This is a genomic window from Shewanella sp. NKUCC06_TVS (genome assembly GCF_019345515.1).
Taxonomy (GTDB): domain Bacteria; phylum Pseudomonadota; class Gammaproteobacteria; order Enterobacterales; family Shewanellaceae; genus Shewanella; species Shewanella oncorhynchi.
On the sequence record NZ_JAHKQX010000005.1, the window covers coordinates 172,196 to 229,866 of the forward strand.

The window sequence follows — 57,671 nt, forward strand, 5'->3', positions numbered from 1 at the left end:
TAATTGAACTATTTGCCGCGGTTGAAAGTTTAGCGCATTCCAATCCGCTGCAAGGTGAGCGCTTAGGGATTATCAGTAATGGTGGCGGCCCCGCGGTGTTAGCTGTGGATGAACTCATTATGCGCGGCGGTAAACTGGCGGAGTTATCAGAAGACACCATAGCCAAATTAGAAGCCGTGTTACCTAATACTTGGTCAAGGCAAAACCCCATCGATATCATTGGTGATGCGAACGCATCACGATATGCTAAAGCTTTGACTATCTTGATGGACTCCAATGAACTTGACGCTATTTTGGTCTTGCACTCCCCTTCAGCACTCGGTGAAAGTGTTGAGATAGCTGATGCTTTGGTGAGTGTGATCCACGCGCATCCCAAAAAGAATCGCCTCAATATTTTGACGAACTGGAGCGGTGAAGACTCGGCTTATCAGGCACGAAAACGCTTCACTAAGGGCGGTATATCAACCTACCGTACACCCGAAGGTGCTGTGGGTGCCTTTATGCACATGGTTGAATACCGTCGTAACCAAAAACTGCTGCAAGAAGTGCCGCAATCGATCCCCGACAATATTCCGACAGATAGCCTCACGGCGCGCAAATTACTGCAAGCGGCTCAAGCTAAAGGAAAATCGGTACTGGAAACCCATGAGGCCAGCCCTATTTTGCGTGCTTATGGGCTTAACACTATAGACACTTGGTTTGTGAAAGATGCCGATGAAGCGGTGGCCATTGCGAATGAAGCGGGCTATCCCTTAGCGTTAAAAGTGCAATCCCCTAACATCTTGCATAAGTCCGATGTGCACGGAGTGATGCTCAATTTAACCTCGGCTGAAGATATCCGCCACGCCGCGAATGCGATTACCCAGAGGGTGCATCAAGCCAATCCCGAAGCCATTATTGAAGGCATGATAGTGCAGAAAATGGCGTTGACCGCTGGCGCACAGGAAATCCGCGTGGCCATGATAAGCGACCCCGTCTTTGGTCCGGCGATTTGCCTTGGCGAAGGAGGCTCAGAATGGGACCCCACCAATGATGCTGCCGTTGCCCTGCCACCCCTGAATATGGCACTGGCGCGTTATATGGTGATCCAAGCGTTAAAGACCCATAAGTTAAAGGACAGACATTTACCACTGGGTCTAGACATGAATGCCCTGTGCGTGATGTTAACGCAAATATCCCATATTATTATCGATTGCCCTGAAATCGCCTCGTTAGATTTAAACCCAGTACTGGCCGCGGGTGAAAATATCACTCTGCTCGATGTGAATATCCGTTTGCATAATGCCAATGCCGACAGTTCATCGCGGATGGCCATCATGCCCTATCCGAAGGAATTAGAAGAATTCGCTGAGCTTAAAAATGGCCTTAAGGTAATGCTAAGGCCGATTTTGCCCGAAGATGAGCCTAAACATTTGGCCTTCGATAATTCGCTATCCGATGAAGACAGATACAAACGTTATTTTGGGGTGCGGTCGAAAATGACCCATGAAGAAATGGCGGTATTAACTCAAATCGATTACGCCCGTGAGATGGCCTTTATCGCCACGGCTAAGGGGCCAGATGGTGATGACATCACCTTAGGTGCCGTGCGTGCATCTATTGACCCTGATAATACCGAGGCCGAGTTTGCCATGGCGGTGCGTGGCGATCATCAAGGTATAGGGTTAGGCAAGTTGTTACTCGAAAAATTAATCAAATATTATCAGGCCAACGACACGCCCGTGCTCACCGGCTTTACCATGTTTGAGAATCGCAATATGGCCAGTCTTGCCAAGAGTCTCGGTTTTAAAGTGACCTTCGATATGGAGGAGCATTTGATCAAAATGCACATGGATTTAAAACCGCCCAGTGATCAATAGCACCTACCCAGACGAACAAAAACGCCGCAAATCATTGCGGCGTTTTGTTATCCTAAGTAAATGATTATTTAACGAAATAGCGACCGAGCTAATACTTAACGCCTTGAAACATCGACACTCGTACCCACATTCTCAGCCTCTAACACAGTTACGGCCTTCGGACTTAGCTTGGTACAGTGCTTTATCGGCGCGACTAAACAGCGTTTCAGCATCATCCCCCTGTTGCAATGAGGCCATCCCAATCGAGACAGTAATCGCGCCAAGGGAAAGCTTTTTGTCTTTCCCTACCGTTAAGCGCCGCTCAGAAATACGTTCACGCAGATTTTCAGCCACTTGCAATGCGTCGTGAAAATGGGTGTTAGGTAGCACCACCACAAATTCTTCGCCGCCATAACGCGCAACAAAGTCATCCCCACGCACACATTGCTTTAAGGCTAATGCGACATAGGCCAATACTTTATCACCCGTTAAATGACCATAGGTGTCGTTAAAAGCTTTAAAATTATCGATATCAATCAGTAAGAGACTACAGCGGGTCTGGTGATCTTGTGAACGGTAGATTTGATCCTGAATACTTAACTCATAGGCGCGGCGATTATGCAGAGACGTTAATTGGTCTGTCATAGCCGCGAGGCTAAGATTTTCCATTTCAGATTTAAGATTTTGCACTTCTTGACCCATGGTACACAGACTTTGCTCCATCTCACGGTTGTTGATAAGTAGCATCTGCATCTCATCGACCACACCATCAACCAGCTCGTTTAAGGTATTGATATCGGGATTAGTTTGTAATCGCAAACCAAACTCGGCTAATGAGCCAGAAAATGCCGCGGTTCCTTGACTCAACTGACTGATTTTATTCAACAGGCTATTGATCAAGATTTGTGTTTCAATCTGAACATTTTCAATCACTTCTGGTGACTGTTCTTGGATAAAGGTTTTATAAAGACTGGTATTAACTTCCTTGGTAAAAGAGACATAATTCGCCAAAAAACCATCAATCGCGCGATTTAAATCGAGATTTGTGCCTGCAAAATATTCATACCAAACAGTGTAATTTTCAGGAGTAACAGGAATATCGAGGGCAGACATTTGCGGTACGGCCAAACGCAAAATTTGCGCGGCAGAATCAAGTTCTTTATTTTCTGCAGTAGAAGACATAAATCGCGAACCATAGATTTGTTATGTTTTTGTATATATTAAGTTAACCCAACTGATTCAATTTGGATATGGGAGAAATCAATTATTATGACAGGGAGCAAAAGAAAAGAGGATGTTGCCATCCTCTTCCTCATCACGGTATCGAACCAACTAGAACGAGCTAAACCTCGCGACAATTAAGTCCACAACTAACCGCGGCAGCGAGCAAAGATATCTAATTCAGGCTGATATACCTCAGTTTTGATATTCATTAGTCCCAATAGACTATCGAATAAATTGTCATGGGAGAAACCACCTTTCGCCGCATGCTCAGCCAAACAGTCCATATCCAATTGATTATCTTGGCTAAAATCTTTTGATACCCAAGCAAGCATAGGAATGCTCGTCTGCTCAATCGGTGCGATACTGTAAGGCGCACCATGTAAATACATGCCTTTTTCGCCTAAAGACTCGCCGTGATCGCTCAAATACAACATGGCTGGATCAAATTTATCTTGTTGGTTTTCTAACTTTTTAACCACTTCGCTAATAATATAGTCAGTGTACAAAATACTATTGTCATAGGTATTCATCAGCTCATCTTCACTGCAGTTTTGTATATCACTGCGCTGACAATCCGGTGTGAACTTACGGTGTTCTGCTGGATAACGTAAAAAATAAGTTGGGCCATGACTACCAATGACATGCAATACAATCACGGTATCTTTGCGTTCTGCGTTGGCTAAGGCTTCATCTAATTTGTTCAGTAACACTTGGTCGAAACAATATTGGCCAGTGCACAACTTAGGATCACTGTTCAAATCAATGGTTATGTTTTCAACTTGGTCACACACCCCTTTACAGCCAGAATCATTGTCAAACCACTGTACTTTAATACCACCATGATCCAACACATCAACGGCGGTGTCTTGAGCATAAGCACGGCGTGAATCGTAATCTTCCCGTCCCATGCGAGAAAACATGCAAGGCAAAGATACTGCCGTTGCAGTGCCACATGAATGGGTATCTTTAAAGACTATTAATCCTTGGTCTTGAGTGTGGGCGTTGGTTGGCTTGTCGTAGCCATAATACTGATAACTCATTGAACGCGCGGTTTCCCCCACGACTAGGACTAATAAATTCGGTTTACCATTTGAGTTGGCACTGACATTTTTTGCATCGAGGCCAAGTTGCTGATATTCCATTGGCGTTTGCAAGTACTGCACATTGATGTACTTAGACACAGCACCGATAAAATACGTCGGCACGATATAACGTTTTAGCTCGTCGTTGTTACGGCCAAAGGCCGCGTAATCTTGAAAATAGAAGAAAGCAATAATGCCCAGTCCTGCCAACATCGCTAGCATAAAAAGCACTTTATGCAGTAGTTCTTTTAGGAAAGGTTTGTACTGAATATCCGCTTTATAGATAAGGTACGCGGGTAAAATCCCCGTCAGTAACATATTCATTATCGAAGCAAAATTCACATACATGAACGCTTCGGCATGATTGGTTTGAAAAGTGTTTTCTATCATGCCGTAATCGAAGACGACATTGTATTGGTAGGCAGCGAAGAACACACTCGATGATAACAAGGTGAGTAAGATGAAAAACGGTTTAACGAGATACTTTACCGTAAATAAGGAAAATACAAAACTGAGTGCAAATGTTAAAAACAACGGCACAGTAGCGATGAAGATAGGATCGACATCAGGTTGTTTTTCAATGCCTTTCTTAATGATGCCAAACAATGGGAGATTGAAAATACAGACGTAAAATAACGCTGTGATAAAAGTGAATCGATTCACCGATAGAGTCTTAAATCTTGCTAACACTGATAGCTCTCACTCAAATTAGTTGTTTGTCGAGAATAACTTAGTATTCTTAAGGTAGTCTTAGCCCTTTGACAGTGAAATTTTTTCGCAATAGTAGCAAGCTCTTGGCAATGGCTCAAATTATCTGTGGGTATTGTTAACATTAAATAATAAACTTAAAAAAACGGCCGAACCTCAATAAGTTCGACCGTTTTCTGCTCCCCAACCTATTAGGGTCTTGCTCGGTTTTACCAGTGAAGAGTTAACAATTCATGCTAACCCAGCGGTAATTATCTTAATTGCTGTAATAAGTAGGCAAACGCCATTGAATTAAGTTCCGCGGCTTGATTATTATCTGCAGCGCCGGCGTGGCCACCTTCAATATTTTCGTAGTACAAGACATCAATTCCCATGTCTTTCATCTTAGCAACCATCTTACGGGCGTGACCTGGGTGAACCCTATCATCACGGGTCGATGTGGTGAAAAAGACCTTTGGATAATGCACGTCTTTATGCAGATTATGGTACGGAGAGTAAGTTTTAATGTAAGCCCATTCCTCAGGAATATCCGGATTACCGTATTCACCCATCCAGCTGGCGCCAGCGAGTAACTTATTGAATCTAAACATATCAAGCAGAGGCACTTGGCATACGACAGCGTTGTACAGATCCGGTCTGCGGGTAAATGCCGCTCCCATTAACAGGCCACCGTTACTGCCACCTTGGATGCCTAAATGTTTACTTGATGTAATTTTACGGGCAATCAAATCTTCCGCTATTGCCTCGAAATCCTCATAGGCTTTATGTCGATTTTGCTTTAACGCCGCTTGATGCCAAGCTGGGCCATATTCGCCACCGCCACGAATGTTAGATAACACATAGACGCCGCCCTGCTCTAACCAGTTCTTACCAATGGTGGCCGAATAGGATGGACGCAGTGAGACTTCAAACCCACCATAGCCATAAAGTAGCGTAGGATTAGTGCCATCTAACTTAAGATCCTTAGCCATCACCACAAAGTACGGTACTTTAGTTCCATCTTTTGACGTCGCAAAGTATTGCTCAGTTTTAAACTTATCCGCAGCAAACTGTTGCGGCATACCTTTAATTTTCTTCGGATTTAAGGTTTCTGCATTAACCGTATAGAGGCTTGAAGGCTCAAGAAAACTGGTGTAATTCACGAAAAAATCATCACTGTCTTGCTCAACGTCCATTACCGTCAGGGCGCCATTCGCTTCGAATGGGACTTGGGTGCTTTGCCAAGCGCCATTTTCGTCTTGCTCATACCGCACTAATTTGCTTTTCACGTTATCGAGCCAATTCACGAAAATCGCACTCTTACTAAAACTAAGCTGCGCTATCGATGCGGTCTGAGTCGGGCTCACAAATAAACTGAATTTGGCTTTTTGGGCGATAAGATCCGCCACATCGGCATACACGACCGCGCCTTGCTTAAAGTTACCGTCTTTATTGGTTAAATCGCTCTTTAACTCAATAAATAACTTACCTTTAAAATAACCTTTAATCTCAGCATCTTGAGGTAATGGCAACCCTATGAGTTTGCCATCTTGATAGACATATTGGCTGGCGGTATAAAAAGTATGTGCCTCGGTGACTAAACTCAGCGGCGTTTTATCATCGAATAAAACCCAGCCTGATACTGCGACTGAGGTTTTGTCACCAGTGAAAATCGGTTTCGCTTGCTCGAGTGCTGTACCACGTTGCCAGAGTTTCACCTCCCGTGGATAACCTGAGTCAGTCATGCTTTGACCATCACCAAAATCAGTACCGACAAAGGCGTGGTCTTTATCTATCCAGCTCAGACTTGATTTGGCTTCTTTCAAAAAGAATGGCTTATCTTTGGTGGCAACAAAGGATTTAGTATTTAAATTAAATTCTCGCACTTCCACCGCATCGGCACCACCGCGGGAAAGTGAGACAAAACAGCGCTCATTTTCGGGATATTGACAGCTAATATCCTTAAATACCCAATTGACGGCTTCGGCTTTACCTAAGGCATCGATATCAAGCACGGTTTCCCATTTGGGATCGGGTTTAGCATATTCTTCCATGGTAGTGCGGCGGTAAATACCGCGCACATGGGTGTCATCCTTCCAAAAGTTGTATAACTTGTCGCCAATGTGGGTCGCGTAGGGAATGCGTTCTTTATCGTTCAGGATGGCGAGACTGTTCGCCACTAAGGTATCAAAACCTTTAAACGCTTTAATTTCGGCGGCAGATGCAGCATTTTGGGTTTTCACCCATTCCATCGGCTTTGCGCCTTCAACATCTTCTAACCAAATGTATTTATCTTCTTCTGCGTGAAGTTGACCGCTCATACCGAGCACTCCTGCAATGCACCAAGGCAGTAATTTATTATTCATTCTATTCCTTTTAAACAAAGTCCATCTTGAGATCTGCCCTTACATTACCTTAATTAATATCCAGTTCAACTATTAATCCAACAAGAATGTAACAAAAGGTAAGGTACTGTAATAGCTGATGATTAATCTAGAATGAATCGCGTTTTTAAAGATGTCATACTATAAAAAAGCGTCCACGAGGGACGCTTTTTAGTGAATGAAATAGGGTAAATTAAAACTCGTTATTCATACGAGACAACAAATTGAGCAGTACGATTCGTTCCTCACTGCTCATTTTAGCGGTGAGATCTGTGGTGAGTTGTAGATGTAATGCATCATGTTCGAGGAACAAAGTTTGGCCCTTTTCGGTTAACTCCACCAGAATTGAACGACGATCGGTTTCATGGGGACGACGTACAACCCACTCAGCTTCAACCATTTTGTCGATTTGAACCGTTAGTGTACCTGTTGTGACACCAATTTTATCCGCCAGTTCTTTCATCCTCATAGCGCCGTGCACGCCGAGTAACTCAATGGTGTGCACCTGCGATAGGCTAAAACCTTTGTCACGCACAATGGCGTGTTCCCAAGACGACAGCTTTTCATAAAATTCAATAATCACATGATTTAATGCATGATCTGTTGAATGAGCAGTCGTTAAATTCAGGTTTGATGAATGATGATGTTCAACAGTCATTTAGGCTTCCTTAACCATACACTCGCGCTGACGACAAGTATGGAGTTCAATAGTGATATGAGCCAATTCAGGAAATTGTGACAGTAACTGATTAAAATAACTGACATCTTTCGGTGAATGGGACACGATAGACACCATAATAGCATGGTGATCGGCACTCACTCGCCAAAGATGTAAATCGGCCACTTGATGATCCGGTACGGCCTCAAGAGTTTCCACGACCTTACGCTGCAATGACGCTTTAACACCACCGTCAAGTAAGATAGGACTCGTTTGCTGAATGAGTCCCCATGACCAACGGCTAATAATCACAGCACCCACTATACCCATAACCGGATCGAGCCAAGTCAGTCCCATGTATTTACCAAACAACAAGGCCGCAATGGCGAGCACTGACGTTAACGCATCGGCTAATACGTGAAAATAGGCGGCGCGTAGGTTGTGATCATGACCACCGTGTGCCTTCTGACTCTCATGCTCATGCTCATGCTCATGCTCATGCTCAGCAGCATGGTGCTCATGTTTATGATGGCTATGATCTTGATGGCTGTCATCGTGTGCATGTGAGTCATCATGTGTATGTGGACCCGCACCATGTGAATGAGCCGTATGGACGTGATCGTCATGGGAGGAGTGTGCTTCGCAGCTGTGATGAGCATGCTCGTCTTCATGATCATCTTGATGTCCATGATCGTGACTATGACCATGAGTGTGCCCATGGTCGTGGGTATGGTGATCTTTGAGTAAAAATACACTCAGCACATTCACACTCAAACCTATAACAGCCACAAATATGGCTTCGTTAAAATGGATTTGCTCAGGGTTAATCAGTCGCATTCCCGATTCAATCAACATCACCAGTGCCACAAGTCCTAGCGCTATTGCGCTGGTATAACCGCCAAGCACACTCACTTTGCCAGTACCAAAAGCAAATGCAGGATCGTTAGCGTGTTTACGGGCATACGAATAGGCGAATAGCGTGATCATAAAGGCCGCGGCATGGGTTCCCATGTGCCAACCGTCGGCGAGCAGTGCCATAGAACCGTAGATGGTTCCGGCAGCAATTTCAGCCACCATAGTGATCACGGTTAAATACAGTACATAGCGAGTGTTCTTCTCGCCATCGCGGTTCTGACTCGAAAACTCATGGGCGTGCTGCCACTGGGCGAGTGAGTGCCCTTGGCTGCTTCCCGTAGTAGCTTGATGCCCTGTCGCTTGCTCGGCTGTCATTGATTTCATTGTATGGCCCCTGTTCCATTTCTATCGCTATTAATGGTGAAAAACTCGTCGCTTGAATTATAGTTTGAAAATCAAAATATATGAAGATCAAATTAACTATTTATCAAGATATACTGTTTTCAAACTTTTAAACGTGTATTTGAATCCCCATAATGCATCTGCGCACCTGCCATCAGTCGAGACACTGATATGTGAATTAAGATAGGCAGCTAGACTAGGCAAAGGATATCAGGCAAGGTTTAATGGATTAGCGCTTGATTTATGAGTAAAAACAGCTCACATAGCTGAGTTAGATTGGCTTTATTACAGCCTTACGCAGTTATAGACAGACACAGCGGTGGCTTTTCAGTGCAAGTTGAAATCCAAGTTTTAAGGTTTTTATCTAGGATATTTCGTATATTTTTCGCATGATATGAGTCATAAAACAGCCACAGCAAAGAATTGAAATAGCTGAGAACTTAACAAAATAAGTCATTGAAAAGTGTAATTAACCCTTATTATTCAGATTGATAAAAATTATTTGGGTAAAAAATCGATTTTTTATTGAATAATTTAACCCTTTTTTACCTCTGCTGCGTTTATAGGGAGCAGAACACAGACAAATTTATCGACATCAATTCAGTTCGATTAGGAGAAACAAAATGAAATTGAAGACCTTATTTAGCGTTAGCGCTGTTCCCCTTGCATTTGCACTATTGTCATTCAATGCCGCGGCGGTGAGCCCACCACATCCAACAGGGTTAAATGCGCCTATGATCAGTATTCAACGTTTCGATCCAAAAGATTACAGCGCGCAGGAAGCTACTAAGATGTTCCCTGCTCCGGCAGCAGGTATGGTGCAGCACATTTTAAGTTTACCTAAATTAGAAAACGAAGATGACTACATGGTCGAAATCCAAATTGGTCAGACTCAAATGGTTGATTGCAATAAGCATGGATTAAACGGGGAATTGAAGGAACTGACAGTGCAAGGTTGGGGTTATAACTACTATCAAGTAGATGAAATCGCTGAAGGCCCGAGCACTATGATGGCCTGTTTCGAATTGGCGAAGAAAGAAGCTTTTGTACGTATTCCAGCTGAGCTAAAAATGCGCTACGACAGTCGCTTGCCTAAGGTGTTTTATCTACCAGAAGGCGCTGAACTGCGTTTCAGAACTTGGAAAGTAGACTCAACCTATCAATATTCCAAGTAAATAGCCAAATTTAACTCTTGCGTCATCAATCAAATGCGCTTCGAGTCTTTGCTGATTGATAAAAGCAAAGACTCGAAGCGCATTAACTAGAATCGTTTAATTCTAACGACTTGCATAATTTCTATTTCAAAACCTGCCACAGTTTCTGTCTCTGGGTAATAGATGACATTGATCTTTTGCCCTTGCAGATTACGATACTTTTTGACTCGTCTAAATTTAAACGGCACGTCACAATCTTCAATCATAACAGTATGTTGTATCCACTCCGCCTTTTCCCTTTGCATATGCGAAACCACAGTCACACCTTCAGAGTGAACCAAATGTTCATGGGTGGCTAACATCTTTTTTACGGCCTTATTCATGTTCAACTCTTTTATCATCTAGTTGCGACAACAGTGACTCAACTTTCTGTTTAATTTCAGCATATCTCAATTTTTCACAGCGGCCGAAACCACTCAACTTACGCACTTGAAAACGACTCACCAAAGGAACTGACATACCAGCGAGGCAACGACAATAGGTATCAAGTGATAAAGCATCTATGCCTTTGGCCGTTAAATGGTGCTTCAATTCATGTAAATCAGCCAATATCTGCTGATCTGTCGGCCAAGTAGGTTCCGTCGAATAACTCAACTTAGCGAAATGACCACGGCAGACACTGCAATGACCGCAGATAGCCGGCGTCTCATTATCATCAAAATAACGGGATAAATTGTGGCTTAAGCACGTCTCAAGTTCAAAAAAGCGGACTAATTGCGCTATTCGCGCAATTTCTTTCTGCTCTTTATCGATAAAATAATGGTACAGCTCATCGATGAGTTCCGGACGCGCTAATGCGGCAACATCCACCCGATACACATCGGTAATTCGTTTGGTTTCTAATTCAATCAACTGATGTTCAGCTAAATATTCCAGCGCGGCCAACACGCGACTGCGTTCATGGCCCGTCGCACTGTACAAGGCATCAAAATCTAACGCGCCCCATATTTTCTTCATCTGCGTATGATTAAAAATTTGCGTCAAAAAGGCCTGCCGCTCTGGATTAAAGCGGCTCAGAATGACATGTTTATCCACTAAAAATTTGTAATTAACATCGGCGTAGTAAGCAAATAACGGCTTAACCACACCTAGAATTTCTAGCTGCACAAGTAACGTTTTTAACGGCAACTGGCGAATATTACTCGCCGTCGACACGCCATTAAGCTGACATTCCCACTGAGCAGAATCTTGTTCAAGTCGAATTGCTTCAATGACTTGCGCTATACCTTCTCGCTCCGGCGTATCGCCATACACAAAATTCTCAACGGTATTGAGCCCGTCAAGATTGGCCAAAGTGACACAATGGGATAACGCACCATCACGCCCTGCTCTGCCGATTTCTTGGCTGTAGTTTTCAATGGATTTAGGCAAATCGTAGTGGATCACAAAACGAATATTGCTCTTATCGATTCCCATGCCAAAAGCGATGGTTGCCACCACCACTTGCAGCTTATCCTGCATAAAATCATTTTGAATTTGTTGACGTTTTTCATCTTCAAATCCAGCATGATAGGCACTGGCGACTATACCTTGTTGGCTCAAGAGTCGTGCGACCGTTTCGGCGGTTTGCTGCAAAGTCACATACACAATGCCGGCACCTGAGAATGATGCAATCTGGTTAACCAGTAAGGCATTCTTCTCTTGCGTTGATACAGGCAGAACAGTCAAATCTAAATTGGGTCGATAAAATCCCGTTTGCACTATGTGTTCAGGCGCAATATCAAAGCGCTTGGCCATATCCAGTTTCACTTTACGTGTTGCTGTGGCCGTCAATAACAGTACCAGCGGGATCTCAAGCTCGCGCCGATAGTCGGGCAATTTAAGATAATCGGGCCGAAAATTATGGCCCCACTCTGAAATACAATGCGCCTCATCGACGACCAGCATGGACAGCGGAACCGATTGAATAAATTGCCGAAAACGTTCATTTTTGAAACGTTCCACCGACACCATCAAGATTTTCAGCTTGCCAGAGCGCGCATCAGCCATCACTTGCTGACTCTGCTCGGCGCTTAAGGTTGAATCTATGCTGGCCGCATGAATTCCCTTAGATTGTAAAAATTCCAGCTGATCTTTCATCAAGGCGAGTAAAGGCGAAATCACTAAACTCAAATGGGGTAACTGCAATGCTGTAAATTGATAACAAAGGGATTTACCAGAACCCGTCGGAAAAATCGCTAAACTCGACTCCCCCGCCAACAGTTGTGTTATCGTTTGCGCTTGACCAGGACGAAATTCAGAAAACCCGAAATCCTGCTGCAATAAACTAACGTATGGATTGGTTTCCGGAATGGGATTGAACATCAACCGTCCTTTACACTTATCCTTACCACCCACAAAATTCGGGCATACCGCAAGAAAAAGATTCAGCATTAAGTGAGTCGACTAGTCTAGCAAATTTTGACGTACTTTACGGAGTTAATTAGCAACAACTGAGTTTTCAAGCCAACTTAACTGCTCATCAGCAGCGTAATTATAGGTGCGAATTTTGTTGCAAAACTATGATTAGTATATAATTAATTTACTTTTTTAGTCAGCAATTAAATATGAAAATAAAACCGATTTGTAAAAATATAAATCCTATATCTCCTATGAAAAAAACAAGACGTCAGATGAATCTCAGTAAAAAATACATCTCCGATAAATTGAGCATTTAAGGTTTTCTAGCAAGATATAGATTGATCAGCGACGTCAGTTTGTCCTGAAATCTTTCTTCAAAACCATCAATGTCACGGCCTATAGAGACTAAATATTTAGTTGCCTGCTCACGCGAAAGCAGCTTATTTGCAAGACTATATTGCATCTCTTCTAAGGTTTTATCATATCTTGGGATCAATACCCAAGTGCCGACATCGACGTCAAAATGTTGCATCGCTTTCTGGGCTAAAGCACAAAAAGCCTCAATATGATCTACGCCATCAGGTCCGAGACAGCCAGGTTCAATTCGGCATAAAACCGCAATTTTCCTATCGTTTACAATACTTAAACTCATCTCTAATGCCCCGCGTTATCTAGTCGTAAATATAAGATCTTAACAGTAATTTTACGTGTCTGCACAGATAAGTCACGGCTAACTTACCCTTATTAGATGATCCATTTTAGGCAATAAAACAACTTTAAAATCATATTCTTCAAAATATAGATCCGCGTTTTTTTGTTCTATTCATCAACAATGTCGTCTACAACATCCTCATCAGTATGTTGTAAAACATTAAGCGAAATATTTTCATTATGCTCTGACAATAGGGTATCAATGGCTTGGTCAAAACTGTCTAACTTTTGAGTTTCCATATAACGTTTTAACCTCAAAATAATATCCCTGCTCAGCTCAATATGAGACTTTTTTTGCCGTTTTTTTATTTGAGATAATTCTTTGCGAACCATACGCCAGCCAAAATCAGTAAAATACTGATTGAGCATTTTGTTTACATTAGTAAGCTCGTTGTCGATCCGCAGTGCCTTTTTGCGTAATCGGACCAATTCATTTAGTTGTGTCACCAACTTAGTATAGAAAACCGTTTGTAACTCAGCGTCACAAAACCAATCCGGTTTAGATGCCACAGCTTCAGGATTGATAAGGCGATAAATTAAGGGTAAGGCAAAAATTAATTCTGCTTCCTCAAGCAATAATAATTTTCTCCCTGCTGTTGGTTTGTCTTGTTGATATATCCAGGCTTGCGGTTCCATAAATACGTTTCTTTAGCTAAGCATGCGTCTAATGCAGATGAAATAAATCGGTCCTTATGCTAGTACAAATCGATAAGTATTAATATATGGTTCAACCATTTTTTGTGTGTGATATCGATTCCTTGTGCTTCTAACTCAACTCATATCAGGTCAAATACACAATAAGCTGTTGTACTTATTAGCTTAAATTTCATCCAACATACAAGCCTAGTTTAGCGGCATTCCATTCAACAAAGCCAATAAAATGGTTAAACCATTCTTTAAAATTATGCATCTGTGACTAACTAAGTTCGAAACCACTGCATAGAGAAAGTACGAATTTCATACTATCATTGCCTTTAATTTTATATCCGCTTAATTAATCGCCATTGTTAGAATAGGTTTATCTTGGCTGTTTTTTAAACTAAATAATCCAGCTAAATGTTATTTAATGCCCCCTCCTCTGATAAAAGAGGATTATTTAAACAAATAAGCACTCTACCAGTGATAATGACGATTATCACTGGTAGATGTAGGCGTGATTTGCGTATAATTAAGCCTTCTTAATTCGATATCAGGTGACTTCAACGGCATGTCTAAAATGATCCGGACAAATAGTAATGCTCAAAATAACACCAATGTATCGAATGAAAGAGTGACTAGATCAGATCATCACAATAATAACCGTGCTGAACAGCCACGTTTTTTTGAAGAGACTTTCCTGCCACAATCTGTTCGAAGTGATTATTTAAGTGCTGCCGAAGAAACTGAATATGAAATTTCAGCCAACACCCGCCGTGTTTATAATACGAGCTTTAGTCTATTTAGCCGTTATTGTGCCGAACACCAACTGCAGGCTCTGCCCGCAGATCCCCGTAGCGTGATTTCATTTATTGGTTATCAGAAAGAATTGATCCAAGAGAGTACTGGAGTACAACTTTCTAAACAGACATTAACGACTCGACTCGCGGCGATTCGCTACCACCATATTCAAGCGGGATTCCACTCACCTACCGAGCACCCTCTGGTGATCAGAGTGATGCGCGGTTTAAGTAGAAATCAATCTCGCCATGTGAGTGATTATGATCAACAACCGATTATGTATGATGAAGTGGAAATGCTCATTCAAGCTATCGATGAACAAGTGCAGCCATTAACCCGAGCAAGAGACAAAGCCATTATTCAGTTAGGATTACAAGGTGGGTTTCGCCGTTCTGAACTTGCAGATATAAAAGTTCAATATGTCAGTTTTTTACGCAATAAGCTAAAAGTTCGCCTACCTTATTCGAAGAGTAATCAGCAAGGCCAACGGGAATGGAAAGACCTGCCGGATCATGAACCTTTTGCAGCACTCAACGCGGTAAAAAATTGGTTATCACTAGCCAATATAGAGGATGGACATTTATTTAGATCGCTTTCCCGTGATGGGAAATATTTACGCCCTTATCAAATAGTAGAACATCACTCTGAAGCTAATTCAAGTTTACATAAAAATAGTGGTTTTCTCACGGGAGATGATATTTATCGCATCATTAAAAAATATTGCACAAAAGCGGGCCTACCTGCAAAATTTTATGGTGCCCACAGTCTGCGTAGTGGTTGTGTCACTCAACTCCATGAAAATGATAAAGATCATTTATACATTATGGCCAGAACTGGCCATACCGATCCGCGCTCACTTCGCCATTATTTAAAACCAAGAGACTAAAACACAAAAGACTAAACTAGATCATGACTCGATAAGAATCAGTTAGTCTTTTACCTAAAATAAAATAGCAATTTTAACGTTAAATATAAATCTATCATGTTTATGAAAAAAAATGATATTCAGTAATTATATTAAAATTATTTCCAATTTTTAATTTGAAAAATAATTAAAGCAATAACTTCACATTATATATTTTTATCTGTGACACAAGATTTGACATCATAGCAGAATAAAAATCCTAATCGAGGTACTTTGACCTCAGCAGCTTAGACCATAGCAAACTGCTGGTTAACATTTTTATAGCATATCGGGTTTATTGCTCACTGCAGTATTATTGTAATATAAAATCATCTTTATTGTCATATTGATACTTTAGCCTTAGTCACGAAATTTAATCCATCGTACTAGCCGGAGTAATATATGAGTAAGGCCACCTTTGATCCTACACTTTATAATAAAAGTAATAACGAGCCATTTAACCAAGTGTTGGATAAACATTTATCTCGCCGTAACTTCGTAAAAAGTGGTTTAGGCCTCAGTGCTATGACAGCTTTTGCCAGTGTAGGCTTAACTGCTTGCGGATCAGATGACACACCCGTTACAAAACCTGTTGATCCAGTGACACCTTTGCCACCGACAAAAAGTACCGCCAAGCTAAACTTTACGTCAGTTGCGGGTTCTCGTTTAGATGCCGTCGTTGTGCCAGAAGGCTATACAGCGCAGGTACTTGCACCATGGGGCACGCCATTAAATGCAAAAGCAGCACCATGGAAAAGCGATGGTAGTAACACTGCCGATGACCAAGCGAACTCAGTCGGTATGCACCACGATGGCATGCATTTCTTTCCATTAAATGATACGGGTAATGACGGTTTACTTTGCATTAACCATGAATATATTGATGAAGTTGCATTACATCCTGCAGGACAAACTTTTGATCCTACTTCAGGTTTGCGCACGATTATCGATGAGGTACGTAAAGAAATCAACGCCCATGGCGTATCGGTTGTACGTATAAAACTGGTTAATAATCAATGGGAAGTGGTTAGCAATGATAACCATAACCGCCGATTCACCGGTGCGACTGTAATGGATATTAGTGGTCCTCTCGCCTACTCTTCTCTACTCGAAACCCGCTACTCTCCCGACGGTAGTCAGGCTCGCGGTACATTAAATAACTGCGGCAATGGTTACACGCCTTGGGGCACTTATTTAACCTGTGAAGAAAACTGGCCAGGCTACTTCGCAAACCGTGGTACGTTAACTGCCGAGCAAAATCGCATTGGGATCAGCAAAACCAGCACACGTTATGGCTGGGATGATCTTGCAGGTCATGATGAAGAACGTCTCGATGAGTTCGCGCGTTTTGATGTCACGCCAAAAGGCGCAAGTGCTCAAGATGACTATCGTAATGAAGCGAATGGTCACGGTTATATTGTTGAAATTGACCCTTTCAATCCAACATCGCGCGCAGTAAAACGTACCGCGCTTGGTCGTTTCCGCCATGAGGGATGTACCTTTGGCAAGCTAACCGAAGGTAAGCCAGTAGTATTCTATTCTGGTCACGATTCACAATTCGAATACTTATATAAATTTGTCTCGGCCGCGGCGTGGGATGCAAAAGATGCTGACAGCAGCAATCGCATACAAACTGGCGATAAGTATATGAATGAAGGTACTTTATATGCAGCTAAGTTTAATGCAAATGGTGGTGGTGTTTGGTTGCCTTTAACCTTAGATAGCCAGACTACGGACGGAAAAACCCTAGGCAATACTTTCGCTAGCTTAGCCGAGATTATTTTGAACACCGCTGGCGCAGCGGATCTTGTTGGTGCAACACCTATGGATCGCCCTGAATGGTGTGCTGTCGATCCTTTCACTGGTTCAATTTATTTGACCCTGACCAACAACTCAAAACGAACTGAAACCAATCCAGCGAACCCAAGATTGAAAAACCACTTTGGCCATATTATTCGTTGGGATGAAAGTGACAAAGATACTGAATTTACATGGGATATCTTCGTATTCGGATCACCAAGTGATGGTAACGCAGAGACAAACTTATCAGGCTTAACGGATCTTAACCAATTTGCCAGCCCAGACGGTTTGGCCTTCGATCAACGCGGTATTTTGTGGGTTCAAACCGACAATGGAGCCAAGGATGTCGCAGAAGAAACCAACGATCAGATGCTAGCAATAGTGCCTTCAACGCTTGTTGATGGCCAAGAGAAACAGCTCGGCGTAACGGCTGATAACCAAATGGAATTAAAGCGTTTCTTCGTTGGACCAAACGACTGTGAGGTTACGGGTTTTGCTATTAGCCCTGATTACACATCTGTTTTTGCTAACATTCAGCATCCCGGTAATTGGCCTTATTCGTCCAATGCCGCTGAAAAAACGCCTGCGGGCACGACATTACGCCCTCGCGCCGCTACGGTCGTTATCCGTAAGTTAGATGGTAAAGAAGTCGCGGTATAAACAATTATGCTTGTGCGAGGTATCTTCTTAATATGAAGTTCCTATAAGTTAATTGCTACACATAAAAAATCCCCTCACTGTAGGGGATTTATTATTTAAGAAGATAGTTAACTAGCCTTTTTCAAAATAGATTAAATCCAACATCGATTAACTCTTACTACGACTTGCTTGTTCAAAGGCAAGTTCAAAAGCATCGGTAAAATCTGTAATTGGCAGAAGGTCCTCACGGCAACGGCGATTGCGGCCAAGTAAGGAAGATTCAACAAACAAATCAAACCAAGTACTTAAGGCTTTGCCATTAGCCGCTTCGCCAATCGCTCCTAAAGCCAATGATGCCACCTCGGCGGTGCCAAGTTGAAAATCATGACTACCTTTACGCAATGCATAGGTCGCGAGCGTGTCGGGATCGAAGGAAAGCAACGGCAGTGATTGTAAGTAAGGACTCTTACGGAACATTTTAATCGCTTCACGCCAACTGCCATCGAGCATGATTAGCAGCGGCCGTTTACCTTCGGCCAATGTCGACATCGGCACTTGGTTTAGTACGGTTTGCCCTTGCTCTGCATACTGGGCAGGAAACACTAAATAGGGTTGATATTGCGGCGAATTAAGCAAAGCAAGCAGCTCAGCTTCAGGTTCTGTACGTGACCAAATGTAGGCGTGGGTATCAGGGATAAGATCCGCTATGAGTCGTCCACTATTAGTCGGCTTTAACACCTCATCGTTATACATAATCAGCAGAAAACTGGCGTGAGTATCTAACTGACGGCGTAGCGCACAGGTACAGAACTGCTCACCTAAGAGACATAATGGACAGCGGATCAGTTTTTTACCGCGGGCACCAAAGGGTTTAGTCGAAATAGACTTACGGTACTGATATAAATGGTGCACTGCATGGGGGGCTAAAGCCATAAAAACCAATTCTCTATCAAACTTATTAAGGATCGCGACCACATCAGTTAGCACTTTTAATCGCGGTGGCGCAGTTTATCCCTTGGCCATCAATGGTGCAATCGCACAATACATTATCGTGATAAAAGGCCGGTGTCAGTGGTTGATGGTTTCATCTGCAGCCTAACGCCAGTGAGATAATTTAAGAGCACAGAGCAACCATCTCTTAAAACATCTGTAATGTATTAATCTGTGTTGCCACTTAGTATGCAACACTAAACCGACCAAATTAACGTTTAACTTACTTATTGGGAGAGTATTGAAACTAAATATCAGTAATGACTTAACTTAGTGTGGAATTGCCCTAATATCATGCGAAAATCTACTCTACAAATACAATCTCAATGAAAGGTCAATTATGCACCCAAAAGCCCCGATCGCTTTAATACCACTACTAAACGGCATCCTCATCTCTGCGGCCCTATTCTCTCATGCCACTGCAGCCAAAACACTTAATACCAAAGAAATACAAACTCTTGTAGATTCGGCGGTGAAACCTTTGATGGCCGAGTACGCTATTCCCGGCGCAGTGATTGGCGTCACCATAGAAGGTAAGCAGTTTTTTTATCAGTATGGCGTCAGTTCTAAAACCTCCGGGCAAAGTGTGACTGAAGATACCCTGTTCGAGATTGGCTCTATCAGTAAAACCTTTACCGCAACACTGGCTAACTATGCACAGGGCGAAGGTAAATTAACACTCACGGATATGGCCAGTGATTATATTCAAGCATTAAAAGGCAGTCATTTTGATAAGATTAGTCTCATCAATTTAGCCACCCACACAGCGGGTGATTTGCCGATGCAAGTTCCTGATAAGGTCACTAATAACGCAGAGTTAATGGATTACCTTAAGCATTGGCAACCGTCATTTGCCGCGGGAACCCACAGAAATTACGCCAATCCGAGTATTGGGCTGCTCGGCATGATTGCCGCGCAGAGTTTAGGGCAAACTTTTCCACAAGCACTTGAGCAAACACTATTTCCACAATTGGGCATGACAAGCAGCTATATTAACGTTCCGAGCAGTAAAATGGCCGATTATGCCCAAGGCTACGATAAGCAAGACATGCCAGTGCGGGTCAATCCTGGGGTATTAGCCGATGAAGCTTATGGCGTTAAAACCTCAGCAAAGGATTTACTGCAATTTGTTGAGGCCAATATGCAAATGCACCCAATTGCCAAACCACTGCAAACGGCACTCGATGAGACCCACACGGGATACTTTGATGTCGGTGTGATGACCCAAGATATGATTTGGGAGCATTACTCATATCCTATTGATCTTGATAAAATACTTGAGGGTCACACTCAGGAAGTCGTATTTGGCAGTACGCCAGTTAAACCCATAGTACCGCCCCTCGCGCCGCAGCAAAATGTGTGGATTAATAAAACCGGCTCTACTGGCGGTTTTGCCGCTTATGCAGCCTTTATTCCCGCGCAAAAGCTTGGCATAGTATTGTTAAGCAATAAAAATTATCCCGTACCGCCTCGGGTGACTGTGGGGTATCAGATTTTAACGGGCATAGAGAAATTACAAAAATAGCATCTTGCTAGTCGCGACTATTAAAGGAGATAAGGAGATAGGCTGATTCGCTATCTCCTTTCTTATTTGTTCCTTTTAGCGTGATTTTTTTAGGGTGGCTTGTATTAAGCACCTTATCCACTTACTTACCTCCAATCTCTTAATAGCCAATATTTTTAAGCAAACTCCCATGTAAGAAAATAGGCAGTGAAGGGTTAATCTGAGTATTAATTCATTTGCAATTATTCGACCTAGTTAACAGACAAATAACCTATCGTAAGTTTAGCTTTACAGCTTAAAATCAGGATAAAAACTTATGCATCGCATTAAAAATTATTTCGTTAAATCAATATGATTGATACTTGAAGTGACACTTTTAGGGAGTAAGATAAGCTAAATACCTTAAGTGACCTTTTTCGGAAATATCATGTCAGGCACGCCACATTCTCCTATTCATCACGATGTCGCTCCAGCGGCGAGTCAGTCTAGCCTACTGTTAATGATTGTCTTTATGGTCGCCTGTGGCCAAATGGCGCAGACGATTTTTGTACCTGCCCTTCCACAAATCGCACTCGGGCTCCATGTGGACGCCAGCCAACTACAAGCCGTGATGGCCTGTTACTTACTCTCCTACGGGATGTTTCAATTTGTGTATGGCCCAGTGTCAGATCGCGTTGGCCGTAAAATGCCACTCATCGTGGGTATCGCAATTTTCGTTCTAGGCGCTGTGTTCGCGGCGAAGGCCACAAGTTTTAACCAACTGATAATGGCAAGCCTTATCCAAGGATTAGGCACAGCCAGCGCAGGCGCATTATGCCGGAGCATTCCCCGCGATCATTACTTTGGCGACCGACTGGTAACATTTAATAGCTATGTCTCTATGGCTGTGGTGTTTTTACCTTTGCTTGCACCATTTATCGGCAGCGCCAGTGCAGCCTATTTCGGCTGGCAAGCCGTATACTGGGTATTAGCGGTATTCGGTGTCGTGGTCTGGCTGTTGTTAATATTCCTCTTTAAAGAGTCTTTACCTAAGGCGCAACGGGAACATCAAGCCGTTTTCAAATCCTATAAGCATGTCCTGCGCCATAGAGCGTTTCGCGCTTATTTATTTTCATTGATCGCCACCTTTGCCGGTATTGCGGCGTTTGAAGCCATTGCTGGCGTACTCTATGGCCAATATCTCGGACTGACACCTTTTATGGTCAGTTGTTATTTTGTTGCGCCAATTCCTGGCTACTTACTGGGGGCACTCATCGCGGGCCGACAGAATAAGCCACAAAGGGTTGTTTACCAAGGTGTTGCGTTACTCGGTGCTGGCGCATTATTTATGTTGATCCCAGGTCTTTTTAATTTAGTGGTCGGCTGGAGTTTACTTGTTGGATCGATTTTATTCTTCAGTGGTGCAGGCATGCTGTTCCCTACCCTAACATCTGCTGCGTTAGAGCCATTTCCACGTCAGGCGGGGATTGCGGGCGCATTACTGGGGGGATTACAAAATTTTGGTGCCGGACTTGCCGCATTAACTATGTCTTTAGTGCCTATGGGCGGCCAGTTGAGCATAGGTTTATTAAGTGCTGTGATGGTGGTTTTAGTGATCCTGTCTCTGTATTACGCCAAAGATCAAAATGATACTCACCAGAATTTAATGCCACAGATTTAATGGATATGATTTGAAGCGACAATTCTTGGTTTAAGCTAAATCTATTACCATCAGTCAAAAAAAAGCCCACATTGTTGTGGGCTTTTTAAATCGATAAGACACTGTAATAAATCAAAAATCTCGATTAATTTATTGCTTCTATAGCTTTAATCGTTACAGAATGCGACGCAGTAAAAAGTCAGCTTTAAGGCGACGAATTCGGGTCATGATCTTCTTCACTGGCGCGGGATAGCTCTGTAAGGTATCCACTTGGCTGTAGTGATATAACCGCTGTGTGTGTTCCAGAATATGTGCCTGCTCGGCTTCAAACTGGGCTTTCCAGCAGCCAATTTCATCTTGGATCAACAAACCATTCTCAAGATCCAGCGCCCAAGCTCTTGGATTCAAGTTCGAGCCTGTGATCAAATGCTTATTACCGTCGGCACTGATGCCCTTGAGGTGATAACTGTTGATACCATGTTTCCACAAATGGATATTCAGCTGACCATTATCAATCGCCCACTGTTGGCGTTTAGCGAACTTACGCAATGATTGCTCATACATATAGGGCAATGCACCTATGGTTGAGAAATCCTGCTCTGGCGGAATATAAAAATCGTTAGCCGTCTTGTCGCCCACAACGATATCGATGCGTTTGCCATTGCGTAAATGCTTCGCTAAAGCGCGCACTAAAATGTACGGCGGATTAAAATAGGGCGTGCAAATAAACAGCGAGTCTTTTGACTCTTCCACCAAGGCGACAACCACTTTATTGAGCAAGTTTTTCTTACGTCCTAGCCCAAGTAACGGCGTGATGCGATTGCCATCACGTGTCTCCTTAAACTGATACTCAGCGTCAGACAGTCTCAGCTTAAAGCTACGCATGTCCGTCTTTGGTGGTAGCACTTCTTGCTCAGCATCTTGCGTTAATGAACACACAGCTGGATCAAAAATGATATTTTTCTGGATCATCGCGCGCATACTGCGCGCTAATTCGGCTGACTCAATCAAGTGATAACGATCGAAACGGTACTTATCGTGTTGTTGCAAATAGATATTATTGAGACTGGCACCGCTATAAATCACGGCATCATCGATAATAAATCCCTTAAGATGCAACACACCCATAAATTCACGGGATTTGACGGGTACACCTAAGATATCGATGGGATGTTCGGCTTCAGCCATAACTCTACGGTACATCAAATAGTTGCCGCTATCACCTTTATGGCCAATCAAGCCACGTCTCGCACGGTGAAAATCGACTAACACTTTGATATCAAGCGTTGGATTTATCGCTTTGGCATCCATGAGGGCTTGTAATATCTCACGACCCGCTTCGTCATCTTCTAAATACAGCGCCGCAATATAAATACTGTGCTTGGCGCTCGCAATACGAGCGAGTAATTCTGCCTTGAAACGGCATGGCGTGAGCAACCACGTTAAAGCCTCGGGTTGAACGGCTATTCCACCAAGCTTATCTAGCAAGGCATCCTCCTTTAAACATGCTGACCACCCCGATAGGAAGCACTGGGATTCAGTGATAAAAACATCACAGCAATATGTGTTAACTCTGGATAGGCCTCTGTCACTGCCAACCTGATCGTTTGTTCTACTTTAAGATGTATATCAGGGTCCTTAGGGAACCAGAGTAACTCAACTTGGACAAAGCGTTGATCAATTTTTCCATTTCGAAAACTGATGCTTGGGATCCAATCTAATGTGAAACTCTCTGCATTACCTTTACATATATCCGCCAATGACTGCAGTAATGTTTGGCTGAACGCTGCAACGACCGCTTGTGGTAAGCCGCGCATACTAATATGTGGCATGGTTTAGTTGTTACCTAAGAACCTAAAATCGTAAGGGGTAGAAATTACCGACTTCACCTCGTCTCGGCAAGACTTTTCTCCCAAAAGTCTTGTTAAACCTAACGGTTTTGCTGGTAATTTGACCTCACGCGATTTTATTCCACTTCAGTGCACCGATTTACCTAAAAATCTTCTTCATTTATCCTTGCTTGAAATCGCATTTTACGGCGAGTATTCTCGGCATTATTTGCCCGTCCACACAATATGTTGCCCCTAAATAGGGGGATTTTTAACGCTACAAATCAGTCCAAATTTCACTGAACTGCACCCAAAATGTCTGCCAAATCACAAAATAATCTTCAAACCCATTTCATTCACCCCGAATCCAGTGATTTAGCGTAAACTAAACCGCCTATTTGCGATTAGACCACACGATACAAGATTAAGACTATGAACAAAAAAATTCTGCTGACGTTAGCACTGACATTGCTGTTTGCTTGGGGTATTTTCCATTTTAAAACCCAGTTAGGGTTACTCATCCTGCCGTTGTTTATTGGGCTGGTATTGTTTGTTACCCTACGTTTATATCGCTTGATGGAAAAGGATGACGGCAGCAGTGAGGATTAACCGCACACAATACCAACCTAATCTTAATGATGTTTTGATAAAAATGGCCAATAGCTAACATGGAAACGTTACTGAAAACCACTCTATATGCCGGCCTGCTCCTAGCCGCAAGTCATAATATGGCCTATGCAGAGCAACATGATTCTAGGCCGATAAGTGCTCAAACCACTTCGCTTAGCCAAGCAATCAGTAAGATCAGCCCTCGACATTCACAAATCGCCTTACTGGCAATGAATATGTCGAACAATCAAGTGATCTATAGCCAACAAGCTGAGACCTTGTTTATTCCAGCCAGTACCCAAAAGCTGCTCACGGCAGTCAGTGCTATGGCTCAGCTTGGGCCTGATTTTCGTTATGTCACACAATTATGGACAGATGCACCGATACGCAAGGGCCATATCGCAGGCAGTGCTTATCTGCGTTTTAGTGGCGATCCCACGCTGACTCAAGCCGATCTCAAGGCCATTTTTGCCAATCTCGTAAAACAAGGCATTAATCGCATTGATGGACATCTGTATTTGCTCGGCGATAAACAGGAACAATTGCAAGCTCCCGGTTGGGTATGGGATGACTTAGGCATTTGTTTTGCCGCGCCAGTGTCGAGTTATATTATCAATCAGAACTGCGTCTATGGTCAGTTTAGCCCAAGCTCTACCAACAAACCTTCACAGGTAAGTCTGCGTGCAGGAAGTTATGGAGTTAAAATCAGCAGCGATGCGGTGTTTGACCAAAAGGCGAGCCGCGAATTTTGCCAACTTGATATGGTCAGATTAGGTCAAAATAACTACCATTTACGCGGCTGTTATCCTGGCGGTGAGGCAATACCACTGGCGATTGCGATCAGCGATCCGTTCAAATTTGCCCAAGATAACCTCACCTCCCTACTTAAAGGCGAGATGTCTCTTGCGGGTAAAGTACAACTCGGCACTAGCTTACCCCAAAAGGCAAAACTAATTGCCAGCCATAGCTCGGCGCCCTTACCTGAGCTGCTCGAGACTATGCTGCTCAAGTCAGATAATTTGATTGCCGATAGCCTTTTTAAGCAACTTGGTAAAAGTTATTTTAAGACCCAAGGCAGCTTTACCAATGGTGCCGCTGCCATGCAGCGAATTTTAACGAATTTAGGCATAGATTTGAGTAACGCCAATATTGTGGATGGTTCAGGATTGTCACGCTATAACTTACTCAATGCCAAGCAGTTAGCCGCGGTGTTGGCGCTAATCCACCAAGATAGCCGCTTTAGTCCGTTAATCACGAGTCTGCCACAGGCAGGGATCAGCGGCACCTTAAGATATCGTATGGGCTACAACAAGCCGCCGCTTAAACAGCAAATTTTTGCTAAAACAGGCTCGATGCAAGGCGTGTCTAACTTAGCGGGCTTTATCCGTTTGCCCCAGCATAACGACACCCTGTTTGTGGTCCTTGAGAATGGCATGAGCCCTGAATTAAAAAATCAGCATAACCCCTCATTCAATGCCGAGTTTCTTAAACAATTGATTTCAGTGCTGCAACCGTCATCAACCACTGCGACTGTGAATACTGCGGCTCACTAGAGTCATTAATTAATCGCTACAGAGTAAAAAACTTGCATAAAAAAGCACTGAGTCATCAGTGCTTTTTCAGTTTTTATCTTAACGAATATACCGAAGCCTTGTTAAAACAACTCCGCAGGCATCGCCATAGTCGTCGCATCACCAGCTCTGACTTGGGCGATATGGTAGTCCGCTTTTGGCAATAACTTATCAAAATAGAACTTAGCTAAATAGACTTTCTGCTCGGCGAAAGCTTTATCTTCATGATCCGCAACCTTATCAACCATAGCCAACCAGTAGAAACCATACAGGGTGTAACCAAAGGCATCTAAAAAGTCGACCGCACACGCATTAATAAGTGCAGGCTGAGCCACTTTGCGATCATTAACTGACTCGGCAACGATGACCAAGGCATCTAAACGTGCACACACGGCAGCCACTTTCACCGCATCAACATGGGTAAATGCACGCATTTGTGCTTTCAAGTCAGCGACAAATTCATTTAATGCAGCAAGATTATCGCCCGTGACTTTACGGCCGAGGAAATCGATGGCTTGAATGCCATTGGTGCCTTCATAAATCTGTGCGATACGGGTATCACGGACTAATTGCTCAATACCCGTTTCACGAATATAACCATGTCCACCAAAGACTTGCTGCGCCATGATCGTCGCATCAAGACCGCGATCGGTTAAAAAGGCTTTAGCGACTGGCGTTAATAAACCCACATAACGCGACGCTTTGGCTTTAACTTCATCTTGGGCATATTTTGCTAGATCCAGCTGTTGTCCAGTAAACACAGACAAAGCACGGCCCGCTTCTGTCATCGCACGAATGGTCAACAACATACGGCGCACATCGCCATGGACAATAATGGGATCAGAATCACTGCCCGTCGGTGAGCCGCCAGCGGCAACGCCTTGATTACGCTCTTTAGCATAATCGGCTGCCATCTGATACGCCGCCTGAGCACTGCCCAGCCCTTGTATACCAATCGCTAAACGCTCGTAGTTCATCATAGTGAACATGCATACGAGGCCACGATTAGGCTCACCAATCAAGAAGCCTTGGGCATTCTCAAAGTTCATCACACAGGTCGCAGAACCTTTAAGGCCCATCTTATGCTCGATAGACCCCACTGATACACCATTGGCATTGGCTAAGCTGCCATCGGTATTTACCGATATTTTAGGTACCAGGAAGAGTGAAATCCCTTTACTATCCGGTAGCTTAGCAAGCACTAAGTGGATGACGTTTTCAGTTAAATCATGATCGCCACCCGTGATAAAAATCTTGCTGCCCGTGATGGCATAACTACCATCATCCTGCGGTAAAGCTCGAGTGCGAATATTACGCAGATCAGAACCCGCTTGCGGCTCCGTCATATCCATAGCACCCGCCCATTCGCCGGAATATAACTTAGGCAAATAAGCTTGTTTCAATTCTTCGCTGCCGTGGGCATTGATACATAAAGCCGCCCCCGCGGTTAACGAGCCATAAAGTGTAAACGCATTACAAGCACTGTAAGCCATTTCGTCGACTAAGATCCCCAGCATCTTCGGCATCCCCATGCCACCAAATTCAGGATCGCCACACAAACCAATCCAACCGCCCTGGGAATACTGCTCATAAACGGCTTTGTAGCCATCAGGGGTAATCACTTGATTGTCTTGATGCAACACGCCCTGCTCATCGCCCGTCCGGTTCAGCGGATGGATCAACTCACTGCTGATCTTGGCTGCTTCTTCCAAAATGGCATTAGCAGTGTCGATATCGACCATTTCTGCAATCTCAGGCAATTGTGCCCAAGTGTTTGGAGCATCAAATACCTGTTCCAGTAGGAAACGCATATCCGTCAACGGGGCTTGGTAAGGATTCATTGGTAGACTCTTAAACGTAGGATTAAAACAGTTGTTTTAATTTATACCAGTTCACTGTAGAAAACAATCTCATTACAAATACAGCTGTGAATAATATGGAGGTACGTGAGCAAAGTATAAATTCAACCCATAAAAAAACCCTTAAGCCTGAACTTAAGGGTCTCTATTTTATAAGCTTTACCACAGGATTGTCGCAGCGTTAGCTCACAGGCTTGTGGCAATTACCACATTAAATCATCAGGAATTGCGTAATCTGCATAGGGATCATCTTCAACGACCACAGCTTTAGATTCATCCTGTTGCCACAGATAACCACACCACTGCGGCACCAGCAGTTTAACTCGCTCGGCTAACTTATGTGGTACTAAGTAACTCTTATCTTCGTAACGCACTATGCCTAACTGCCCTTTAAGCAATTCTGCCTGCAGTTTTTCATCTATGTATAAAGAATAAATTTTATTATCAAGAGTATAGTTAAATTTCACTTCAGCATAAGCTGGGATCTTAATCGCAGACTTAGTGAACTCTGTGATTAAACCGCGCACCTGTCCACGCTCAGATGCCTCTGCAAAACGTTGCTCATTTAGCACTTTATCTTTTTGCGCCTGCAACCGTTTTTGCTCGGCCACTTCTTGCTTAAAAGCACTTGAGCCATCATCAACTCGTGATTTTTTGTCACGGCGTTTTTGAGTCTTAACGTCGCGAACCTTTTGTTTACTGGCAAGCCCTGCTTTGAGTAGCTGCTCTTGTAATGCATTAGCCATGGATCATTACCTACTTAATTTCTATAAAATCAAAGTTCTCGATTTTGAATATCAATAATCTAAAACCAAACTACATTTTTGCGGCCAGTTCGCCAAGCTCTGTCATCGCTATACTGGCGCCGCCAAGTGACCAACCGCCATCAACCGGCAACACAACTCCCGTAATATAGGAAGCTAATTCAGAGCCTAAGAATAGCGCGGCATTGGCGATATCCTGACCTGCGCCGTTGCGTTTTAGCGGAACGGATTGGGCAACCTTTTGCTGTAATGCGGCGCTGGGTGCAAGGCGATTAAAACCTTCAGTATTGGCGATTGGGCCAGGCATAATCGAATTAATTCTCAGCCCTTCACAGCCCCACTCTAACGCTAAAGTTCGCGTCAGCATATCCACACCCGCTTTAGCCGCACACACATGCACTTGCATTGGCATAGCGATCGAAGCCTGCGGCGCCGAAATCTGGATAATATTGCCATTGGGGCGACGCAGCAAAGGATAAGCCTGTTTTAACACTTGAAAACTGCCGAGCAAATCAATGTTCATCACCGACTTAAAACCATTAGCCGAAAGTTTTGCGGCGCTGGCGGGGAAATTCCCCGCCGCGCCGCTGACTAGCACATCGATAAAACCAAACTCAGAAGCGATTTTATCAAAACCGACTTCAAGGGCGCTAAGATCGCGCACATCAAAACTCACCCCCAAATGAATACCGTCAGGATTGGCCTGTTGTAACTGCAATACCGCGGCATCGATTTTATCTTGACTGCGGCTCGCAACGGCCACATTTGCGCCAGCCTGTGCGAACGCAATGGCAATCGCGAGATTTATCCCACTGGTTCCTCCGACAACGACAACATTCTTACCTTGATAGTTAAACATCGTAGCATTAAACATGGGCGTTCTCCGTGAACAGTGAGATATGCACTCAGGGTGTGATTAAGTATTTTATGTTGTCATTCAACATACTATTTCAATTTTTATCCATCATCTCAAGGATACCAACGAGCGATTTCAAGCTTTTTTATTTAAACAACAGTCAAACGGCTTTCAAACCGCGCTTTAGACGGCGATTTATACGGCTATTGAAACATCTATGCCAATGATTGGTGAATCGCTTGCAATACCGCTAACGGATCGGCAGCTTTGGTAATTGGGCGACCAATAACTAAGTAATCAGAACCCGCTGCTATCGCTTGAGGTGGCGTCATCACCCGATGTTGATCGCCAGCATCACTGCCAACTGGGCGGATCCCCGGCGTCACGAGCTTGAAATCCTGACCTAACAGTGATTTCAAGGCTGTCGCTTCTTGGGCGGAACACACCACGCCATCGAGTCCCGCTTGCTGCGTGAGCTTCGCCAAACGTTGCACATGCTCAAACGCAGGCACATTGAGGCCGAGTAATTTAAGATCGTCATCACTCATCGAGGTTAATACCGTGACCGCGATCAGCATAGGCGCTTTATCGCCGTATGGCAGTAAGGCTTTTTTAGCCGCTTCCATCATGGCTAAGCCACCGCTGGCATGTACGTTCGTCATCCATACGCCCAGCTCTGCAGCAGCGGCCACGGCTTTGGCGACAGTATTGGGAATATCGTGAAATTTCAAATCAAGGAATAAATCAAAACCACGATCATGGATATCTTTCACCAGTTGCGGGCCAAACAAGGTAAACATTTCTTTGCCGACTTTAAGGCGGCACATGTTGGGATCGAGTTTTTCTATCAGTTGTAAAGCATGGTTTTTATTATCGTAATCAAGCGCTACGAGGATAGGTTTAGTCGTCATCATCTCTCCAACGGGGTTACACAAACTGTGTATTCTTCTAATAGATTACTCGCCGTCTAAGCCTCGGATCCGCTTGATACTGCCCCAGTTTTTACAGGAAGGACAATGCCAGTAAAGCGCATGGGAAGGAAAACCACACTCCTTACAACGGTAACTCGGACGGAATTTAATTTGTTGTTCAACGAGCTGCTCTAGCATAGTTAAACTTTGCTTGGCTTGCCCTTCTTCGGCTTGACGCAAATGCATTTGCATCAAGTGCTGAAAACCTTTCATGGTCGGATGGCGATATAACGCATCGAGCACCATGGTCTCTGCCGCTTTAATCTCATCAAGACTTATCATGTGCTGCGCTAAGGCGACAACCACTGATGCACCCGCACCATCGGCCATGGCCCCTGCGAGTAACTCTTGGAAGCCTTCTTTATCTTGCGTGTCGCGATAAACTTGTTTGGCCGTTGGAATCGCATCGGCAAAAAGCTCGATATCGGCTTTTTTCAGTTGCAGCAGCATTTGCTTACACTGGGCATAATCTTGAATATCGAGGAATTTTTTCGCTAGGGTCAATAATGCACGACCGCATTGGGGATCTTGCTTCAGCGCTTGCTGTAGCAGTTTAATTTTCTGCGCATCATCACTGGCTTCATCGGCTAATTGGCAATAGAAATGTGCCGTTAACGGCTTTAAAACTTGCTGACGCTTACGACTCAAACGCTTAGTGATATCAATGGCTTTCTGCCACTCTTTAATCACCTGATAAATAGCAATAAGCTGTGTTTCAGATTCTTCACTGTGATCGTCTTGGCTGACCAAGTTGATAAAGATTTCTTCAGCTCTGTCGTAAAAACCTGCTGCTAGATAATCTTTACCCAGCTCCATCATAGCTATGTCACGCTGCTCATTGGTTAATGTAGGCCGCGCGATTAAATTTTGATGGATACGAATAGAGCGGTCGACCTCTCCTCGCTTACGGAACAGCGAACCGAGTGACAGATGGGTATCGATGGTTTCATCGTCAACATCTAGCATACTGATAAACAAATCGACAGCTTTATCCGATTCGTTCGACAGTAAGAAATTGAGGCCAGTAAAATAATCCCGGCTCAATTGTTTACGTTGATTACTTTGATTCTGCCTTATGCTCCGTCGCCCCATATACCAGCCATAGGCGGCAGCAATGGGAAGCAACAGAAAGAGGATCTCAAGCATATTAGGCGTCTACATCCTGAGGGATTTTAGCGATCACTTGATTTAGTTTCTTTTTAGTTGCCGCTAAACTTAATTTCAAGCGAACAATATAGTAGCTAGCAAATAACCAACTCAAAATAAAACCAGCAAAAAAGACAATCGCTAAGACAACAGGTAAACGATATTCACCCTGTGCGACAAAATAGCTGATGGTCACCACTTGTTCGTTGCGCGCGCCAAAAATCAACGCCAGAATAAATAACAGTGCCACAAGCACAGTTGCTACAAATGATTTCACGCTGCACTCCCTAAACGCGTTTCAATTTAATGATTATCCAAGAAATTTACTAAGCTGACCAGCATTGCCTTGCAATAGATACAAAAAAGCCTCCTAACGGAGGCTTTTTACTATGCGGTCAATCACACATTAACGGCGTCAACACGCTCGCGCAGTTCTTTGCCTGGCTTAAAGTGCGGGACGTATTTACCTTCCAAATCGACTGATGAACCAGTCTTTGGATTACGGCCAGTCCGCGGTGCACGATAGTGAAGCGAGAAACTACCAAAGCCACGGATCTCAATACGATCACCGCTTTCTAATGTTGTTGCCATTTGCTCCAACATTTCTTTGATTGCGCCTTCAACCTCTTTCGCCGACAGCTGCGACTGCCTGGTGGCGAGTTTTTCGATAAGTTCAGATTTCGTCATCCTAGCTATCCCCTATTATCAAGCCAAACACAGTCGCCTAATGGGGAGAGATGTCTCCCCAAACAACAGGCGATTATTTACGAGCTGCTTTAAACGCTTCAGCCATTGCATTGCTAATAACAGCGTCATCTTGTTTGTTCAGAGTCGCCATTACTTCTTTCTCTTCAGCTTCGTCTTTCGCTTTGATTGACAGGCTGATAGAGCGGTTCTTACGGTCAACACCCATGAACTTAGCTTCGATTGCATCACCTACATTATAGACAGTAGATGCATCTTCGATACGCTCACGTGAAATGTCAGCTACACGGATGTAACCTTCAACAGTGTCAGCCAGTTCAACAGTCACACCTTTAGCATCAACAGCAGAAACAGTACCGTTTACGATAGTACCTTTCTTCTTGTCAGCCAAGTATGCGTTGAATGGATCATCTTCAGTTTGCTTAACACCTAAGCTGATGCGCTCACGCTCTGGATCTACAGATAGAACCACTGCATGGATTTCATCGCCTTTCTTGTATTCAGAAACTGCGTCTTCGCCAGTACCGTTCCAAGAAATGTCAGACAGGTGAACTAGACCATCGATACCGCCGTCAAGACCGATAAAGATACCGAAGTCAGTGATTGACTTGATCTTACCAGAAACCTTGTCGCCTTTGTTGTAACGAGTTGCGAAGTCATCCCATGGATTGGTCTTACATTGTTTCAGACCTAGAGAAATACGACGACGCTCTTCATCGATGTCCAGAACCAGAACTTCAACTTCATCACCTAAGTTAACCACTTTAGATGGGTGAATGTTCTTGTTAGTCCAATCCATTTCAGAAACGTGAACCAGACCTTCAACGCCTTCTTCGATTTCTACGAAGCAACCGTAGTCAGTTAGGTTAGTAACGCGACCAGTTAAACGTGTGTTTTCTGGGTAGCGTTTGCTGATTTCTAACCATGGATCTTCGCCAAGTTGTTTCAGACCTAGAGACACACGAGTGCGCTCACGATCGTACTTCAGTACTTTAACGTTGATTTCATCGCCAACATTGACGATTTCTGATGGATGTTTAACACGTTTCCACGCCATATCTGTGATATGTAGCAGACCGTCAACACCACCTAAATCTACGAATGCACCGTAGTCAGTCAGGTTCTTAACGATACCCTTAACTGCTTGACCTTCTTGCAGGTTTTCTAACAGTGCATCACGCTCAGCGCTGCTTTCTGATTCGATAACTGCACGACGAGAAACAACAACGTTGTTACGCTTCTGGTCTAGCTTGATAACTTTGAATTCTAATTCTTTGTACTCTAAGTGAGCGGTGTCGCGAACTGGGCGCACGTCAACTAGAGAACCTGGTAAGAAGGCACGGATACCGTTTAATTCAACAGTGAAACCGCCTTTAACTTTACCATTGATGATACCGATTACAGTTTCAGCATCTTCATAAGCTTTTTCCAGAACGATCCAAGCTTCATGACGTTTCGCTTTTTCGCGAGACAGTTGAGTCTCACCGAAGCCGTCTTCAACAGAGTCAAGAGCTACGTCAACTTCATCGCCAACTTGAATTTCTAAAACGCCTTGAGCATTTTTGAATTGTTCAGCTGGGATTGGGCTTTCAGACTTCAGACCCGCGTCAACCAGTACCATACCGTTTTTGATTGATACAACAGTACCACGAACGATAGAGCCTGGACGGAATTCCAGAGTTTGAAGGGATTGTTCAAATAGATCAGCAAAAGATTCAGTCATGTTTAGGTTACTTTCTTTATTAAACCACTGTCCGTCCTAGACGTGGAGTCAGTCAAATTATCCGTATCATCCTTAATACGAATACCTATCCGGTGGACTAACTTAGTTAGTGCCGGATAATTTTTGGTTGATAAAGTTAAGCGCAAGCGCTAGCACTTCATCAATACCCTTACCGCTAGTATCGATAATGAGCGCGTCATCGGCGGGGACTAAAGGAGCCACCGGACGATTCATATCGCGGTCATCACGTTCGATAATTTCACTTAAAAGGCGCTCGATATTAACATCGAAGCCCTTGTCCTGCAACTGATTATAGCGTCTTTGGGCACGCTCTTCAGCTGAGGCGGTTAAATATAATTTTGCCGGCGCACTTGGGAAAACCACTGTTCCCATGTCACGACCATCGGCAATTAATCCTGGCGCCGTTTTAAAGGCCCGTTGGCGACGTAATAAGGCTTCTCTCACCCGTGGAAAGGCAGCGACTTTTGAAGCGGCATTCGAGCACTCTTGGGTGCGAATGTCGTTGGTGACGTCTTCACCTTCCAATATCACTTGAACCGGATCTTTATCATTGCCTGTTAGAAACTTCACATCCAGATGTGCCGCTAACAACGTGATAGACTCTTCATTTTCCAGTTCAACGTTATGATGAATTGCTGCAAGCGCAAGAACTCGGTAAATGGCACCACTATCAAGTAGTTGCCAACCTAGATGCTGAGCCAATAATTGACTAATTGTACCTTTGCCAGCACCACTTGGGCCGTCGATTGTGACTACAGGAGCCCGTTCAGACATACATTCCTCCGCAAAAAATAACCATCATCCGTGAGTTCATCAAGTGAGCCCCCGAAAATGAGCGCGCCGCATTGTACAACAAAAGACAAACAAAATCCGTGGATTTTTTATGAAGAATAGAAGCCGCACAAATACGGCTTACAATTCTTGACATCGATGGTTGTAACAATGACGAAACAAACAGACTTAGCCTTGCAGGCTCGCAAACTGCTTAAAGTAGTCAGGGAATGTTTTAGAAGTACAGTCAGGATCATTGATGGTGATACCGCAATCGGCAAATGCCAGCATAGAAAAGCACATGGCCATGCGGTGATCATTGTAGGTATCAATTTCAGCGGTGTTAATCACGGCTGGCGGGGTGATTTTAATGTAGTCATTGCCCTCTTCAACCTCGGCGCCCACTTTTCGCAGTTCAGTTGCCATAGCCGCTAACCGGTCGGTTTCTTTAATACGCCAGTTATAGATATTGCGAATAACCGTCGTGCCTTTAGCAAATAATGCGGCCGTTGCAATGGTCATGGCCGCATCGGGAATATGGTTCATATCTAAGTCGACGGCCGTTAATTGGGAGCCGCGGGCAATAATATAGTCATCGCCCCACTCGATATCTGCGCCCATTTTTTCGAGCACATCGGCAAATTTTACATCGCCTTGGATACTCAAACGACCCACACCCGTGACTTTGACTTCGCCGCCCTTAATCGCCCCAGCCGCGAGGAAATATGATGCCGATGACGCATCGCCTTCTACCAGTACTTTACCTGGTGATATATAACGCTGGCCTGCAACAATCTCAAAACGCGCGTAGTCATGGTTAATGACGTTAACGCCGAACTGCGCCATCAAAGCGATAGTAATATCGATATAAGGCTTAGAGACTAACTCACCTTTGACATGGATATTGACGCTGCCCTTAGCAAGCGGCGCCACCATCAACAAAGCCGTTAAAAACTGGCTCGATAAATCGCCTGCAATTTCAACATCACCGCCATTAAGGCCAGTGGCATTAATCGTCAGTGGCGGGAAACCGTCATTTTTAAGATAAACAATATTGGCACCGAGTTGCCTTAAGGCATCAACTAAATCGCCAATCGGACGCTCTTCCATACGTGGTTCGCCCGTGAGGGTAAATTCACCTTGGCCCAAGGTTAAGGCGGCGCATAAGGGGCGCATTGCGGTACCCGCATTGCCTAAAAACAATTCCTGTGCGGATGCTGAGGAAATCACACCACCTAAACCATCGAGTTCACACACAGTATTGTTTTGCGATAAACGGTAGTTCACCCCTAACTGCTTGAGGGAGGCCAACATGTGGCGGATATCATCTGAGTCGAGCAGATTGGTGAGCGTGGTCGTACCTTGGGCTAAGGTGGCCAATAATAAGGCTCGATTTGAAATACTTTTTGAGCCCGGAATATTGATTTCACCGCGGACTTGCACAACAGGTTCAAGACGTAATTGCTTCATGAATAAATCTTCTTTCTCTATAGGGCGTCATCATCACGATCACGCGGACTGAATACGCAAAATGGCAACTTCACGCTACAGCGCGTCAAGTTAAGATTACAAATAAAAGGAGATTGGGGCCTTGTTGGTGCTTCGTCGTTATAAAATTACCGATTGTCGCTAAGGATTCAACCGTTTTTTCGAGAAAAATGGCATTTTGGTCAGATTATTTGCTGAGAACAGTGTAAAAATAACAAAAACGCAAAATTTAAGCGGTTAATTTATGATTTAACCGTATTTTTGGCAGGCTTTTTTGCCAAGATAACTGGCGTGTAATCACAGTTTTCACTTTAATTACTTTACCTTTCCGCGCTATTCTACCCTCCAAACGATAAATAACGCATATCTGATACGAACAATCACGTTTGCACTATAACCAGAAAGGTAGATGGAGCTATGTTTAACACACTCATCGCAATGCCAGCGGACCCCATCCTTGGCTTGTTAACTCAGTACCGCGAAGACTCTCACCCACAAAAAGTGGATTTAGGTGTTGGCGTTTATAAAGATCCTACCGGCGTTACCCCTATTCTAAGCTGCGTGAAAAAAGCGGAAAAATTCCGTCTCGATACCGAGACCACCAAAGTGTATATCGGCCCAACAGGCTCACCACAATTCAACACCTTGATGACGGAATTAGCCTTTGGTGCTGGCCACAGTGCCATTATCGCTAACCGTATCCGCACCGTTTCAACACCCGGTGGTACAGGCGCGCTGCGCGTGGCGGGTGACTTTATCAAACGCTGCAACCCGAATGCCGTGTTATGGGTAAGCGATCCAACTTGGGCAAACCATATCGGTTTATTCGAAGCAGCTGGTATTACTGTTAAAACCTATCCTTACTATGACTACGATAGCAAATCATTGAAATTTGATGAGATGCTTGCCGCATTATCGCAAGTAAATCCTGATGATGTGGTGTTATTCCACGCCTGTTGCCATAACCCAAGCGGAATGGATTTAACCACAGAGCAATGGGATAAAGTGATTGCCCTGACAAAAGATCAAGGCTTTACGCCACTGATTGACATGGCCTACCAAGGCTTTGGTGATGGCGTTGATATTGATGCCTACGGTGTGCGTCATATGGCGGCAGCGGTCGATAATATGATCCTGTGCAGCTCATGCTCGAAAAACTTCGGTTTGTACCGTGAGCGTATCGGTTCGTGTTCTGTGATTGCCAAAGATGCCAATACCGCCAATGTCGCGCAATCTGTACTACTTTATGTGGTTCGCTGCCTTTACTCTATGCCACCTGCCCATGGCGCGGCGATTGTTGAGACGATTTTAGGATCAAAAGAATTAACCCAAGAATGGCTTGATGAGCTGAAAGTGATGCGCGATCGCATCAACGGCAACCGCGCCATCTTAGTGGATAAACTTAAAGCCAATGGCGTAAACCGTGACTTTAGCTTTATCGCCCGCCAAAAAGGTATGTTCTCTTTCCTTGGGGTGGCTCCAGAGCAAGTGGCGCGCCTACAAAAAGAATTCAGCATCTATATGGTAGGTTCAAGCCGCATCAGTATTGCTGGGATCAGTGAAGATAACGTTGATTACTTAGCCCAATCGATTGCTAAAGTGCTTTAAGCCGCTGAGTTTATCTGAACCGCTCACTCTGCTGTATTCCCGCAATAAAGGAATACAGCAGAGTTCATTTACCGCCTCAAGTGTTAAATTTTTTAATCATCCCACCCGATAAGTTTTGGCAGTTTATTATCCTCTATTTCATATCCCCAATATGACAAGCAAGGCCACGTCTCACTGTTCAAGCATTTATTTTTAATCGTAAAACCACATTCTAGCGATTTTGACATCGCGGCTTTATCGCAATAAGCCACAAATTGTGACCTCAGTCGGCGGATTTCCATTTCATTAATCAGGACTGCGGCTATTTTCACTTTTTAAAGCCAACGCCACTGAGTAGATTAGTGGTCATCATAGAACTTGTGGATGTTCAGCCATGTTATTACAAGATAAATTAGTGCAAATCGTCACCAACCCGCAGCTTTCACCCAAACAAAAATCCAACTATTTAGCATTAGAAGCGGAAGCCAGTTTGCCCTATATGTCGATATCGCCCGAGGTAAAAGCGGCGATGAATGACGGTATTATTTGCGACATGTTTGAAGGCCATGCGCCGTTTAAACCACGCTATGTGTTGCCAGATTATGCCCGCTACCTTCAACAAGGCTCTGAATACTTAGAGTTATCTGCGGCAAAAAACTTGGACGAAGCCATCAATGCCTTAACGATTCTGTATCATCACGTGCCATCGGTGACCAATATCCCCGTGTATTTAGGTCAGCTGGATGACATTTTGATGCCTTTCGTTGAAGGAATAGATGCGGAAGTCCTTTATCGTAAATTAAAACTGTTCTGGATCATGCTCGATAGAACCCTGCCCGATGCCTTTATGCATGTGAATATTGGCCCTACAGATAACATCGTTTGCCGCACCCTACTGCGCATTGATGCCGAGTTAAAACAAGTTGCACCCAATTTGACTTTTATGTACGACCCCGCCGTCACACCGGATGAATTGTTGTTGCTTGCGACCACCAATATTTGTCAGTGCAGTAAGCCACATATCGCGAATTACCCTCTGCATGCCAGTGCATTTGATGAGCGCGGTTTTGGTATTGTCAGTTGCTACAACGCGTTGCCGTTAGCGGGCGGCGCCAATACCTTAGTTCGACTTAATCTTAAAGAAGTGGCGTTAAAGGCCAATTCTATAAACGATTTTTTTGATACTGTATTGCCAAATTACTGCTCACTCACCTTCGAGCTCATTGAAGCACGCTCGGCATTTTTGCATCAAGAATCACACTTCTTTGACAGCTTTTTAGTTAAAGAGCAATTGATTGATGAATCGCGCTTTGCACCCATGTTTGGTATTTACGGCATGGCAGAAGCCGTGAATATTCTGCGGACATTCACGGCTACTGATGTAACGAAGTTATCTCAACGAGATCAACACACTGGCTATGGTCATCAGACAGACGCAAATCAACTTGGCTACCGTATTTCTGCCACGCTCGATGCCATAGTGAAATCCACACCCGTCGCCCATGGTTACCATGAGCGGGCACTACTGCATTCACAGGGCGGTATCAGTATCGACAACGATGTGACTCCCGGTGTCCGCATCCCCTATGGCACTGAACCGAATCCCATCGCCCATATTCAAGCCTTAGCGCAGCATCATCAGTATTATACGGCGGGGATTAGCGATATTTTGACTATCGATGAAACCGTGAAATCCAATCCTCAAGCCATGTTCCAACTGTGTAAAGCCGCGCTTGAGTTAGGTTTTAGGGAGTTTACCGCCAATGTCGCCTCTAACGATTTAATGCGCGTGACTGGCTATATGGTAAAACGCTCAGATATTGAAGCGTTTAAACAGTGCGGCTCGCGTCTCAATACCACAGGCTTAGCCGCAGAAGCTACGGTTAATACGGGAATATTGCAACGACAAGCACGAGTTATCGCCCATGAACACTCCCCTTGTGTCTTTAAATAGACACGCTATTGTCAGTCAGCTATTGCCCTTTTCATGCGTCGACGGGCCTGGCAGCAGGCTCGTGTTATTCTTGCAGGGCTGCAACTATCAATGCAAAAACTGCCATAACCCACATACCATAGGTTTATGCGATGCCTGTGGCGATTGTGTCGCCACCTGCCCTGACAATGCGCTGACATTAATAAACCTCAATGATAAGCCTCGCATTCACTGGGATAATGAGCGTTGTAGCCAATGCGATACTTGTCTTGCCGTATGCCCGAAACAAGCGAGCCCTAAGGTCAGTCGTTACACCGTTGAGGAGATACTGACGATTCTCCATAGTCAGCGTCACTTTATTAATGGTATTACGGTTAGCGGCGGCGAAGCGAGTCTGCAACTGCCATTTATTCTTGCGTTGTTTAAAGGAATTAAGGCGACAGAGTCGTTATCACACTTAACTTGCATGCTCGACACCAATGGCAGTTTAAGTCTAACGGGATGGCATAAACTGCTGCCGTTTTTAGATGGCGCTATGGTGGATCTTAAAGCGTGGCAGCAAGATACCCATAGGTATATTACCGGTCGTGATAACCATGCCGTGTTCAAATCAATCCAGTTATTGGCTAAACAGCAAAAACTGTATGAGGTGAGATTGCTGCACATTCCGAGCATCACGGATTATGAGGAAGAAATAGACGCACTAGCGACCTATTTACTTCTGCTAGGCCCAGATACGCGAGTTAAGTTAAATGCCTTTCACCATCATGGTGTTGTCGATGAAGCTCTCAATTGGCCAAGCTGTAAACAAGCCGATATTGAACGCTTAGCCGCAACCCTTGCAAAGCGAGGCGTAACCAATCTCGTGTTACCTTCTATATACCTTTAACGACTGCAAAGCAAAATTTGCTCATAAAGCCAGCGCAGTGCGGGATCTTTCATGCTTTGACTATGCCAAACTAGGCTATAAGCCACTTTACCATATTCTATAGGCAAAGATTTAATCGTTAAGCCTTGAGCTTGGCTGGCGATGGATGCCCAGCGGCGCGAGCAGGTAAAGAGCAACTCACTGTGATGGCACATTAACGCCGCACTGCCAAAGTCTGGGACCGAAATGGGAACGGCACGTTTTTTAGATTGCTGGGCGAGCAAAATATCAAAAAAAGGCGTGCTCAAATCTGTGTCTGTAATGCCAATATGGCTAAAACTCAGGTAATCATCGAAGCTGATATGCGGCTGTTTAGCCAAGGGATGGGATGAATTCATCAGGCAGACCATTTCATCGCTAAACAAGGTTTCCCACACCAGATCGTCTTGAAGAGGATTAGGTTGACTCAGATCGTGGGGTAACAGCACAAAATCTAATGTACCTTTAAGCAATCCATCAAAACCAATATTGTCTTTGCTGTAAATATCGAGGCGGATATTAGGAGCCAAGCTCAGAATATGGGCGCTGAGCTTGGCGGCCAGCAGTTCAAAGGTGCTTTCGCGCATCGCAAGCGAGATACGCCCCTCAAAATGTGCAGGGTTAAACGCATCCTGACTCATGATCTGATTCATATCATTGATCATCTGCTGCACACTTGGCCCTAATCGTCTTGCCAATGGGGTTGCTACCAGTGAGTTGCCGTTACGATAGAACAGTTCATCGTTCAAGCTGTCCCTGAGCTGGCTTAAGGTTTTACTGACGGATGAGGGACTTAAACATAAACGTTCGGCGCTGGCGGTTACACTCAGGGTATCGAGCATCACATGCAAAGTGATCAAATGCTTCATACTAATCCGCGAAAGCTTGGCCAAATCCATCGGTGACATCCTATTGATTTATCGTGTATACGCATCCAGAAATACGTTCTTTTAATTATGATAAACAATAACATACAACTAACCCAGCATCTTATTCAGTAATGCGCGTCAGCTCACAGGCTTTCTCACCGCGAGTGTTCTTGAAGGCATCTGGTCTCAACGTCATCTTGCTTAACGCCATTGTCGATAAATTAAAGCTAACAAAAAAGCGAATGCATTTGAGCATTCGCTTTTGGGATGGCTAACTGATGATCAACATTCAATAAGCATAACGTTGATGTTCAGGCAGCAAAGCCTAGACGCTAAGCGTCGCAAGCTAATGAGTGACTCAATACAGCTAAGCCTAGCTATGTTTGTTTGCAAACTCATTCATAAACTTGACCAAAGCAACTACGCCATCGAGTGGCATTGCATTATAGAGGCTAGCACGCATACCACCTACGATACGATGGCCCTTTAAGGCAACGAGTCCAGCTATTTGGGCTTGCTTTAGGAACTCACTATCGAGCGCTTCGTTGACTAATTGAAAAGTCACGTTCATTTGTGAGCGGTTCGCTGCAACAACCCCATTACGGTAGAAAGCATTACCATCAATGCATTGATATAACATCTGCGCTTTTTGTTGATTAATTTTTGCAATACTCGCAATGCCGCCAATGGACTTAAGCCAAGCAAAGACTTCAGCGGCGAGATACCAAGCAAAGGTTGGCGGTGTGTTGAACATAGAGTCATGCTCAACGGCTAAACGATAGTCCATGATGGACGACTGCGGTAAACTCGGCAGTTTTAACATGTCATCGCGCACTATCACTATCGACAGACCCGATGGACCTATGTTCTTTTGTGCGCCAGCGTAAATCAAACCGTAGCGGCTGACGTCGATTTCACGTGACATAATGGTTGACGATAAATCGGCAACAATTGGCCAAGGTGAGTCTAATTCATCAAAAATTTCGATACCATCTACTGTCTCATTAGGGCAATAGTGAACATAGCGATAATCGGCATCGATTTTATGTAAATCAGGTAAGACAACCGCATTGAGTTCATTGTGTTTTTCAACAATATTCAAGCTATCAATCTGCGCTTCACCCACGAGCTTTTGTGCTTCGGCTAACGCGGCAGATGACCATTGACCACTGACTAAATACAGGGCTCGGCCATGATTACCTAAAAAATTATTCACAACAGCGGAGAACTGTCCACGACCACCGCCGTGCATAAATAGCACATGGTAATTTGTGGGGATCTGCATCAGTTCACGTAAATCGGACTCGGCTTGTTGTGTAAGCGCGATGAACTCTTTACTTCGGTGGCTGATTTCCATCACGGAAACGCCTTGGCCATTCCAATCAAGTAATTCCTGTTGTGCTTTTTTCATTACCGCTGCGGGTAACATTGCAGGTCCAGCACAGAAATTATAAATCGCGCTCACTGACACTCTCCTTAATCCCAACCATGATGTAGGTATTGATAAATACGAAACCATTCTAAAACGAACAATGCTATCAACATCAATGCCATTAAAAAAACGAGCGTCCAATTGGACGCTCGTTAATATGACACTGAATTACTCTTCGTCTTGCTCATCATCAGCAAGTTCGTCTTCATCTTCGTCCAGCGCTTCTTCAAGAGCCTCGTCAGCTAATTCGCCTTCGACAATGACAGGAACAATCGGTAAACCGTTTTCATCCAGTTCGACTTCATCTTCTTCAGTTTGGATTTCGTCGATACGTTGTAGGCCGACCACTTTCTCGTCGCCCGCAGTACGGATAATCGTTACACCTTGAGTGTTACGGCCAATGATAGACACGCCGCTCGCAGGTGTACGCACTAAGGTACCTTTATCACTGATGAGCATCAGTTCGTCGTTAAGACCGACTTGAACAGCCCCAACAACAGCGCCGTTACGTTCGCTCACCTTGATTGAAACCACACCTTTAGTCGCACGGCTCTTCGCAGGATATTCAGACAGTTGAGTCCGTTTACCGTAACCGTTTTCAGTCACAGTCAGAATCGCGCCATCGCCTTTGGGTACAATAAGCGACACGACTTTCTGACCTTCTTCTAAACGGATACCACGAACGCCTGTTGCAGTACGGCCCATAGGACGTAAGGACAAGACTTCTTCACCGGTTTCAGGATCGGTTTTCACTTCGCCTGTTTCAGAATCACGAACTTTCTCACCAAAGCGAACCACTTTACCTTCGTTCGAGAACAACATGATTTCGTCATCACCGTTAGTGATATCGACACCGATCAGTTGGTCACCGTCTTTGAGGTTAACGGCGATAATGCCGTTTGCACGTGGATTGCTATAAGCAGTTAGTGCGGTTTTCTTCACAGTACCGTGTGAGGTGGCCATGATGATGTACTTGTCAGCCGCGTATTCACGTACTGGCAGAATCGCAGTAATGCGCTCGCCATCGGATAACGGCAGCAAGTTAACAATTGGACGACCACGGGCCGTACGGCTCGCTAATGGCAATTGATACACTTTGAGCCAGTACATCTTACCAAAGTCAGAGAAGCACAAAATGGTGTCATGGGTATTGGCAACTAACAGTTTTTCAACGAAATCTTCGTCTTTCACTTTCGTCGCGGCTTTACCTTTACCACCACGGCGCTGGGCTTGGTAATCGGTCAACGGTTGATACTTGGCATAACCTAAGTGCGACAGTGTTACCACAACGTCTTCTTCGTTGATCAAGTCTTCAAGACTCATATCGACTTCGTTGGCATTGATCACTGTACGGCGCGCATCACCATATTCTTCAAGGATTTGAACTAATTCTTCCTTGATCACTTCCATCAAACGCTCAGGACTGCGCAGAATAAACAGCAGACCCGCGATAAATTCGAGCAGTTCTTCGTATTCGGCGATGATCTTATCGTGCTCAAGACCGGTTAAACGGTGTAAACGCAGTTCCAGAATGGCCTGAGCTTGTTGCTCAGTCAGGAAGTATTGACCGTCGCGAATACCGTATTGTGGCTCTAACCACTCTGGACGCGCGGCGTCATCGCCCGCTTTTTCCAGCATGCCTTGAACGTGGCCTAATTCCCAACCTTGCTCAACCAATTTCACTTTGGCATCCGCAGGGGTTGGTGAGGCTTTGATCAGCGCAATAATCGGGTCAATGTTAGCCAGTGCAACCGCCAGCGCTTCCAAAATATGGGCACGCTCACGGGCTTTACGCAGTTCGAATACGGTACGACGCGTCACCACTTCACGGCGATGCAGAATAAAACATTCGAGCATTTCTTTAAGGTTAAACAGTTTAGGCTGACCATTGGTCAGGGCCACCATGTTAATCCCGAAAGAACACTGCATTTGCGTTTGAGCATAAAGGTTATTGAGTACAACCTCGCCCACTTCACCGCGCTTAATTTCGATAACGATACGCATACCGTCTTTATCAGACTCGTCGCGTAGACCACTGATCCCTTCAAGCTTTTTATCTTTAACCAGCTCGGCAATCTTCTCGATTAAACGGGCTTTGTTCACCTGATACGGGATTTCAGTGACGATAATGCGCTCACGGCCATTATCTTCGGTTTCCACTTCAGCCAGAGCACGCATGATCGCGCGGCCACGGCCAGTTTTATAGGCATCAATAATGCCTTTACGGCCATTGATAATCGCTGCAGTGGGGAAATCCGGACCAGGAATGTATTCCATCAACTGTTCAATCGACAGTGAGGGTTCTTCAATCAGTGCCAAACAGCCTTTCACCACTTCAGTTAAGTTGTGGGGTGGGATGTTGGTTGCCATACCCACTGCAATACCCGATGAACCGTTAATTAACAGGTTAGGTACGCGTGTAGGTAATACAGCTGGGATCTGTTCTGTGCCGTCGTAGTTAGGGACGAAATCCACTGTCTCTTTTTCAAGATCGGCCAGTAATTGGTGCGCTAACTTATCCATACGGATTTCGGTATAACGCATTGCCGCCGCTGAGTCACCGTCGACCGAACCGAAGTTACCTTGGCCGTCTACTAAGGTGTAACGCAGTGAGAATGGCTGGGCCATACGGACGATAGTGTCATAAACAGCAGAATCACCATGGGGGTGATATTTACCGATGACGTCACCAACCACACGGGCAGATTTTTTGTAAGGCTTGTTCCAATCGTTCTTCAATTCACTCATGGCAAACAGAACGCGGCGATGAACCGGCTTTAAGCCGTCGCGCACGTCTGGTAATGCACGTCCCACGATAACGCTCATGGCGTAATCAAGGTACGAATTCTTTAGTTCGTCTTCGATATTAATTGGCGAAATAGATGATGCCAGATCAGTCATAAACTGCTCGTTCCCCTGAAAAATAGCCGACAACGTATAATCCGTATCATTGCCTAGCCCAAAAACGTGATTTGGCATTCTAACACAGTTATTTAATGTCGCCAGACCTATCATTATCGAATTGAGAGTATGGTGGCTTAATAGATGAAAACACTGTCAATTTGGTCGTTTGTGCGATAAACAAGCGTTGAAATTCACGGCTTACGATGAGGAAAAATCGTCAAAGGGATAAAGTAAAAGGTCGATACGGAGCACAACAATTAACATAAAAGCAGATAACTGCTGAAAATTCACTCAACCACAAGGGCTTAGCTCAGTCGAGCACTTTGTTTATCAAACATAGTCGTTATAATAGCCGCACAATACAGCTTCTTCAGGTAATAGCATGCATCAGAATACCAATGTAGACCCACAGGAAATCGCAAAGTTTGAACGTATGGCCGAAACTTGGTGGGATCTCAACGGCGAATTTAAGCCGCTGCATCTATTAAACCCGCTGCGCTTAAACTATATCGATCAAACCGCTGGCGGTATTTTCGGCAAGAAAGTGCTCGATGTCGGCTGTGGTGGCGGCATTTTGTCTGAAAGCATGGCCCGCATCGGCGCCGAGGTTGATGGCTTAGATATGGGTGATGAGCCCTTAGAAGTCGCGCGCCTACATGCCCTCGAAACGGGCGTGAGCATTAATTATGTAAAAAATACTGCCGAGGCCCACAGCCAAGATCATCAAGCCTATTACGATGTGGTGACCTGCATGGAAATGCTCGAACATGTACCCGATCCACAATCTGTGATTAAAGCATGCTGTGACATGGTCAAACCCGGTGGTCATGTGTTTTTCTCCACCATCAACCGCAACATTAAATCCTACGTGCACACCATTTTAGGTGCGGAATATTTGCTAAAAATGCTGCCAGTTGGCACCCACGAGCATAAAAAATTCATTAAGCCTTCGGAGCTGATTGAGCTAGTAGATAATACCGATCTTATCTGTACCGATGCCTTAGGGATAAGCTACAACCCATTGACGGGCATTTTTAAGTACACGCCTAAAGTTGATGTGAATTACATGATAGCGACGCGTAAGGTTGATTAATATGAGTCTGGCACAGATCAAAGGCGTACTGTTCGATCTCGATGGCACCTTAGCCGATACCGCGCCGGATCTGGTGCAGGCCCTCAATTTAAGTCTTCAAGACGTCGGCATCGCCGCGCAGCCGTTAGCGGCCATGCGCTACGCCGCATCCCACGGCAGTTTTGCCTTAGTCGATGCCGCGATCCCTGATGCGGCAGAAGATCTTCGATCTCAAGTACAGCAAGGACTGCTCGCCCACTATCAGCGTATAAATGGCGATCACTGTGCGCTATTCACAGGCATAGCATCATTACTCGATTGGCTCGAGTTAACTCAGCTGCCGTTTGGGGTGATCACCAACAAGCCTGCCCGCTTTACCCGTCCCTTATTGCGAAAACTGAATTTACACTTGCGTATGCCCGTTATCATCAGCGGCGATTCTACAAAACACCCAAAACCCCACACTGCACCAATGCTGTTAGGCGCACAACAGCTGAACTGTGCTCCAGAGCACATTTTGTATCTTGGGGATGCCGAGCGAGATCTGCTCGCGGCCGAGGCTGCTGGCATGTTAGGCGGCGTGGCCCTATGGGGTTATCTGGGCGTGAACGACAAGCCGTTGCAATGGCCTGCGCACGCGCATTTTGCGAGCCCAACTGAGCTACATCAAGCACTAATCGAAGCATTGGCTTAACAACATCAACCAAAAACAGCGCCTACAATGCTCACGAATAAGGCATCCAATACGTAACTTCACTGACGGACATCAGTGTGTCAGCATACTATTTATGACCCACGGAAAAAGTCAGGCGGATAAAAGATCGGCACTCGTGAGCGATCGCGATCTAAAGAAAAGGATCGCCTAAAAATCCCCCATGAGTGTGACACTCTAACCTGAAATTGAGCTTCAAGGTTAGTCGTTACTAACGCAAAAGTTTATCCTCACGTTATCCACAAGATGTCCCCTGAATTCAGACTTGCAAATAGGGGCAAACCTCACTATCTTGTATCCCATATAATTTAAAACACCATATCTTGTGTATAGGTAACAATCAGACACACTAGAAGCTCGCCGCTTAATTGACTCGTTTTTAACCAGTCAGCTGTATTTAAGGGACGATTATTGATTGTTTTACAAGGATACGTACGGTGATTTTGCTCACCTAAATACATATAAGAACCAAGGCCTATCTCCAAATGAATAGCACTATGACAGTCACAAAACGCTGTGGCGATCGTGAGAATATCGATCTCGAAAAAATACACCGCGTAATTACTTGGGCAGCCAAGGGATTAAAAAACGTTTCTGTTTCGGAAGTTGAACTTCGCTCGCACCTACAGTTTTTCGATGGCATCCCAACCGAAGCTATCCATGAAACCATTATCAAGGCTGCGGCGGATTTAATTTCTCCAGAATCACCGGACTATCAGTTCCTCGCTGCCCGTTTAGCGGTGTTTCATTTGCGTAAGAAGGCCTTCGGTCAGTTTGAGCCGCCCGCATTGTATGCTCACGTGACTAAGTTGGTTGAGCTGGGTAAATACGATCAACACATTTTAAGAGATTACACCCGCGAAGAGCTGGATGTGATGGATACCTATATCGACCACTGGCGCGATATGGATTTTTCCTACGCTGCAGTAAAACAGCTTGAAGGCAAATATTTAGTTCAAAACCGTGTGACCCACGAAATCTATGAGAGCGCGCAGTTCCTTTACATTTTGGTCGCGGCTTGCTTGTTTGCCCGTTATCCAAAAGAGACGCGCCTGAAATACGTTAAAGATTTCTATGACGCGGTATCAACTTTTAAACTGTCGCTGCCAACGCCAATTATGGCCGGTGTGCGCACCCCAACGCGTCAGTTTAGCTCTTGCGTACTGATCGAATGTGGTGACAGCTTAGATTCTATCAACGCGACCGCTTCGTCTATCGTGAAATACGTCAGCCAACGTGCGGGTATCGGTATTAACGCCGGTCGTATTCGTGCCTTAGGTAGCCCAATCCGTGGCGGTGAAGCCTTCCACACAGGCTGCTTACCTTTCTATAAGTATTTCCAAACCGCAGTGAAGTCGTGCTCTCAAGGCGGCGTGCGTGGCGGTGCTGCGACCCTGTTCTACCCTATTTGGCACTTAGAAGTCGAATCTCTGCTGGTATTGAAAAATAACCGCGGCGTCGAAGACAACCGTATCCGTCATCTAGACTACGGTGTGCAGTTGAACAAAGTCATGTATCAACGTCTGATCAAAGGCGAAAACATTAGTTTATTTAGCCCATCTGACGTACCTGGTTTGTACGATGCTTTCTTTGAAGATCAAAACGAATTCGAACGTTTATATGTGCAATATGAGCAAGACAGCAGCATTCGTAAGAAAACCATAAAAGCCGTTGAGCTGTTTTCACTGATGATGCAAGAGCGCGCCTCAACGGGCCGTATCTACATTCAGAACGTGGATCACTGCAACACTCACAGCCCGTTCGATTCAAAAGTCGCGCCGATCAGACAGTCTAACCTGTGTCTTGAAATCGCCCTGCCGACTAAACCATTGAACAACATCGATGATCCTGAAGGTGAAATCGCGCTTTGTACGCTGTCAGCACTTAACTTAGGTTCTATCAAAGAGTTATCTGATATTGAGCCATTAGCCGACCTCGCCGTACGCGCACTGGATAATTTATTGGATTATCAAGATTACCCTATCAAGGCCGCGCAAATCGCCTCGATGAATCGCCGTACTTTAGGCATAGGCGTGATCAACTTCGCTAACTATTTAGCGAAAAACGGCATGAAGTATTCTGATGGTAGCGCGAACGCTTTAACCCACAGAACCTTCGAAGCGATTCAGTACTATTTACTGAAAGCCTCAATGAACTTAGCCAAAGAGCAAGGTGCGTGTCCGTTATTCCACGAGACCACTTACTCTCAAGGTATTTTGCCAATCGATACCTACAAACGTGACCTAGATAAAATTTGTGCTGAACCATTGCACTTAGACTGGGAATCACTGCGTAGCGATATCAAGCAATATGGCCTGCGTAACTCGACGCTGTCGGCATTAATGCCTTCAGAAACCTCGTCGCAAATTTCCAATGCGACCAATGGTATCGAGCCACCACGTGGTCTTATCAGCGTGAAATCGAGCAAAGACGGTCAGCTAAAACAAGTGGTACCAGATTTCGATACACTAAAAGATAGCTATGAATTGCTATGGAAAATGCCAAGCAATGACGGTTACTTACAGCTGGTGGGTATTATGCAGAAGTTCGTTGACCAAGCGATTTCGGCTAACACTAACTACGATCCTTCACGTTTTGAAGGCCGTAAAGTACCGATGCAAACCCTGCTGAAAGATTTGCTCAATGCTTACAAGTTAGGTGTTAAAACGCTTTACTACCATAACACTCGCGATGGTGCGTCGGATTCACACGATGACATCACCAATTTAGAGAAAGAAGATGACGGTTGCGCCGGCGGCGCATGTAAAATCTAGTCTTTAACTTTAACGTTAACGGTTTTATAGGGATCCCTATTTAGTGGATCCCTATCCATTGGAAAAATAGCACCATGGCCTACTCTACCTTCTGTCAAACACCCAACGATGCCACCCGTGAACCTATGTTTTTAGGTCAATCGGTCAACGTGGCTCGTTACGATCAACAAAAATATGAAGTGTTCGAAAAACTGATAGAAAAGCAGTTATCTTTCTTTTGGCGCCCGGAAGAAGTAGACGTCAGTCGCGATAAGATTGACTACGGTGCATTGCCTGATCATGAAAAACACATCTTTATTTCGAACCTGAAATACCAAACCCTACTCGACTCGATTCAAGGCCGCTCGCCCAATGTGGCCTTTTTGCCGCTGGTGTCACTGCCTGAATTAGAAACCTGGATTGAGACTTGGTCTTTCTCTGAGACGATTCACTCGCGCTCATACACCCACATCATTCGCAATATCGTTAACGATCCTTCAGTGATCTTCGACGATATCGTCGTGAACAAAGAAATCTTAAGCCGTGCGACCGATATCGCCGCTTATTACGATCATTTGATCCAACTAACTCAGATATTCCATTTACTCGGTGCAGGAACCCATGTCATCGATGGCAAAGAAGTCATAGTCAATACCCGTACCCTGAAAAAAGCCTTGTACCTGTGCATGATGTCAGTCAACGCCCTAGAAGCTATTCGTTTCTATGTTAGCTTCGCCTGCTCATTTGCCTTTGCTGAACGTAAGCTCATGGAAGGTAACGCGAAAATTATTCGCTTAATCGCCCGTGATGAAGCCTTACACTTAAACAGCACTCAGCATATTTTAAGCATCATGCAAGGCGGTAAAGACGATCCAGAAATGGGTGAAATTGCTGCAGAATGCCAACAGGAAGCTTTCGATTTATTCTTCAAAGCCGCAGAGCAAGAAAAAGAATGGGCCAAATACCTGTTCAAAGACGGCTCTATGATAGGTTTGAATGAACAGATCCTGTGCCAATACGTTGAGTTTATTACTAATCAACGCATGAAGTCGGTGAATCTACCGCAACCATACCCAGAAATAACCAATCCATTACCTTGGATGAAAAACTGGTTAGAAAGCGATGCAGTGCAAGTTGCACCACAGGAAGTTGAAGTCTCTTCATACCTTGTCGGCCAAATCGACTCCGCGGTTGATGGTGATGAATTCCTCGACTTCGATCTATAAGACACTTAAAAGTGACGTTACAAAATGGCATTAAAACTGTGACATCAAAAAAACGGCCACAAAACCTGTTTGCAAAGGCGCCAATCGTGCGCCTTCAAGGTCAACCTGTGTTGCTCTTTACCGAGCAACAAGGCACTTTGCTGCAAGCGCTCGAAGCTAAAAAAGTTAAAATCTTCTCAGAATGTCGCAACGGTTTCTGCGGCGCCTGCAAAACACGCGTCATCAGCGGAAAAGTCAGCTACTTAAACGAACCCTTAGCCGAACTCAAACATGATGAATGTTTGCCCTGCTGCTGTGTGCCAACCGAAGATTTAGAGCTGGACTTGTCACCTGAAGGTGCAGCTGTGGTCACCTATGCGTGTCAATCTCATCAGAATAAAGCCAGTTTGGCTAAGTCAAAGCAAACACAAAATGTGGCAAGTGACACACGCACGCAGAAACAGGCAGTGTTTGAAGACTCATAACGGCAAGACTCGATTGTTCAATAAGCTGCTTTAAACAAGATGTGGCGTTAAAACCCAAAATCGCTTTAAAACAAAAATGAGCTTTTAAACAAAGAGTAGCTCTTAAACAAAGAGTAGCTTTAAGACAAACTGCCCCTTTCAATACAGCCTTATTCAATCCGCGCCATTAGATACCAAACGTATTAAAACCCACTATTCTCCCTTCTCTCTATTTTCAATGCATTCACACTAAAAAACCTAAAACAAACTAAAACAAACTAAAACAAACTAAAACAAACTAAAACAAAAAAGCCTGAACACAGGTTCAGGCTTTCAGGATCTAACATTGAATACTTAACGCTTAAAACGTAAGGCTTATCGACTTTCTATAAACGCATTGCAAGTTCAGCGCCTTGGCGGATTGCACGCTTAGCATCAAGCTCTGCCGCGACATCTACGCCACCAATCAGATGCACAGGCAGGCCCGTTGCTTTCATCTCATCTACTAACGTGCGATTCGATTCTTGCCCAGCACACAAAACAACATTATCGACGGCCAGCACTTCAACGGTTTCACCCACGCGAATATGCAGTCCTGCATCATCAAACTTGTCGTAACTCACGCCCATTTTCATCTTCACATCATGTTGCTTAAGCACAAGACGGTGGATCCAGCCGGTTGTTTTACCTAAGCCTTTGCCCATCTTCGACGTTTTACGTTGCAGTAAAAACACCTTACGATGATCAGTATTGTCGGAATGGGGTTCAGTTAGGCCGCCCGCATGCTGGTAAGTTTTATCTATGCCCCACTGTTGTAGCCATTTATCGGGGTTCAAGGTGCTCGACTGGCGCTCACACAAAAAGTGCGCCATATCGAACCCTATACCGCCGGCGCCAATCAAGGCCACCGTATTACCGACAGTCACTTCACCCGAGAGCACTTTTTGATAATCGACCACCCGTGGGTCGTCAAAACCGGGTAAGACTAAATCACGCGGCACAACGCCTGAGGCGATTACCACTTCATCAAACTTTTCCGTCGCCAACACACTGGCATCGAGGCGAGTGTTTAATCTCAGCTCCACCTTATGCAGCTTAATTTGGTTAATGAAATAACGAATAGTCTCGTTAAACTCTTCTTTCCCAGGGATTTTACGGGCGAGATTAAACTGACCACCCACCTCGGATTTCGCTTCAAACAAAACAACGTCATGGCCACGCATGGCGGCATAAACAGAAAACGCCATGCCCGCAGGACCTGCACCCATCACCGCAATACGCTTTTTATTGGCTGTGGGTAAGAAGTTGATTTCAGTCTCATAACAGGCGCGAGGATTCACTAAGCAAGTTGCGCGCTTGAGGGAAAAAGTATGATCAAGACAAGCTTGGTTACAGCCAATGCAGGTGTTGATAAGCTCCGGCGTGTTCGCCGCAGCCTTATTCACAAACTCAGGATCAGCAAGGAAAGGCCGCGCCATCGACACCATGTCAGCTTGACCAGAGGCGATAATCTGCTCACCAATCTCAGGGGTATTAATGCGGTTAGTCGCAATTAAGGGAACGGAAACAGATTGTTTGAGCTTTTCTGTCACCCACGCAAAGGCGCCACGGGGCACGCTTGTCGCAATGGTCGGTACTCGCGCTTCATGCCAGCCAATGCCCGTATTTAGAATGGACACACCAGCTTGCTCTAACCACTGGGCCAGTTGCACTACTTCATCCCAAGTCGAACCGTTATCCACCAGATCGAGCATGGATAAACGGAAGATAATGATGAAATCTTTACCAACTTTTGCCCGTATCGCGTTAACAATCTCAATCGGGAATTGCGCCCGTTTTTCAAACGCACCACCCCATTCATCGGTGCGAGTGTTGGTGCGCGCACTGACGAACTGATTAATCAAATAGCCTTCAGAGCCCATCACCTCAACACCATCGTAACCCGCTTTCTTGGCAAGGGCGGCGGAGCTGGCGTAATCCTTAATGGTCGAGCGCACTTGGCGACTAGACATAGCAGACGGCGTAAAGGGTGTAATGGGTGACTTAATCTTACTTGGTGCTTGGGAAAAAGGATGATAGCCATAACGTCCCGCATGCAAAATTTGCATACAGATCTTACCGCCAGCCTCATGCACCGACTGCGTTACCACGCGATGCTTACCCACTTGCCAAGGAAAACTCAACTGACAGGCATGGGGCGTAAGGCGACCACGAAGATTGGGGGAAATACCACCCGTCACAATCAAACCTACACCGCCCAGAGCGCGTTCTTTGTAGAACGCTGCCAGTTTCTCAAATCCGCCCTTTTCTTCTTCCAAACCTGTGTGCATTGAGCCCATAAGCACACGGTTTTTGAGCTGGGTAAATCCCAGATCTAAGGGTTCTAATAAATGGGGAAACGACATTCAAACATCCTTTTAAAACAAGTGATTTAAATCAGCATACCTTGTGTCAAATCTAAGCTCAACCGTTGGATCGAGGCCATCAGTCAAAATCCTTTACAATTGTGTTTAGCCTGTAGCGCCATTTTCAGTTAGCATTGGCAGATTGGACTTATAAAGGAGTGGCAGATGTCCGCTAACCCATCGTTTTTCAAGAGAATATGTTTGTTTATTTGGCACACCCTGAACGGGACGCGTAAACTCATCCTCAATCTAATCTTTTTTGGACTCTTAGCCGCGATCATTATCTCCATTGGCAGTAGCGAAGATATCCAAGTTGAAGATAATTCGGCACTGGTGCTTAATTTAGCAGGCTCGATTGTCGATCAGAAACAACAAGTCGATCCCTTAGAAGCCGCATTCAAACAAGGCCAAAATGCCAACGCCGATGGTGAAATCCTACTCACCGATGTACTTTATGTCATTGACAATGCAGCGCAAGATCAACGCATTAGCGTACTAGTGCTCGATCTGGTCGATCTTAAACGTGCTGGGATCAGCAAACTACAATCTATCGGTAATGCACTCAATCGCTTTAAAGAGAGCGGTAAAAAAGTCATCGCCATCGGCAACTACTACGAGCAAAATCAATATTTCCTCGCCAGTTTTGCCGACACCATTTACCTCAATCCCCAAGGCGGTGTCTCGCTTGATGGCCTGAGTATGTACAACCAATATTTCAAATCGGCCTTAGAAAAACTCAAAGTCAAAGCGCATATTTTCCGCGTGGGGACCTTTAAATCTGCGGTTGAACCCTACATACGTGACGATATGTCAGATGCTGCGCGGGAAGCCAGTAGTGCACTGTTAGTCGATGTATGGCAAAGCTACACACAAACGGTTGCAGGCAATCGTAATATCGAACCGAATTCTCTGGTGCCCGACGCAACCACTTATTTGGCAGAACTCGATAAAGCCAATGGCGATTCAGCCACAATGGCAATCAACATGAAATGGGTTGATAACCTAGCGACTACAGAAGATTTTCGTAAAACCATGCTAGAAACCGTAGGAAAAGCCAGCAGTGGTGACAGTTTCAAGCAAGTCAGTTTTTATGATTACTTGACCTTAGTGACGCCATTACCCAACTTTGTAGAGCAAGACAGTGTTGGTATTATTGTGGCAAGTGGCACCATTTTGAACGGCACTCAACCTGCGGGCCAAATTGGCGGCGAAAGCACCGCCGAGCTGCTACGTAAGGCACGTTTTGATAAGCACATTAAAGCCTTAGTATTACGCGTTGATAGCCCTGGCGGTAGCGCCTTTGCCTCTGAGCAAATTCGTCAAGAATTACTGGCACTTAAAGCAGCAGGTAAACCCGTGGTTGTGAGCATGGGCAGTTTAGCCGCATCCGGTGGTTACTGGATTTCAGCCAGTGCCGACTATATCTTCGCAACACCAACAACACTCACGGGTTCGATTGGGATCTTTGGTATGATCACTACCTTTGAAGATTCATTGGCCAGTATAGGCGTGCATACCGATGGCGTATCGACCTCAGAATGGGCAGGATTATCTGTTACCCGCACACTTTCCCCCCAGATTGAAGCAATTATCCAACGTCATATTGAACGCGGCTATTCGGACTTTATCTCCCTGGTCGCTAAAGAACGTAAGATGACCATAGAACAAGTCGATAAGATTGCTCAGGGCCGTGTGTGGAGCGGTAAAAAGGCTCTTGAGCTTGGCTTAGTCGATGAACTGGGTGATTTAGATGAGGCGATTGCTAAAGCCGCTAAACTCGCGGATATGACGCTATTTGACACCCGCGTCATCGAACAAGAGCTGACACCCGAACAAAAATTCATGCAGCAGATGTTTGCCTCAGTATCGAGCTACCTGCCCGCCTCACTAAGTCAGTCATCGATGTTAGAGCAAATGCTACAACAGTGGACTAGCAGTTTGAAAACGTTAACCTCTTTTGATGATCCAAATAACGTCTACATCTACTGTGATACTTGCAATATGATGAACTAAATCTGCCAGCGTCTAGGTTGCAGCTCGCAACTTCAAGATGATGACAAAGACAAAGCCCGGATCTCCGGGCTTTTTTATTGGGTTTATGTCAGTAAAATCGTATAATTCGGCCACTTGAAGCTAAGAAAACGACAAGAATGACTAAACGCTCCATTTATGTTGCCTATACTGGCGGCACCATCGGTATGCAAAAGACCGATAACGGCTTTGTCCCCGTCGCGGGATTCCTAACTCAGTGCGTACAATCTATGCCTGAGTTTTACCATGAAGAAATGCCGGCATTCGTCATCCACGAATACTGCCCGCTTATCGACTCTTCCAATATGGCACCAACCGATTGGCAGATGATCGCCGACGATATACAAGCCAATTACGATAAGTACGATGGCTTTGTGATCCTTCACGGCACAGATACCATGGCGTACACGGCTTCGGCACTGTCATTTATGCTGCAAGGCTTGTCAAAACCTGTGATAGTGACGGGCTCGCAAATTCCCCTCGCCCAGCTACGCTCAGACGGCCAAACCAATTTATTGAACTCACTCTATATAGCGGCGAATTATCCAGTCGCTGAAGTGTGTTTATTCTTCAATAACAAACTCTTTAGGGGTAATCGCTCGACTAAGGCCCATGCCGACGGTTTCGATGCTTTCGCCTCACCCAACTTCCCACTACTGCTTGAGGCGGGGATCAAAATCAATCTACGCGCAGGCAAAATCACGGTAGCCAACGATACCCCATTAGAAGTCGCTCATATCAGCCCACAACCTGTCGGTGTGGTGACCTTGTATCCT

The 57,671-nt window shown here is 44.7% G+C and carries 43 protein-coding genes and 1 pseudogene (2 of these 44 running past the window's edge); 18 read left to right on the forward strand and 26 right to left on the reverse strand.

Features of this window, described 5'->3' with window-relative positions; translation table 11 throughout:
• Positions 1 to 1,859, forward strand: partial view of an acetate--CoA ligase family protein gene (locus KO531_RS07710; RefSeq protein WP_219250815.1) — the 3' portion only. 847 nt of this gene lie to the left of the window's left edge; 1,859 of the gene's 2,706 nt are visible here — the last part of the coding sequence; its start codon lies beyond the left edge, outside the window; the stop codon is at positions 1,857 to 1,859.
• 132 nt (positions 1,860 to 1,991) lie between these two features.
• On the opposite strand, the gene KO531_RS07715 is transcribed toward KO531_RS07710, so the two are convergent.
• The 5 genes from KO531_RS07715 to dmeF all read right to left on the reverse strand — a co-directional run bounded on the left by KO531_RS07715 (position 1,992) and on the right by dmeF (position 9,112).
• Positions 1,992 to 3,020 (reverse strand): GGDEF domain-containing protein, encoded by a 1,029-nt coding sequence (locus KO531_RS07715; RefSeq protein ID WP_219250816.1) that lies wholly within the window; start codon positions 3,018 to 3,020, stop codon positions 1,992 to 1,994.
• 188 nt (positions 3,021 to 3,208) lie between these two features.
• Positions 3,209 to 4,834 (reverse strand): phosphoethanolamine--lipid A transferase, encoded by a 1,626-nt coding sequence (locus tag KO531_RS07720; RefSeq protein ID WP_219250817.1) that lies wholly within the window; start codon positions 4,832 to 4,834, stop codon positions 3,209 to 3,211.
• A 269-nt stretch (positions 4,835 to 5,103) separates the two neighbouring features.
• Positions 5,104 to 7,197: a prolyl oligopeptidase family serine peptidase gene (locus KO531_RS07725; RefSeq protein ID WP_219250818.1), complete on the reverse strand. Its 2,094-nt coding sequence runs from the start codon at positions 7,195 to 7,197 to the stop codon at positions 5,104 to 5,106.
• Between the two features lie 211 nt (positions 7,198 to 7,408).
• Positions 7,409 to 7,873: a MarR family transcriptional regulator gene (locus KO531_RS07730; RefSeq protein WP_212600888.1), complete on the reverse strand. Its 465-nt coding sequence runs from the start codon at positions 7,871 to 7,873 to the stop codon at positions 7,409 to 7,411.
• Positions 7,874 to 9,112 (reverse strand): CDF family Co(II)/Ni(II) efflux transporter DmeF, encoded by a 1,239-nt coding sequence (dmeF, locus tag KO531_RS07735; RefSeq protein ID WP_219250819.1) that lies wholly within the window; start codon positions 9,110 to 9,112, stop codon positions 7,874 to 7,876. It abuts the gene before it with no gap.
• Between the two features lie 641 nt (positions 9,113 to 9,753).
• Here dmeF and eco point away from each other — a divergent pair.
• Positions 9,754 to 10,305: a serine protease inhibitor ecotin gene (gene eco, locus KO531_RS07740; RefSeq protein ID WP_219250820.1), complete on the forward strand. Its 552-nt coding sequence runs from the start codon at positions 9,754 to 9,756 to the stop codon at positions 10,303 to 10,305.
• Between the two features lie 86 nt (positions 10,306 to 10,391).
• Here the strand turns inward: eco and KO531_RS07745 are convergent, their stop codons facing one another.
• From KO531_RS07745 to KO531_RS07760, 4 genes are all read right to left on the reverse strand, one after another.
• A complete protein-coding gene (locus tag KO531_RS07745) occupies positions 10,392 to 10,667 on the reverse strand; it encodes a hypothetical protein (protein ID WP_028759892.1) in 276 nt (91 codons plus the stop codon).
• Positions 10,660 to 12,648 carry a RecQ family ATP-dependent DNA helicase gene (locus KO531_RS07750; RefSeq protein ID WP_131524715.1) on the reverse strand — a complete coding sequence of 663 codons (1,989 nt, stop codon included), beginning with the start codon at positions 12,646 to 12,648 and terminating at the stop codon, positions 10,660 to 10,662. The genes KO531_RS07745 and KO531_RS07750 overlap by 8 nt, the downstream gene beginning before the upstream one ends.
• Positions 12,649 to 12,997: 349 nt before the next feature.
• Positions 12,998 to 13,336 carry a hypothetical protein gene (locus KO531_RS07755; RefSeq protein ID WP_131524713.1) on the reverse strand — a complete coding sequence of 113 codons (339 nt, stop codon included), beginning with the start codon at positions 13,334 to 13,336 and terminating at the stop codon, positions 12,998 to 13,000.
• A gap of 167 nt (positions 13,337 to 13,503) precedes the next feature.
• Entirely contained in the window at positions 13,504 to 14,031 is a 528-nt protein-coding gene (locus tag KO531_RS07760; RefSeq protein WP_173244767.1) for a hypothetical protein, read from the reverse strand.
• Between the two features lie 571 nt (positions 14,032 to 14,602).
• On the opposite strand from KO531_RS07760, the gene KO531_RS07765 reads away from it, so the two are divergent.
• Both KO531_RS07765 and KO531_RS07770 read left to right on the forward strand, forming a co-directional pair.
• Entirely contained in the window at positions 14,603 to 15,718 is a 1,116-nt protein-coding gene (locus KO531_RS07765; protein WP_219250821.1) for a tyrosine-type recombinase/integrase, read from the forward strand.
• Between the two features lie 420 nt (positions 15,719 to 16,138).
• Complete coding sequence (locus KO531_RS07770; protein ID WP_219250822.1) at positions 16,139 to 18,196, forward strand: PhoX family phosphatase; 2,058 nt, start codon at positions 16,139 to 16,141, stop codon at positions 18,194 to 18,196.
• Positions 18,197 to 18,343: 147 nt separating this feature from the next.
• On the opposite strand, the gene KO531_RS07775 is transcribed toward KO531_RS07770, so the two are convergent.
• Positions 18,344 to 19,108, reverse strand: coding sequence for a tRNA-uridine aminocarboxypropyltransferase (locus KO531_RS07775; protein WP_219250823.1), 765 nt, complete (start codon positions 19,106 to 19,108; stop codon positions 18,344 to 18,346).
• A gap of 397 nt (positions 19,109 to 19,505) precedes the next feature.
• On the opposite strand from KO531_RS07775, the gene ampC reads away from it, so the two are divergent.
• Positions 19,506 to 20,690 (forward strand): class C beta-lactamase, encoded by a 1,185-nt coding sequence (gene ampC / locus KO531_RS07780; RefSeq protein ID WP_219250824.1) that lies wholly within the window; start codon positions 19,506 to 19,508, stop codon positions 20,688 to 20,690.
• A 406-nt stretch (positions 20,691 to 21,096) separates the two neighbouring features.
• Positions 21,097 to 22,329 carry a multidrug efflux MFS transporter EmrD gene (emrD, locus tag KO531_RS07785; protein WP_219250825.1) on the forward strand — a complete coding sequence of 411 codons (1,233 nt, stop codon included), beginning with the start codon at positions 21,097 to 21,099 and terminating at the stop codon, positions 22,327 to 22,329.
• A gap of 153 nt (positions 22,330 to 22,482) precedes the next feature.
• Here emrD and pssA read toward each other — a convergent pair whose 3' ends face one another.
• Together pssA and KO531_RS07795 are read right to left on the reverse strand one after the other, a co-directional pair.
• Positions 22,483 to 23,796, reverse strand: a complete 1,314-nt coding sequence (gene pssA, locus KO531_RS07790; protein ID WP_219250826.1) for a CDP-diacylglycerol--serine O-phosphatidyltransferase — start codon at positions 23,794 to 23,796, stop codon at positions 22,483 to 22,485.
• An 11-nt stretch (positions 23,797 to 23,807) separates the two neighbouring features.
• The gene (locus KO531_RS07795) at positions 23,808 to 24,140 is read right to left on the reverse strand and encodes a DUF1904 domain-containing protein (RefSeq protein WP_028759882.1); all 333 of its coding nucleotides are present in this window, start codon (positions 24,138 to 24,140) and stop codon (positions 23,808 to 23,810) included.
• A 429-nt stretch (positions 24,141 to 24,569) separates the two neighbouring features.
• Here KO531_RS07795 and KO531_RS07800 point away from each other — a divergent pair, with 429 nt between their 5' ends.
• Both KO531_RS07800 and dacB read left to right on the forward strand, forming a co-directional pair.
• Positions 24,570 to 24,746: a hypothetical protein gene (locus KO531_RS07800; protein ID WP_006081710.1), complete on the forward strand. Its 177-nt coding sequence runs from the start codon at positions 24,570 to 24,572 to the stop codon at positions 24,744 to 24,746.
• A gap of 59 nt (positions 24,747 to 24,805) precedes the next feature.
• A complete protein-coding gene (dacB, locus tag KO531_RS07805) occupies positions 24,806 to 26,299 on the forward strand; it encodes a D-alanyl-D-alanine carboxypeptidase/D-alanyl-D-alanine-endopeptidase (RefSeq protein WP_219250827.1) in 1,494 nt (497 codons plus the stop codon).
• Between the two features lie 101 nt (positions 26,300 to 26,400).
• Here the strand turns inward: dacB and KO531_RS07810 are convergent, their stop codons facing one another.
• From KO531_RS07810 to aroA, 10 genes and pseudogenes are all read right to left on the reverse strand, one after another.
• Entirely contained in the window at positions 26,401 to 28,158 is a 1,758-nt protein-coding gene (locus KO531_RS07810; protein ID WP_219250828.1) for an acyl-CoA dehydrogenase family protein, read from the reverse strand.
• A gap of 221 nt (positions 28,159 to 28,379) precedes the next feature.
• On the reverse strand, positions 28,380 to 28,922 hold the full coding sequence (locus KO531_RS07815; RefSeq protein ID WP_006086757.1) for a DUF2058 domain-containing protein: 543 nt from the start codon (positions 28,920 to 28,922) through the stop codon (positions 28,380 to 28,382).
• Positions 28,923 to 28,992: 70 nt separating this feature from the next.
• Positions 28,993 to 29,814 (reverse strand): SDR family oxidoreductase, encoded by an 822-nt coding sequence (locus KO531_RS07820; RefSeq protein WP_219250829.1) that lies wholly within the window; start codon positions 29,812 to 29,814, stop codon positions 28,993 to 28,995.
• 197 nt (positions 29,815 to 30,011) lie between these two features.
• Positions 30,012 to 30,707, reverse strand: a complete 696-nt coding sequence (pyrF, locus tag KO531_RS07825) for an orotidine-5'-phosphate decarboxylase (protein WP_219250830.1) — start codon at positions 30,705 to 30,707, stop codon at positions 30,012 to 30,014.
• Between the two features lie 45 nt (positions 30,708 to 30,752).
• Positions 30,753 to 31,913 (reverse strand): lipopolysaccharide assembly protein LapB, encoded by a 1,161-nt coding sequence (gene lapB / locus KO531_RS07830; RefSeq protein WP_113940394.1) that lies wholly within the window; start codon positions 31,911 to 31,913, stop codon positions 30,753 to 30,755.
• 1 nt (position 31,914) lies between these two features.
• Complete coding sequence (locus KO531_RS07835) at positions 31,915 to 32,190, reverse strand: lipopolysaccharide assembly protein LapA domain-containing protein (protein WP_028759876.1); 276 nt, start codon at positions 32,188 to 32,190, stop codon at positions 31,915 to 31,917.
• A gap of 122 nt (positions 32,191 to 32,312) precedes the next feature.
• A complete protein-coding gene (gene ihfB, locus KO531_RS07840; protein ID WP_006081718.1) occupies positions 32,313 to 32,600 on the reverse strand; it encodes an integration host factor subunit beta in 288 nt (95 codons plus the stop codon).
• A gap of 73 nt (positions 32,601 to 32,673) precedes the next feature.
• Positions 32,674 to 34,344, reverse strand: a pseudogene (gene rpsA / locus KO531_RS07845) (30S ribosomal protein S1); the annotation flags it as partial.
• Between the two features lie 99 nt (positions 34,345 to 34,443).
• Positions 34,444 to 35,136 (reverse strand): (d)CMP kinase, encoded by a 693-nt coding sequence (gene cmk, locus KO531_RS07850; protein WP_028759874.1) that lies wholly within the window; start codon positions 35,134 to 35,136, stop codon positions 34,444 to 34,446.
• A 186-nt stretch (positions 35,137 to 35,322) separates the two neighbouring features.
• Positions 35,323 to 36,603 (reverse strand): 3-phosphoshikimate 1-carboxyvinyltransferase, encoded by a 1,281-nt coding sequence (aroA, locus tag KO531_RS07855; RefSeq protein ID WP_219250831.1) that lies wholly within the window; start codon positions 36,601 to 36,603, stop codon positions 35,323 to 35,325.
• Positions 36,604 to 37,038: 435 nt separating this feature from the next.
• On the opposite strand from aroA, the gene KO531_RS07860 reads away from it, so the two are divergent.
• From KO531_RS07860 to KO531_RS07870, 3 genes are all read left to right on the forward strand, one after another.
• On the forward strand, positions 37,039 to 38,229 hold the full coding sequence (locus KO531_RS07860) for an amino acid aminotransferase (protein WP_219250832.1): 1,191 nt from the start codon (positions 37,039 to 37,041) through the stop codon (positions 38,227 to 38,229).
• Between the two features lie 373 nt (positions 38,230 to 38,602).
• Positions 38,603 to 40,162 (forward strand): YjjI family glycine radical enzyme, encoded by a 1,560-nt coding sequence (locus KO531_RS07865; RefSeq protein WP_219250833.1) that lies wholly within the window; start codon positions 38,603 to 38,605, stop codon positions 40,160 to 40,162.
• A complete protein-coding gene (locus KO531_RS07870; protein WP_173244741.1) occupies positions 40,134 to 41,030 on the forward strand; it encodes a YjjW family glycine radical enzyme activase in 897 nt (298 codons plus the stop codon). The genes KO531_RS07865 and KO531_RS07870 overlap by 29 nt, the downstream gene beginning before the upstream one ends.
• Here the strand turns inward: KO531_RS07870 and KO531_RS07875 are convergent.
• From KO531_RS07875 to gyrA, 3 genes are all read right to left on the reverse strand, one after another.
• Positions 41,027 to 41,947, reverse strand: a complete 921-nt coding sequence (locus KO531_RS07875) for a LysR family transcriptional regulator (RefSeq protein ID WP_173496882.1) — start codon at positions 41,945 to 41,947, stop codon at positions 41,027 to 41,029. The two genes, KO531_RS07870 and KO531_RS07875, sit on opposite strands and share 4 nt — an antisense overlap.
• 343 nt (positions 41,948 to 42,290) lie before the next feature.
• Positions 42,291 to 43,382: a 3-phosphoserine/phosphohydroxythreonine transaminase gene (serC, locus tag KO531_RS07880; protein WP_219250834.1), complete on the reverse strand. Its 1,092-nt coding sequence runs from the start codon at positions 43,380 to 43,382 to the stop codon at positions 42,291 to 42,293.
• Between the two features lie 135 nt (positions 43,383 to 43,517).
• The gene (gene gyrA / locus KO531_RS07885) at positions 43,518 to 46,250 is read right to left on the reverse strand and encodes a DNA gyrase subunit A (protein ID WP_219250835.1); all 2,733 of its coding nucleotides are present in this window, start codon (positions 46,248 to 46,250) and stop codon (positions 43,518 to 43,520) included.
• Positions 46,251 to 46,635: 385 nt separating this feature from the next.
• Here gyrA and ubiG point away from each other — a divergent pair, with 385 nt between their 5' ends.
• From ubiG to yfaE, 5 genes are all read left to right on the forward strand, one after another.
• On the forward strand, positions 46,636 to 47,346 hold the full coding sequence (gene ubiG, locus KO531_RS07890; protein WP_219250836.1) for a bifunctional 2-polyprenyl-6-hydroxyphenol methylase/3-demethylubiquinol 3-O-methyltransferase UbiG: 711 nt from the start codon (positions 46,636 to 46,638) through the stop codon (positions 47,344 to 47,346).
• Position 47,347: 1 nt separating this feature from the next.
• On the forward strand, positions 47,348 to 48,019 hold the full coding sequence (locus KO531_RS07895; protein WP_219250837.1) for an HAD-IA family hydrolase: 672 nt from the start codon (positions 47,348 to 47,350) through the stop codon (positions 48,017 to 48,019).
• Between the two features lie 503 nt (positions 48,020 to 48,522).
• The gene (gene nrdA, locus KO531_RS07900; RefSeq protein WP_219250838.1) at positions 48,523 to 50,811 is read left to right on the forward strand and encodes a class 1a ribonucleoside-diphosphate reductase subunit alpha; all 2,289 of its coding nucleotides are present in this window, start codon (positions 48,523 to 48,525) and stop codon (positions 50,809 to 50,811) included.
• 74 nt (positions 50,812 to 50,885) lie between these two features.
• Positions 50,886 to 52,016 carry a class Ia ribonucleoside-diphosphate reductase subunit beta gene (gene nrdB / locus KO531_RS07905; RefSeq protein ID WP_028759863.1) on the forward strand — a complete coding sequence of 377 codons (1,131 nt, stop codon included), beginning with the start codon at positions 50,886 to 50,888 and terminating at the stop codon, positions 52,014 to 52,016.
• 38 nt (positions 52,017 to 52,054) lie between these two features.
• Entirely contained in the window at positions 52,055 to 52,480 is a 426-nt protein-coding gene (gene yfaE, locus KO531_RS07910) for a class I ribonucleotide reductase maintenance protein YfaE (RefSeq protein WP_113940499.1), read from the forward strand.
• Positions 52,481 to 52,845: 365 nt separating this feature from the next.
• On the opposite strand, the gene KO531_RS07915 is transcribed toward yfaE, so the two are convergent.
• Positions 52,846 to 54,864: an NADPH-dependent 2,4-dienoyl-CoA reductase gene (locus KO531_RS07915; protein ID WP_219250839.1), complete on the reverse strand. Its 2,019-nt coding sequence runs from the start codon at positions 54,862 to 54,864 to the stop codon at positions 52,846 to 52,848.
• Positions 54,865 to 55,029: 165 nt separating this feature from the next.
• Between KO531_RS07915 and sppA the strand changes: the two genes are divergently transcribed.
• Complete coding sequence (gene sppA, locus KO531_RS07920; protein WP_173496877.1) at positions 55,030 to 56,877, forward strand: signal peptide peptidase SppA; 1,848 nt, start codon at positions 55,030 to 55,032, stop codon at positions 56,875 to 56,877.
• Positions 56,878 to 57,014: 137 nt separating this feature from the next.
• A protein-coding gene (gene ansA, locus KO531_RS07925; protein WP_219250840.1) for an asparaginase crosses the window boundary here: on the forward strand, positions 57,015 to 57,671 show its 5' portion. The gene runs 357 nt beyond the window's last position; only the first 657 of its 1,014 coding nucleotides appear in the window; the start codon lies at positions 57,015 to 57,017; its stop codon lies off the right edge, out of view.

Bases quoted from the DNA above. Each gene is read 5' to 3' on its own strand.
- KO531_RS07715 (WP_219250816.1), bottom strand. From the start codon at position 3,020: ATGTCTTCTACTGCAGAAAATAAAGAACTTGATTCTGCCGCGCAAATT.
- KO531_RS07725 (WP_219250818.1), bottom strand. From the start codon at position 7,197: ATGAATAATAAATTACTGCCTTGGTGCATTGCAGGAGTGCTCGGTATG.
- KO531_RS07730 (WP_212600888.1), bottom strand. From the start codon at position 7,873: ATGACTGTTGAACATCATCATTCATCAAACCTGAATTTAACGACTGCT.
- dmeF (WP_219250819.1), bottom strand. From the start codon at position 9,112: ATGAAATCAATGACAGCCGAGCAAGCGACAGGGCATCAAGCTACTACG.
- eco (WP_219250820.1), top strand. From the start codon at position 9,754: ATGAAATTGAAGACCTTATTTAGCGTTAGCGCTGTTCCCCTTGCATTT.
- KO531_RS07745 (WP_028759892.1), bottom strand. From the start codon at position 10,667: ATGAATAAGGCCGTAAAAAAGATGTTAGCCACCCATGAACATTTGGTT.
- KO531_RS07750 (WP_131524715.1), bottom strand. From the start codon at position 12,648: ATGTTCAATCCCATTCCGGAAACCAATCCATACGTTAGTTTATTGCAG.
- KO531_RS07755 (WP_131524713.1), bottom strand. From the start codon at position 13,336: ATGAGTTTAAGTATTGTAAACGATAGGAAAATTGCGGTTTTATGCCGA.
- KO531_RS07760 (WP_173244767.1), bottom strand. From the start codon at position 14,031: ATGGAACCGCAAGCCTGGATATATCAACAAGACAAACCAACAGCAGGG.
- KO531_RS07765 (WP_219250821.1), top strand. From the start codon at position 14,603: ATGTCTAAAATGATCCGGACAAATAGTAATGCTCAAAATAACACCAAT.
- KO531_RS07770 (WP_219250822.1), top strand. From the start codon at position 16,139: ATGAGTAAGGCCACCTTTGATCCTACACTTTATAATAAAAGTAATAAC.
- KO531_RS07775 (WP_219250823.1), bottom strand. From the start codon at position 19,108: ATGGCTTTAGCCCCCCATGCAGTGCACCATTTATATCAGTACCGTAAG.
- ampC (WP_219250824.1), top strand. From the start codon at position 19,506: ATGCACCCAAAAGCCCCGATCGCTTTAATACCACTACTAAACGGCATC.
- emrD (WP_219250825.1), top strand. From the start codon at position 21,097: ATGTCAGGCACGCCACATTCTCCTATTCATCACGATGTCGCTCCAGCG.
- KO531_RS07795 (WP_028759882.1), bottom strand. From the start codon at position 24,140: ATGCCACATATTAGTATGCGCGGCTTACCACAAGCGGTCGTTGCAGCG.
- KO531_RS07800 (WP_006081710.1), top strand. From the start codon at position 24,570: ATGAACAAAAAAATTCTGCTGACGTTAGCACTGACATTGCTGTTTGCT.
- dacB (WP_219250827.1), top strand. From the start codon at position 24,806: ATGGAAACGTTACTGAAAACCACTCTATATGCCGGCCTGCTCCTAGCC.
- KO531_RS07810 (WP_219250828.1), bottom strand. From the start codon at position 28,158: ATGAATCCTTACCAAGCCCCGTTGACGGATATGCGTTTCCTACTGGAA.
- KO531_RS07815 (WP_006086757.1), bottom strand. From the start codon at position 28,922: ATGGCTAATGCATTACAAGAGCAGCTACTCAAAGCAGGGCTTGCCAGT.
- KO531_RS07820 (WP_219250829.1), bottom strand. From the start codon at position 29,814: ATGTTTAATGCTACGATGTTTAACTATCAAGGTAAGAATGTTGTCGTT.
- pyrF (WP_219250830.1), bottom strand. From the start codon at position 30,707: ATGACGACTAAACCTATCCTCGTAGCGCTTGATTACGATAATAAAAAC.
- lapB (WP_113940394.1), bottom strand. From the start codon at position 31,913: ATGCTTGAGATCCTCTTTCTGTTGCTTCCCATTGCTGCCGCCTATGGC.
- ihfB (WP_006081718.1), bottom strand. From the start codon at position 32,600: ATGACGAAATCTGAACTTATCGAAAAACTCGCCACCAGGCAGTCGCAG.
- cmk (WP_028759874.1), bottom strand. From the start codon at position 35,136: ATGTCTGAACGGGCTCCTGTAGTCACAATCGACGGCCCAAGTGGTGCT.
- aroA (WP_219250831.1), bottom strand. From the start codon at position 36,603: ATGAAGCAATTACGTCTTGAACCTGTTGTGCAAGTCCGCGGTGAAATC.
- KO531_RS07860 (WP_219250832.1), top strand. From the start codon at position 37,039: ATGTTTAACACACTCATCGCAATGCCAGCGGACCCCATCCTTGGCTTG.
- KO531_RS07865 (WP_219250833.1), top strand. From the start codon at position 38,603: ATGTTATTACAAGATAAATTAGTGCAAATCGTCACCAACCCGCAGCTT.
- KO531_RS07870 (WP_173244741.1), top strand. From the start codon at position 40,134: ATGAACACTCCCCTTGTGTCTTTAAATAGACACGCTATTGTCAGTCAG.
- KO531_RS07875 (WP_173496882.1), bottom strand. From the start codon at position 41,947: ATGGATTTGGCCAAGCTTTCGCGGATTAGTATGAAGCATTTGATCACT.
- gyrA (WP_219250835.1), bottom strand. From the start codon at position 46,250: ATGACTGATCTGGCATCATCTATTTCGCCAATTAATATCGAAGACGAA.
- ubiG (WP_219250836.1), top strand. From the start codon at position 46,636: ATGCATCAGAATACCAATGTAGACCCACAGGAAATCGCAAAGTTTGAA.
- KO531_RS07895 (WP_219250837.1), top strand. From the start codon at position 47,348: ATGAGTCTGGCACAGATCAAAGGCGTACTGTTCGATCTCGATGGCACC.
- nrdA (WP_219250838.1), top strand. From the start codon at position 48,523: ATGAATAGCACTATGACAGTCACAAAACGCTGTGGCGATCGTGAGAAT.
- nrdB (WP_028759863.1), top strand. From the start codon at position 50,886: ATGGCCTACTCTACCTTCTGTCAAACACCCAACGATGCCACCCGTGAA.
- KO531_RS07915 (WP_219250839.1), bottom strand. From the start codon at position 54,864: ATGTCGTTTCCCCATTTATTAGAACCCTTAGATCTGGGATTTACCCAG.
- sppA (WP_173496877.1), top strand. From the start codon at position 55,030: ATGTCCGCTAACCCATCGTTTTTCAAGAGAATATGTTTGTTTATTTGG.